This window comes from Clostridium sp. UBA7503 (assembly GCF_002477055.1).
GTDB classification, from domain to species: domain Bacteria; phylum Bacillota; class Clostridia; order Clostridiales; family Clostridiaceae; genus Clostridium_J; species Clostridium_J sulfidigenes.
Genome location: NZ_DLNT01000015.1, coordinates 1 through 57,671, shown reverse-complemented (window position 1 = coordinate 57,671; position 57,671 = coordinate 1). Strand labels below are relative to the sequence as shown.

General features: G+C 30.2%; 55 protein-coding genes, 1 tRNA gene and 4 pseudogenes. 48 read left to right on the top strand and 12 right to left on the bottom strand.

Annotated features, from left to right (window positions below; translation table 11 throughout):
• The first annotated feature begins 493 nt into the window (after nt 1-493).
• The 9 genes and pseudogenes from hypB (at nt 494) to B3630_RS03740 (ending at nt 11,092) form a co-directional block, all read left to right on the top strand.
• The gene (gene hypB / locus B3630_RS03780) at nt 494-1,165 is read left to right on the top strand and encodes a hydrogenase nickel incorporation protein HypB (RefSeq protein WP_346895659.1); all 672 of its coding nucleotides are present in this window, start codon (nt 494-496) and stop codon (nt 1,163-1,165) included.
• A 31-nt stretch (nt 1,166-1,196) separates the two neighbouring features.
• Nucleotides 1,197-3,887: an FAD-dependent oxidoreductase gene (locus B3630_RS03775; RefSeq protein ID WP_346895657.1), complete on the top strand. Its 2,691-nt coding sequence runs from the start codon at nt 1,197-1,199 to the stop codon at nt 3,885-3,887.
• 104 nt (nt 3,888-3,991) lie between these two features.
• Nucleotides 3,992-4,333, top strand: coding sequence for a hydrogenase maturation nickel metallochaperone HypA (locus B3630_RS03770; RefSeq protein WP_346895655.1), 342 nt, complete (start codon nt 3,992-3,994; stop codon nt 4,331-4,333).
• Nucleotides 4,334-4,626: 293 nt separating this feature from the next.
• Nucleotides 4,627-5,394: a class I SAM-dependent methyltransferase gene (locus B3630_RS03765; RefSeq protein WP_346895653.1), complete on the top strand. Its 768-nt coding sequence runs from the start codon at nt 4,627-4,629 to the stop codon at nt 5,392-5,394.
• Nucleotides 5,395-5,486: 92 nt separating this feature from the next.
• Nucleotides 5,487-6,221: a nitroreductase family protein gene (locus tag B3630_RS03760; protein ID WP_346895651.1), complete on the top strand. Its 735-nt coding sequence runs from the start codon at nt 5,487-5,489 to the stop codon at nt 6,219-6,221.
• A gap of 3 nt (nt 6,222-6,224) precedes the next feature.
• Nucleotides 6,225-7,982: an arginine--tRNA ligase gene (gene argS, locus B3630_RS03755; RefSeq protein ID WP_346895649.1), complete on the top strand. Its 1,758-nt coding sequence runs from the start codon at nt 6,225-6,227 to the stop codon at nt 7,980-7,982.
• Between the two features lie 145 nt (nt 7,983-8,127).
• Complete coding sequence (locus tag B3630_RS03750) at nt 8,128-9,783, top strand: GH3 auxin-responsive promoter family protein (protein ID WP_346895647.1); 1,656 nt, start codon at nt 8,128-8,130, stop codon at nt 9,781-9,783.
• Nucleotides 9,784-9,865: 82 nt separating this feature from the next.
• Nucleotides 9,866-10,453, top strand: a pseudogene (locus tag B3630_RS03745) (hydrolase).
• Nucleotides 10,454-10,738: 285 nt separating this feature from the next.
• Nucleotides 10,739-11,092, top strand: coding sequence for a hypothetical protein (locus tag B3630_RS03740; RefSeq protein WP_346895645.1), 354 nt, complete (start codon nt 10,739-10,741; stop codon nt 11,090-11,092).
• 97 nt (nt 11,093-11,189) lie between these two features.
• Here B3630_RS03740 and B3630_RS03735 read toward each other — a convergent pair whose 3' ends face one another.
• Nucleotides 11,190-11,618 carry a MarR family winged helix-turn-helix transcriptional regulator gene (locus B3630_RS03735; protein WP_346895643.1) on the bottom strand — a complete coding sequence of 143 codons (429 nt, stop codon included), beginning with the start codon at nt 11,616-11,618 and terminating at the stop codon, nt 11,190-11,192.
• Between the two features lie 154 nt (nt 11,619-11,772).
• Here B3630_RS03735 and B3630_RS03730 point away from each other — a divergent pair, with 154 nt between their 5' ends.
• The 16 genes from B3630_RS03730 (at nt 11,773) to B3630_RS03655 (ending at nt 27,160) form a co-directional block, all read left to right on the top strand.
• Entirely contained in the window at nt 11,773-12,276 is a 504-nt protein-coding gene (locus tag B3630_RS03730; RefSeq protein WP_346895641.1) for a CarD family transcriptional regulator, read from the top strand.
• Between the two features lie 112 nt (nt 12,277-12,388).
• A complete protein-coding gene (gene recA, locus B3630_RS03725) occupies nt 12,389-13,411 on the top strand; it encodes a recombinase RecA (RefSeq protein WP_346895639.1) in 1,023 nt (340 codons plus the stop codon).
• Nucleotides 13,412-13,654: 243 nt separating this feature from the next.
• Complete coding sequence (locus tag B3630_RS03720; RefSeq protein WP_346895673.1) at nt 13,655-14,125, top strand: MarR family transcriptional regulator; 471 nt, start codon at nt 13,655-13,657, stop codon at nt 14,123-14,125.
• Between the two features lies 1 nt (nt 14,126).
• Complete coding sequence (locus B3630_RS03715; protein ID WP_346895637.1) at nt 14,127-14,672, top strand: cyclase family protein; 546 nt, start codon at nt 14,127-14,129, stop codon at nt 14,670-14,672.
• 164 nt (nt 14,673-14,836) lie between these two features.
• Nucleotides 14,837-15,205 (top strand): GntR family transcriptional regulator, encoded by a 369-nt coding sequence (locus tag B3630_RS03710; RefSeq protein ID WP_346895635.1) that lies wholly within the window; start codon nt 14,837-14,839, stop codon nt 15,203-15,205.
• Nucleotides 15,205-15,906, top strand: a complete 702-nt coding sequence (locus tag B3630_RS03705; protein WP_346895633.1) for an ABC transporter ATP-binding protein — start codon at nt 15,205-15,207, stop codon at nt 15,904-15,906. Before B3630_RS03710 ends, B3630_RS03705 begins: the two co-directional genes overlap by 1 nt.
• Nucleotides 15,900-16,670 carry an ABC transporter permease gene (locus tag B3630_RS03700; protein ID WP_346895631.1) on the top strand — a complete coding sequence of 257 codons (771 nt, stop codon included), beginning with the start codon at nt 15,900-15,902 and terminating at the stop codon, nt 16,668-16,670. Before B3630_RS03705 ends, B3630_RS03700 begins: the two co-directional genes overlap by 7 nt.
• Nucleotides 16,671-17,003: 333 nt before the next feature.
• Nucleotides 17,004-18,113: a peptidase S41 gene (locus B3630_RS03695; RefSeq protein WP_346895629.1), complete on the top strand. Its 1,110-nt coding sequence runs from the start codon at nt 17,004-17,006 to the stop codon at nt 18,111-18,113.
• 143 nt (nt 18,114-18,256) lie between these two features.
• Entirely contained in the window at nt 18,257-19,450 is a 1,194-nt protein-coding gene (locus tag B3630_RS03690; RefSeq protein WP_346895627.1) for a phosphoenolpyruvate hydrolase family protein, read from the top strand.
• A gap of 157 nt (nt 19,451-19,607) precedes the next feature.
• Entirely contained in the window at nt 19,608-20,816 is a 1,209-nt protein-coding gene (locus tag B3630_RS03685) for a Tm-1-like ATP-binding domain-containing protein (protein ID WP_346895625.1), read from the top strand.
• Nucleotides 20,817-20,855: 39 nt separating this feature from the next.
• Nucleotides 20,856-21,686 carry a phosphoenolpyruvate hydrolase family protein gene (locus B3630_RS03680; protein WP_346895623.1) on the top strand — a complete coding sequence of 277 codons (831 nt, stop codon included), beginning with the start codon at nt 20,856-20,858 and terminating at the stop codon, nt 21,684-21,686.
• Between the two features lie 192 nt (nt 21,687-21,878).
• A complete protein-coding gene (locus tag B3630_RS03675) occupies nt 21,879-23,012 on the top strand; it encodes a cysteine desulfurase family protein (RefSeq protein WP_346895621.1) in 1,134 nt (377 codons plus the stop codon).
• 1 nt (nt 23,013) lies between these two features.
• The gene (thiI, locus tag B3630_RS03670) at nt 23,014-24,162 is read left to right on the top strand and encodes a tRNA uracil 4-sulfurtransferase ThiI (RefSeq protein WP_346895619.1); all 1,149 of its coding nucleotides are present in this window, start codon (nt 23,014-23,016) and stop codon (nt 24,160-24,162) included.
• A 281-nt stretch (nt 24,163-24,443) separates the two neighbouring features.
• On the top strand, nt 24,444-25,019 hold the full coding sequence (locus tag B3630_RS03665) for a class I SAM-dependent methyltransferase (RefSeq protein ID WP_346895617.1): 576 nt from the start codon (nt 24,444-24,446) through the stop codon (nt 25,017-25,019).
• Complete coding sequence (locus tag B3630_RS03660) at nt 25,016-25,879, top strand: methyltransferase domain-containing protein (RefSeq protein WP_346895615.1); 864 nt, start codon at nt 25,016-25,018, stop codon at nt 25,877-25,879. Before B3630_RS03665 ends, B3630_RS03660 begins: the two co-directional genes overlap by 4 nt.
• Nucleotides 25,880-25,885: 6 nt before the next feature.
• Nucleotides 25,886-27,160: a radical SAM protein gene (locus B3630_RS03655; protein WP_346895613.1), complete on the top strand. Its 1,275-nt coding sequence runs from the start codon at nt 25,886-25,888 to the stop codon at nt 27,158-27,160.
• 40 nt (nt 27,161-27,200) lie between these two features.
• On the opposite strand, the gene B3630_RS03650 is transcribed toward B3630_RS03655, so the two are convergent.
• Nucleotides 27,201-27,836 (bottom strand): chloramphenicol acetyltransferase, encoded by a 636-nt coding sequence (locus tag B3630_RS03650; protein ID WP_346895611.1) that lies wholly within the window; start codon nt 27,834-27,836, stop codon nt 27,201-27,203.
• Nucleotides 27,837-28,056: 220 nt separating this feature from the next.
• A tRNA-Met gene (locus B3630_RS03645) sits at nt 28,057-28,132 on the bottom strand.
• A gap of 542 nt (nt 28,133-28,674) precedes the next feature.
• On the opposite strand from B3630_RS03645, the gene B3630_RS03640 reads away from it, so the two are divergent.
• The 6 genes from B3630_RS03640 to B3630_RS03615 all read left to right on the top strand — a co-directional run bounded on the left by B3630_RS03640 (nt 28,675) and on the right by B3630_RS03615 (nt 34,239).
• The gene (locus B3630_RS03640) at nt 28,675-29,346 is read left to right on the top strand and encodes a response regulator transcription factor (RefSeq protein WP_346895609.1); all 672 of its coding nucleotides are present in this window, start codon (nt 28,675-28,677) and stop codon (nt 29,344-29,346) included.
• Entirely contained in the window at nt 29,334-30,485 is a 1,152-nt protein-coding gene (locus tag B3630_RS03635) for a HAMP domain-containing sensor histidine kinase (RefSeq protein ID WP_346895607.1), read from the top strand. Before B3630_RS03640 ends, B3630_RS03635 begins: the two co-directional genes overlap by 13 nt.
• Before the next feature lie 95 nt (nt 30,486-30,580).
• The gene (locus tag B3630_RS03630; RefSeq protein WP_346895605.1) at nt 30,581-31,999 is read left to right on the top strand and encodes an ABC transporter permease; all 1,419 of its coding nucleotides are present in this window, start codon (nt 30,581-30,583) and stop codon (nt 31,997-31,999) included.
• Nucleotides 32,000-32,003: 4 nt separating this feature from the next.
• Entirely contained in the window at nt 32,004-32,702 is a 699-nt protein-coding gene (locus tag B3630_RS03625) for an ABC transporter ATP-binding protein (protein WP_346895603.1), read from the top strand.
• A gap of 51 nt (nt 32,703-32,753) precedes the next feature.
• On the top strand, nt 32,754-33,122 hold the full coding sequence (locus tag B3630_RS03620) for a hypothetical protein (RefSeq protein ID WP_346895601.1): 369 nt from the start codon (nt 32,754-32,756) through the stop codon (nt 33,120-33,122).
• Nucleotides 33,123-33,399: 277 nt separating this feature from the next.
• On the top strand, nt 33,400-34,239 hold the full coding sequence (locus B3630_RS03615; protein ID WP_346895599.1) for a hypothetical protein: 840 nt from the start codon (nt 33,400-33,402) through the stop codon (nt 34,237-34,239).
• Nucleotides 34,240-34,269: 30 nt separating this feature from the next.
• On the opposite strand, the gene B3630_RS03610 is transcribed toward B3630_RS03615, so the two are convergent.
• The gene (locus B3630_RS03610; protein WP_346895597.1) at nt 34,270-35,619 is read right to left on the bottom strand and encodes a DUF4317 domain-containing protein; all 1,350 of its coding nucleotides are present in this window, start codon (nt 35,617-35,619) and stop codon (nt 34,270-34,272) included.
• Nucleotides 35,620-35,977: 358 nt separating this feature from the next.
• Here B3630_RS03610 and B3630_RS03605 point away from each other — a divergent pair, with 358 nt between their 5' ends.
• Nucleotides 35,978-36,460, top strand: coding sequence for an HIT family hydrolase (locus B3630_RS03605; RefSeq protein ID WP_346895595.1), 483 nt, complete (start codon nt 35,978-35,980; stop codon nt 36,458-36,460).
• 69 nt (nt 36,461-36,529) lie between these two features.
• Nucleotides 36,530-37,357, top strand: a complete 828-nt coding sequence (locus B3630_RS03600; RefSeq protein ID WP_346895593.1) for a class I SAM-dependent methyltransferase — start codon at nt 36,530-36,532, stop codon at nt 37,355-37,357.
• 187 nt (nt 37,358-37,544) lie between these two features.
• Here B3630_RS03600 and murC read toward each other — a convergent pair whose 3' ends face one another.
• Nucleotides 37,545-38,960, bottom strand: coding sequence for a UDP-N-acetylmuramate--L-alanine ligase (murC, locus tag B3630_RS03595; protein WP_346895591.1), 1,416 nt, complete (start codon nt 38,958-38,960; stop codon nt 37,545-37,547).
• A gap of 445 nt (nt 38,961-39,405) precedes the next feature.
• Here murC and B3630_RS03590 point away from each other — a divergent pair, with 445 nt between their 5' ends.
• The 4 genes from B3630_RS03590 to B3630_RS03575 all read left to right on the top strand — a co-directional run bounded on the left by B3630_RS03590 (nt 39,406) and on the right by B3630_RS03575 (nt 42,322).
• Nucleotides 39,406-40,278, top strand: coding sequence for an AraC family transcriptional regulator (locus tag B3630_RS03590; protein ID WP_346895589.1), 873 nt, complete (start codon nt 39,406-39,408; stop codon nt 40,276-40,278).
• A 13-nt stretch (nt 40,279-40,291) separates the two neighbouring features.
• Entirely contained in the window at nt 40,292-41,116 is an 825-nt protein-coding gene (locus B3630_RS03585) for a GNAT family N-acetyltransferase (RefSeq protein WP_346895587.1), read from the top strand.
• 167 nt (nt 41,117-41,283) lie between these two features.
• Nucleotides 41,284-41,622 (top strand): DUF6054 family protein, encoded by a 339-nt coding sequence (locus tag B3630_RS03580; protein ID WP_346895585.1) that lies wholly within the window; start codon nt 41,284-41,286, stop codon nt 41,620-41,622.
• Between the two features lie 22 nt (nt 41,623-41,644).
• Complete coding sequence (locus B3630_RS03575; protein ID WP_346895583.1) at nt 41,645-42,322, top strand: class I SAM-dependent methyltransferase; 678 nt, start codon at nt 41,645-41,647, stop codon at nt 42,320-42,322.
• A gap of 411 nt (nt 42,323-42,733) precedes the next feature.
• Here B3630_RS03575 and B3630_RS03570 read toward each other — a convergent pair whose 3' ends face one another.
• Nucleotides 42,734-42,970: a hypothetical protein gene (locus B3630_RS03570; protein WP_346895581.1), complete on the bottom strand. Its 237-nt coding sequence runs from the start codon at nt 42,968-42,970 to the stop codon at nt 42,734-42,736.
• 9 nt (nt 42,971-42,979) lie between these two features.
• The gene (locus B3630_RS03565; protein ID WP_346895579.1) at nt 42,980-44,254 is read right to left on the bottom strand and encodes a DNA polymerase thumb domain-containing protein; all 1,275 of its coding nucleotides are present in this window, start codon (nt 44,252-44,254) and stop codon (nt 42,980-42,982) included.
• A gap of 193 nt (nt 44,255-44,447) precedes the next feature.
• Between B3630_RS03565 and B3630_RS03560 the strand changes: the two are divergent.
• The 6 genes and pseudogenes from B3630_RS03560 to B3630_RS03540 all read left to right on the top strand — a co-directional run.
• Nucleotides 44,448-44,621: pseudogene (locus B3630_RS03560) on the top strand (MerR family transcriptional regulator); the annotation flags it as partial.
• Nucleotides 44,591-44,686, top strand: a pseudogene (locus tag B3630_RS17485) (IS607 family transposase); the annotation flags it as partial. The pseudogenes B3630_RS03560 and B3630_RS17485, both read left to right, overlap by 31 nt.
• Nucleotides 44,664-45,803, top strand: a pseudogene (locus B3630_RS03555) (RNA-guided endonuclease InsQ/TnpB family protein). The pseudogenes B3630_RS17485 and B3630_RS03555, both read left to right, overlap by 23 nt.
• Before the next feature lie 164 nt (nt 45,804-45,967).
• On the top strand, nt 45,968-46,672 hold the full coding sequence (locus B3630_RS03550; RefSeq protein ID WP_346895577.1) for an XRE family transcriptional regulator: 705 nt from the start codon (nt 45,968-45,970) through the stop codon (nt 46,670-46,672).
• A gap of 9 nt (nt 46,673-46,681) precedes the next feature.
• A complete protein-coding gene (locus B3630_RS03545) occupies nt 46,682-46,804 on the top strand; it encodes a hypothetical protein (RefSeq protein ID WP_346895575.1) in 123 nt (40 codons plus the stop codon).
• 132 nt (nt 46,805-46,936) lie between these two features.
• On the top strand, nt 46,937-47,416 hold the full coding sequence (locus B3630_RS03540; protein WP_346895573.1) for a GyrI-like domain-containing protein: 480 nt from the start codon (nt 46,937-46,939) through the stop codon (nt 47,414-47,416).
• 305 nt (nt 47,417-47,721) lie between these two features.
• Here the strand turns inward: B3630_RS03540 and B3630_RS03535 are convergent, their stop codons facing one another.
• Nucleotides 47,722-47,994 (bottom strand): DUF3795 domain-containing protein, encoded by a 273-nt coding sequence (locus tag B3630_RS03535; RefSeq protein ID WP_346895571.1) that lies wholly within the window; start codon nt 47,992-47,994, stop codon nt 47,722-47,724.
• A gap of 476 nt (nt 47,995-48,470) precedes the next feature.
• Here B3630_RS03535 and B3630_RS03530 point away from each other — a divergent pair, with 476 nt between their 5' ends.
• Both B3630_RS03530 and B3630_RS03525 read left to right on the top strand, forming a co-directional pair.
• Nucleotides 48,471-48,938, top strand: coding sequence for a MarR family transcriptional regulator (locus tag B3630_RS03530; RefSeq protein ID WP_346895569.1), 468 nt, complete (start codon nt 48,471-48,473; stop codon nt 48,936-48,938).
• Nucleotides 48,922-49,776: a DUF6544 family protein gene (locus B3630_RS03525; RefSeq protein ID WP_346895567.1), complete on the top strand. Its 855-nt coding sequence runs from the start codon at nt 48,922-48,924 to the stop codon at nt 49,774-49,776. Before B3630_RS03530 ends, B3630_RS03525 begins: the two co-directional genes overlap by 17 nt.
• Nucleotides 49,777-50,046: 270 nt before the next feature.
• Here the strand turns inward: B3630_RS03525 and B3630_RS03520 are convergent, their stop codons facing one another.
• On the bottom strand, nt 50,047-50,388 hold the full coding sequence (locus B3630_RS03520; RefSeq protein ID WP_035135739.1) for a winged helix-turn-helix transcriptional regulator: 342 nt from the start codon (nt 50,386-50,388) through the stop codon (nt 50,047-50,049).
• 247 nt (nt 50,389-50,635) lie between these two features.
• On the opposite strand from B3630_RS03520, the gene B3630_RS03515 reads away from it, so the two are divergent.
• The 3 genes from B3630_RS03515 to B3630_RS03505 all read left to right on the top strand — a co-directional run bounded on the left by B3630_RS03515 (nt 50,636) and on the right by B3630_RS03505 (nt 53,663).
• Nucleotides 50,636-51,271: a flavodoxin family protein gene (locus B3630_RS03515; RefSeq protein ID WP_346895565.1), complete on the top strand. Its 636-nt coding sequence runs from the start codon at nt 50,636-50,638 to the stop codon at nt 51,269-51,271.
• Nucleotides 51,272-51,317: 46 nt separating this feature from the next.
• Nucleotides 51,318-52,163 carry an aldo/keto reductase gene (locus B3630_RS03510; protein ID WP_346895563.1) on the top strand — a complete coding sequence of 282 codons (846 nt, stop codon included), beginning with the start codon at nt 51,318-51,320 and terminating at the stop codon, nt 52,161-52,163.
• A gap of 336 nt (nt 52,164-52,499) precedes the next feature.
• Entirely contained in the window at nt 52,500-53,663 is a 1,164-nt protein-coding gene (locus B3630_RS03505) for a MerR family transcriptional regulator (RefSeq protein ID WP_346895561.1), read from the top strand.
• A gap of 231 nt (nt 53,664-53,894) precedes the next feature.
• Here the strand turns inward: B3630_RS03505 and B3630_RS03500 are convergent, their stop codons facing one another.
• From B3630_RS03500 to B3630_RS03490, 3 genes are all read right to left on the bottom strand, one after another.
• A complete protein-coding gene (locus B3630_RS03500) occupies nt 53,895-54,881 on the bottom strand; it encodes a DUF4179 domain-containing protein (RefSeq protein WP_346895559.1) in 987 nt (328 codons plus the stop codon).
• An 89-nt stretch (nt 54,882-54,970) separates the two neighbouring features.
• Nucleotides 54,971-55,534: a sigma-70 family RNA polymerase sigma factor gene (locus B3630_RS03495; protein ID WP_346895557.1), complete on the bottom strand. Its 564-nt coding sequence runs from the start codon at nt 55,532-55,534 to the stop codon at nt 54,971-54,973.
• Between the two features lie 579 nt (nt 55,535-56,113).
• On the bottom strand, nt 56,114-57,671 hold a 1,558-nt coding region (locus B3630_RS03490; RefSeq protein WP_346895555.1), incomplete at its 5' end, for a peptidoglycan-binding protein.

Below are 57,671 nucleotides of genomic sequence, written 5' to 3'. Positions count from 1 at the left end.
TAAAGAAAGTGATCGCACCATAAGTAGGTGCGATTTTTTTGTTAGTTTAAGTAGTGGTTTAAATTGAATATATATTAGTATTAAAAGAGAATTTTAAATGATTAAGATAATATATGAATAGGAACTTTGTAAAGGAATATTAACACATGAGAGAGCTAGTAATATGAATGAGTGAATTATCAGTTAAGGTATAGATTATATAAAAAAGTAGTACGAAAGTAGGTTTAATATATATGCGATGCCAACCATAACCATGGTGAAATATCGTCAATAGTCCACGGAAATAAAATGTTCAAAGTCTTAGTAGTAATCATGCTACAAAATTTTTAAATAATCAATGAGAAAATAACAGATAGTATACAGTAAAATATATCATATTAAAGCATATATGGGAATATATTTCATTAATATGGATTCCATGATACAATTTTATTGTAAGGAATATTTTTAGTTAATGTAAAAAAGAAAAATTAAATGGGGGGGGTAGAATAGTATGGATATGTATAAAGTTATCGAGATTAAGCAAAATATTTTCGAAAACAATGATAAACAAGCAGAACTACTTAGGGAAGATTTAAAAAAAGATAAGACTTTTTTGTTAAATTTAATGTCATCACCTGGTTCAGGGAAAACAACAACAGTTTTAAGAACAATTGAAGCTTTAAAAGATGAAATGAGTATTGGGGTTTTAGAAGCTGATATTGACTCAGATGTGGATGCTAATACTGTTTCAAAGACTGGTGCAAAGGTAATACAGTTGCATACCGGTGGCATGTGTCATCTGGATGCAGATATGACCAAACAAGGACTAATTGGATTGGGAACAGAAGATGTTGATTTTGTATTATTAGAAAATGTAGGAAACTTAGTATGTCCAGCAGAATTTGACACTGGTGCATCAAAAAATGCAATGATATTAAGTATACCAGAGGGAGATGACAAGCCCTTAAAATATCCTTTGATGTTTTCCATTGTTGATATTTTATTAATTAACAAGATAGATGCAATAGATTATTTTGACTTTGATTTAGAAGCAGTGAAAGAGCGTGTGAAAAAATTGAATCCCAATATCAAGGTTATCCCAATCTCTGCTAGAACTGGTGAGGGAATTGATGACTGGGTTAACTGGATACGTAATGAAGTAAAAGATTGGAATAAAAAATAGAATATATTGAAAAATTATTGGGGGAATGGGTATGGTAAAAGTAAAAGTATTAGAGCTTGCCAATCATATAAGTAAGATAAAACCTGGTTCAAAAAATGAAATAAAGCCGGAGGATCCAGAATATAAAATTTTGGAACCAGTTGTTACAGAAGAAATGGCAGAAGTAGGGCTTTGCGTTGAATTCCGTAAACCAAAGAGCGTAGAAGAAGTTGCTGTTTTATGTGGCAAATCTTTAGAGGAAACTAAGAGAATCCTATGGGAACTAGCCCTTGCTGGTGTTTGCTTTGTTGGTGAAGAAGATGGCGTTGACAAATACTGGTTTGAGATTTGGGTTCCAGGACACATGGAAATGATAGTTAACCACCCACATAAGGAAAATGTTCAGAATTATAAGCAAATTGCTGAGGCTTTTGAGGCCTATGGAAGAAAAAAAGCACCTATAACAGCAGGCATTTTTCCAGTAGGAACAGGACCTATGCGTGTTATTCCTATAGAAACGTCAATCCAAGGTGAAACAAGAAGAGCATCCTATGAGGAAGTTTCTAAATACCTCAATGAAAATACTGTTTTCTCAGTTTCAGATTGCTCTTGTCGTACCTCAAGAGAAGCTATGGGAGAAGGTTGCGGCCACTTGAAGGAAGATATGTGTATTCAGCTGGGCCATGCTGCTGAATACTATATTCGTACAGGTAGAGGACGAGCAATTACACGTGAAGAAGCTTTTGAAATCATAAAAAGAGCAGAAGAAAACGGTTTGATGCATCAAATGCCGAATGCGGATGGTCCAGGAAAAACTCATGCCATTTGTAACTGTTGCGGTTGTTCATGCTACGCTACGAGAATTGCCGGAATGTTCTTAAATAATGATATGGTGCGTTCAAATTATGTTTCAAGAGTTGATAAAGAGAAATGCGTTGGTTGTGGAGAGTGTGTCCAAGTTTGTCCAGTTAATGCATTGAAATTAGGACAAAAGTTATGTACTAAAACACCAATTGTAGAGAAGAAAAGAGTGGACTTTGCTCATAATACAGAGTGGGGTCCAGATAAATGGAATGTTGATCATCGTATCAACAAAGAAAATGTTGTTGATACAGGTACAAGTCCTTGTAAAACACAATGTCCAGCACATATTTCCGTTCAAGGTTATGTTAAGCTAGCATCCCAAGGAAGATATAAAGAAGCACTTGAACTTATCAAGAATGAAAATCCATTTCCAGCAGTATGTGGACGTATTTGTCCAAGGAAATGTGAATCTGCTTGTACTAGAGGGGACATTGATGAACCAGTTGCTATAGATGAAATCAAAAAATTCATTGCTGAACAAGATTTAAAAATGGATACTCGTTATGTACCAAAATTAAGACATGAATATGGTAATAAAATTGCAGTAATAGGTGCTGGTCCTTCAGGTCTCTCTTGTGCTTTTTATTTAGCTCTTGATGGTTACAAGGTAACAGTATTTGAAAAACAAAAGGCACTTGGTGGTATGTTGACTCTTGGCATTCCATCTTATAGATTAGAGAAAGAAGTTATTAACGCAGAAATAGATATTTTAAGAGAACTAGGTGTAGAATTTAAAACTGGTGTTGAAGTTGGTAAAGATATAAGCCTTAAATACTTAAGAAGTCAAGGATATGAAGCATTCTATCTTGCAATAGGTGCCCAGTTAGGAAAAAACCTTGGTATCCAGGGAGAAGATTCAGAAGGGGTTATTACGGGTGTTGATTTCTTACGTAATGTAAACTTGGGTAATGACATAAAACTTCAAGGAGATGTGGTTGTAATTGGTGGTGGTAATGTTGCTATTGACGTTGCAAGAACAGCTACAAGAGTTGGAGCTTCAAAAGTAGATATGTATTGTCTTGAAAGTGGAGAAGAAATGCCGGCCCTTGAAGAAGAAATTGAAGAAGCATTATCAGAAAGCATTGGGGTTAATAATTCTTGGGGGCCAAAACGAATTATAGAAGAAAATGGAAAAGTGGTAGGCGTAGAATTTAAAAAATGCATTTCAGTTTTCGATGACAATGGAAAATTTAATCCTGTATTTGATGAAGAGGTCACTAAGATTGTTAAGGCGAGTCATGTACTAATTTCAGTAGGTCAAGGAATGGATTGGGGTAGATTGTTAGAAGACAGCAAAGTAGAACTGAATCCAAACAAGACAGTGAAAGCAGACTCCTTTACTTTACAGACAGGTGAGCCAGATGTATTTGCTGGTGGAGATGCATTGACAGGTCCTAAATTTGCTATAGATGCCATTGCCTTAGGCAAAGAAGGGGCAATTTCAATTCATCGTTATGTTCAACCGGGACAGAGCTTAATTCTCGGACGAGATAGAAGGCAGTACTCTGCTCTTGATAAAGAAAACTTAACTTTACAAGGGTATGATCGTATCCCAAGGCAGAAAGTAGACCATGTAGATGGAAAGAAATCAAAAGAAACCTTTAAAGATTTACGCCCTACATTTACTGAAGAGCAAGTGAAGAAGGAAACAGAGCGTTGTCTTGGCTGTGGTGCTACAATTACAGATGAATATCAATGTATAGGCTGTGGTGCATGTACAACTAGATGCAAATTTGATGCAATTACACTTTTCAGAAAATATGATGCACAAAGTATACCACTTGAAAAACTTAAACCTATAATTGTTAAAAATATAATTAAGCGTAAAGGTGTAATCACGGCTAGAAAGATTAAAAAGCTATTCACCAAAAACTCATAAGGAGAAAAAGATAAAATTAAATAATTGACGTATTGTAGGGAAAAAGGTGAGGTAACATAAAGTTACCCTCAGCCTTTTATCCTAGAAAAGAAGAGGTGAGTTAAGTGCATGAATTAGGTGTAGTAATTGAAGTAGTTAAAACTGTAGAAAATTTTGCTGTAAAAAATGGATTAACAAAAATTGATACAATAGTTTTACAAATTGGTGAACTCTCATCAATGATTCCTAAGTATATCGAATCTTGTTATCCAGCAGCCGTGGATGGTACAACATTACAAAATACAAAGCTAAAGGTTGAAATACTACCAGGCAATGCTATTTGTAAAAAGTGTAGAAAAGTTTTTAATATTATTGAGAATAATAGTAAGTGTCCAAGCTGTGTCAGTGAAGAATGGGAATTGTTATGTGGAAAAGAGTTTATGATTAAGGAAATTGTTGCTTGCTAAAATAGCCTTATGAGATAAAAAAACTTTATGATAATTAATTATAATTGAGATAGCAATAAAAAATAAGAAAAATATAAAGAGTATGGTGCTTCATGTTAATTAGCAGTTCTAAAAGTTTTTTATAATAGTAGGGAAGGAAAATCCTATGGTAATGGGAGTATCCTTCTTTTTCTTATTATATAATTAGCTAATAACATTAAATGGAAATTTATAGATATAACTTAGTCAAATATGATATAATTGTAGAACTGTATGTGATAAAAATTATTGATATTTTATGATGGAGGTATAAAATGGACAAGCGTTTAACATTTAATGAGGATGCTGCAAATTATGATAGATGGCGACCAATATACTGTAAAGAACTATTTAATCATATTATTCAGTATGCTCAAATTTCTAAGGATAAAAAGGCAATAGAAGTTGGAATTGGAACTGGACAAGCAACAACACCCTTTCTTATGACTGGATGTGATGTAACAGCTGTTGAACTAGGTAAAGACCTTACACAATATTCAAAAGAAAAATTTAAAGACTATAAGAATTTTAGCGTATGCAATACTTCCTTCGAGGATTTTAAATGCGATAATAAAAGTGTTGATATTATTTATTCTGCAACAGCATTTCATTGGATTTCTGAGAATATTGGTTATCCTAAGGTTTTAAGTTTACTAAAAGATAATGGCACATTAGCTCTATTTTGGAATAAACCTTTCGTATCACGTGAAGATGATGTATTACATCAAAAAATACAAAATATATATCAAAAATATAGACACTCAGATATTAATATTGTAGAACATGATACTACACGCTATAAAAAGATTTCGGAAACTATACAAGGATACAGTTTTAAAAATTTGGAAATGATATTATATCACCAGACACGAAAGTTTAACGCGGAGGATTATATTTGTCTTTTAAATACATACTCAGATCACAGGACCATGCCAGCGAATACAAAACAATTATTTGAAAATGAAATTAAAAATGCCATTATAGAAAATGGCAATATTTTAAATGTGTATGATACAATAGATTTATATTTGGCAAGAAAATAGGATATTATGATAGTATACATTCACTAAATTCTTATTTATAATATAAGGAAAAAATACTTTTAATGTAGAAAGTATATATATAAGGAGAAGCTATGAATAGAGTAGAAGCTATTAACAAAAGATGTTCAAGAAGAACTTATATTGATAATCCAATTGAAAAATCAAAAATAAGGGATATAGAAGAACTAATTTTTAAATTAAATAAAGAAGGAAATTTAAATTTTGAGTTTATTATAAATAACGGTAAAGCTTTCGATAATGTAAAGAAATCATATGGATTATTTAAAAACGTAAAAAATTATATTGTAGTTAAAGGAAAAAAACAGGAATTTATATTGGAGAAGATGGGTTATTATGGTGAACAATTAGTCTTAGAAGCAACTATTTTAGGACTTGGGACTTGTTGGGTAGGAGGCACTTTTGATAGGCAATCATGCCCTTGTAAAGTTGAAGAGAATGAAATTCTTTATGGATTAATTGCAATTGGATATGTTGAAGAAAATTTATCTTTGAAAGAAAAGGTAATTTCTAAAATTTCTCATAGGAACACAAAATCAATAGAGGAAATGTATGAATCTGATGAAAATGTACCACAGTGGTTTATAAATGGAATGAAAGCAGTTCAAAAAGCGCCTTCAGCCATAAATAAGCAACCAGTTAAGTTTAATTATAAAAAAGAGAATGTTACTGCTAAGGTTTTAGGAAATTCTGACGGTGAGGTCGTTGATCTTGGCATAGCAAAATTACATTTTGAAATAGGTTCAGAAAGGGGCAATTGGGAATTTGGAAATGGCGCTGCTTTTATTATTTATAAAAATAGGGGGTAAAGTATGAAAATATTTATTGATGAAATAAGTGATGTAGTAAAAAGTGTTTTTGAAAAGCTTGGATATGATATAGAATCAGGAAAGGTAACTGTATCTAATAGACCAGATTTATGTCAATATCAATGCAATGGTGCTTTAGCTAATGCTAAGAAATACAAAAAAGCACCCAATATCATAGCACAAGAAGTTGTTGAAAAATTAAAAGAAAATAACTTTTTCTCTAAACTAGAAATTGCAGGACCAGGGTTTATTAATATAACTGTTAATGATAAATTAATAATTGACTATGTAAATAAAATGAATAAGGATGAAAAGTTTGGAACTTCATCTGCTGCAAAAGTTAAAAAAATATTTGTAGATTATGGTGGAGCAAATGTTGCAAAGCCTTTACATATAGGTCATTTAAGATCTGCAATCATTGGAGAAAGTATAAAAAGAATTTCTAAATTTTTAGGTCATGATGTAATTGGAGATGTTCACTTAGGTGATTGGGGTCTTCAAATGGGGATGGTTATATCTGAAGTTGAAAGACGTAATCCTAATTTACCTTATTTTAATGAAAGTTTTACTGGAGAATATCCAAAAGAAGCCCCATTTACAATTGATGAATTAGAGGAAATTTATCCTTTTGCCAGTAGCCTTGCTAAAAATGATGAAAAAGTTATGAATGCAGCAAAACAAGCTACCCTTGAGCTTCAACAAGGTAGAAAAGGATATCTAGCATTATGGAAACATATACTGAATGTTTCTATTAATGATTTAAAGAAAAATTATGGTGCACTAAATGTTGACTTTGAATTATGGAATGGTGAAAGCGATGCACAAAAGTTTATTCAGGACATGATTAAATATTTAAAGGATAATGGATATTGTTATGAAAGTGAAGGTGCCTTAGTTATTGATGTAAGTAAGGAAGATGATAAGAGTGTACTTCCACCATTATTATTATTAAAATCAGATGGAGCATCATTATATGGAACAACTGATTTGGCTACAGTTGTAGAGAGAGTTAGAGATTATAAGGCTGATGAAATAATATACTTAGCTGATAAAAGACAAGGACTACACTATGAGCAATTCTTTAGAGCAGCTAAAAAATCAGGAATTGCAGGTGAGAATGTAAAATTAGATTTTATAGGATTTGGAACAATGAATGGAAAAGATGGAAAGCCATTTAAAACTCGTGAAGGTGGAGTGATGAGGCTTGCAGATTTAATAAATTTAATTAAAGAAGCAGGTAAAGAAAAACTTAAAGGTAATAAAAATATATCATCAGAGGATGTTGAAGAAATCTCATCAAAGGTAGGTTTAGCAGCACTAAAATATGGTGATTTATCAAATCAGGCTTCAAAGGATTATATATTTGATATAGATAGATTTGCTTCATTTGAGGGAAATACAGGACCATATATTTTATATACAATAGTAAGAATTAAATCAATTTTAAATAAAGCTAATACATCAGAGTTTAAGGAAAATGTATTAAAACCACAAAGTGATGCAGAAAGGAACCTTATGTTACAATTAATTACATTTAATGAAATAATTGAACTGAGTTATAGAGAACGTTCACCTCATAAGATATGCGAATATGTTTATGAATTATCAAATAACTTTAATAAATTCTATAATGATACAAGAATATTATCTGAAGAAGATGAAAATAAAAAAGGCTCTTGGTTAGTTCTTATTACTTTAGTTAAAGATGTATTAGAACAATGCTTAGATTTATTAGGCATGGAAAGTGTTGAAAAAATGTAATATACTGCAGTACTTTTTTTAGTCATGGATGGGATTTTAAGCAATTTGTCTCCATCAAGGTGTAACAGCATTTTATATTTTTTCATACATTAGATATATACAAATACTTAGGAAGTGTATTATTACGAGCTTTATAAGCAAAGCATTGTACAAAATCGCCATTGAAGGTGGGGGATTAGTTAAAAAGAAGTTTGATAAAGAAACTAGAAGTTGCAAAAAAATCAATGAAGAAGTGTTATTCAAAATATTGAGAGAAAATTGTAAAAGTGAGATCGGAATTAAGTTTAATTTTCGAGATATCAACTCCATAGATGATTTTAAAGAATATGTTCCATTAACCCAATATGAATATTATGAAAACTATATAAGACGAATGTCAAATGGTGAAAAGAATATTTTAATAAGTGGAGGTGTGGAATATTTTGGTCATACATCAGGAACCACAGGAAAGCAAAAGTTAATTGCATCTACTAAAACAAGTAGAAAAATTGCTTCAAAATATATGGCCTTACTTATCAATAAATTTTCTTATGATAACTTTAGAGAAAATTGGAATTATGGAAAAGGTTTAATGATAGCTGATATAGTAATGACAACTTATACCCAAGGAGGAGTACCAATATGTTCTGCCACTTCTGGAGGGATGAATGGTATAAGGTTTATATTACCATACTTATATACTTCACCAATAGAAGTCATGAAAATAAAAGATAAAGAATCTTCCATTTATCTTCATATGTTATTTGCCTTAAAAGAAACTAATCTTTTATATATTAGTGGAGTTTTTATATCTAATATATTGGATTTATTTAGAATATTAGAAAGTAGATATCAAGATTTAGTTAGAGATATAAGGAGAGGATGTATAAGAAATAATTTAAATATTGATGAAAACACTAGAAAAAAGTTAACTTCACTTATTTCTCCTGATGCTAGTAGAGCTGATAAATTAGAGTATGAATTTGGAAAAGGATTGAAGGGTATAAGTAGGAGAGTATGGCCTAATTTATCGTATATTGCCACAGTAACTGGAGCAAATTTTTCTATATATGATGATAAAGTAAATTATTATACTGATTCATTACCTATTTATTCACCAGCCTATGCTGCTACAGAAGCTATGATTGGAATTAATCCTTATGCAAATAAGATAAGATATGTAATTATACCTGACACTGCCTTTTATGAATTTATTCCACAAAAGGAAGGGAAAGAAGATAGTCAGCACACCCTTTGTTTAGAAGAGCTAGAAATAGGGACAAAGTATGAAATCGTTATTACTAATTATGCTGGCCTTTATAGATATAGAATGGGTGATGTTATTCAGGTAGTTGGATTTTATAATAATTGTCCTGAAGTGGAGTTTTTATATAGGAAGAATCAAGTGTTGAATATGGTATCTGAAAAAACTAATGAAGAACATTTAACTAATTCTATAAAAAGTACAATAAAAAAATTGAATTTAAACTTAGTAGACTATACTACAATGCCTGATAACTCAATTACACCTGGAAGATATGCGTTTTACTTTGAATTTAAAAATAGTATATATAATTATAAGATTAAATTATTAGAGGAAACCTTGGATAAGGAGATTAGAAGTTCTAACTTAGCCTATGATAGAGCTAGAAATAACAAGAATTTATCTATGGTAAAAGTAATACTTTTACAACCAAATACCTTCAATACAATTAAGGAATCTTTATATAAGAAGGGTATATCAAAAAATCAAATTAAGATTCCAAGGGTTATATCTAATAATAGAAATATATTAAATATTATTAATAGAAATAAGATATGATATATTTCTTCAATATTATTTGTATTTGTAATATTCTTAAAATATAATAATATTAATAAAGTTTTTATAGGAGGATATTATGATGATAAAAAGAGAGAAAGCGTTGGAACTACTTACTAAATATAATAAAGAAGGATTTCATATTCAGCATGCGTTAACAGTAGAAGGTGTTATGAATTACTTTGCAAAGAAACTTGGATATGAAGATGAATCAGAGTTTTGGTCTAGAGTTGGATTACTTCATAATTTAGATTTTGAAATGTATCCAGAACAACATTGTACCAAAACTCAAGAAATCATGAGAAACCTTGGTCTTGATGAAAGATTAATAAGAGCAGTAGCTAGTCATGGATATGGACTTTGTGCAGAAGAATAACCGAAACCAGAGCATCAGATGGAAAAAGTATTATTTGCAGTAGATGAACTTACAGGATTAATTGGTGCGTCTGCAAGAATGCGTCCATCTAAAAGTGTTATGGATATGGAACTTTCAAGCCTAAAGAAAAAGTTCAAAGATAAGAAATTTGCTGCTGGATGTTCAAGGGATGTAATCAAACAAGGAGCAGAAGTTCTTGGTTGGGAATTGGATAAATTATTTGAAGAAACAATTCTAGCTATGCGTTCTTGTGAGAACTTTATTAATAAGAAAATGGGATTATATAACAATTAGTAGATTATATTGGATAATTTTTATACTTATGTAACCATATGGGTAAGTTAGTTTGACAAGTAAAAGTAAAAATGATATTATTATATTGTCAGTGTGTATGAAAACTCAAGACCATCTGAAGGTGGTTTTGAGTTTTTTTATAATAAGGTTTCTTACAAAGCTATGAGTCGTTGGTTTATGCTATAGGTAATGATATTTTAAAAGGAAAAATAGCATGAAAGAAGAATGGCTGAAAGTAAAAATCATTAAAACACTAGTTTAAAATTAGAGAGGAGACGGTCAAAAATGAATATAAAAAATGAGCAAGTTAATCATATTAAATTCGGATCAGGAGTTATAACGGAGGTAGAGGGCGATAAGATATTAGTGAAATTTCAAGATAACCTTGGAGTAAAAGCTTTTGTATATCCAGAAGCATTTAAAATGTTTCTAGAAGCAGTAAATGAGGAAGTTCAGAATAGTATATTAGAAAAATTGCATATAAAGCAAGAGAAGTCAAAAGCTAAACTAGAAGAGAAAAGAAATGAAGAAAAACAGGAAAAAGAAATACTTGAAAAAGCTGCAAAGGAAGAGAAAAAAATATTACTTGCAGAAAAGAGAGCAGCAGCAAAACTTGCAAAAGCAAAAGATGCAAAATAATCAATAGTTGTTGATAAATATAGAGTCATTGCATAGCCTTATGATTCTAAAGATATAATAGAAACACATTAGCAGAGACATAAGGCTATTTTATTGGCTATATGTCCCATTCTAGTTTTAACATATCTTTAAGTATTTCTACTTTATCAGTTCCAATTTTCTCACATAGTGTTTGCTCTATGGCTGCCTTTTGAGATAAATTTATCTCATAACATTCTTCACCTAAGGGAGTCAACTGCAAACATTTATCTCTATTATTGTTTGTTGAATTTGTAATTTCAATTAAGCCCTTTGCTTCAAGATTTTTTACAAATTTATGAGTTGCCTGTCTAGAGATATCAACATGTTTTGTAACGTAAGATAGAGTTGTCTTTTTATTATATATCCTTGCCATGATATACCATTCAGAGTTTGAAATATGTATATCATTACTATCATTCCATGATTTTTCACATATTTTACGAAGTAGAACGTGACGCTCACTTATTAAATCAATTAAATGTAAATTTTGTAATTCAGAATTCAATGGCTTCACTCCAATCATTATCTTTACTAAAATAATATACAAATAATATACATAATTCATTAAGAATTGTCAATTTAATTGACAATTTGTTAAATTTAATGTACAATGAAACTAGTCAACTTAGTTGACAAAGTACAACAAGGGAGAAATTGAAATGTTTAATATTGGAGAATTAATAATTTATTCGGCCCATGGAATTTGCCGTGTAGATGACATATGTGAACAAAAAATAGGTGGTAAAAAAAGGAATTATTATAAATTGCACCCAGTGGACGATAGTTCATTAAGTATAAGCGTCCCAGTTGAGAGTGATAAGGTAGCCATGTTACAGCTTGTAAATAAACAAGAGGCAGAAGAACTCTTAGAATCCTTCAGGGAACCAGGTGTAGATTGGATAGAAGCCAATGCTGAAAGAAACCAAGTATATTCTAAGGTTGTAAAGAATGGAGATCGTAAAGAAATCTCTAAAGTAATAAGTACTTTAATGAGGAAAAAGCTTAAGATTGAAGCAGAAGGAAGGAAATTTCATCAGCAAGATATCAAACTTTTAACTTATGTTCAAAGTATATTGTTTACAGAATTGGCATTCAAATTAAACACAACTTTTGAAGTAATAAATAGAAAAGTTGCTAGATTAATTAATGAAAATGACTACTAAATATGATTATAATAGAAGTGTATGGTAAAGAGGGTTGTTTTACTCAGCAGAAGTTAAAAAAAGTGAGACATAATTTAAGCAATAATGGCTTTTGAAAAGGTAGTTGATAAAAATGAATATAAGTAATGATAGAAGTATGGCCATAGAAACAGTTATGAACCATATAGAAAAACAATTTGGGAAAGGTTCCGTAATGAAGCTTGGAGGAACCTCAACAATGGATATAGAAGCTATCCCAACAGGATGTCTTACTTTAGATATAGCCCTTGGCGTTGGAGGAGTTCCAAAGGGTAGAATAGTGGAGATATATGGACCAGAATCTTCTGGTAAAACAACAGTAGCACTACATATAGTGGCAGAAGCTCAAAAAAGTGGTGGTGCAGCGGCGTATATAGATGCTGAACATGCTTTGGATCCGTCCTATGCAAAAAAACTTGGTGTTAATACTGATGATCTGATTATTTCTCAACCAGATACTGGAGAACAAGGCCTGGAGATAGCTGAAGCGCTTGTAAGATCAAATGCTTTAGATGTCCTTGTGGTTGACTCTGTTGCTGCCCTTGTTCCAAGAGCTGAAATAGAAGGTGACATGGGGGATTCTCATATAGGATTGCAGGCAAGGTTAATGTCACAAGCCTTAAGAAAACTAACTGGATCAATCAATAAATCTAAATGTGTTGTTATATTTATAAACCAACTAAGAGAAAAAATAGGTATTATGTTTGGTAATCCTGAAACAACAACAGGTGGAAGAGCACTGAAGTTTTATTCATCAGTTAGGCTTGATATAAGGAAAACAGATATTATAAAAGTAGGTGAAGATATTCTTGGAAGTAGAACAAGGATAAAAGTAACCAAAAATAAGGTTGCTCCGCCTTTCAAACTAGCTGAATTCGATATAATGTACAATGAAGGAATTTCAAAGGAAGGTGCACTTATCGATATAGCAGTTAAGGAAGATATAGTTGAAAAAAGTGGAGCTTGGTTTTCTTATAAAGATGCTAGACTTGGTCAAGGCAGAGAAAATTCTAAGTTATATCTAAAAGAAAATCCTGAAATAGCTCTTGAAATAGAAAATATAATAAGAGAAAAATATAATCTTAAATTAGTAAAACAGACTAAGGAATATGAATAAATGTTTTAAATATTAAAGAAAGAGAATCATCAAAATTAATAAGGAGTATAGACTTTAATTAGATGAGGTTTTACTAAATCATATAAAATGACCTAAAAGAAGCCATAAGAAGAATTCTTCTTATGGCTTCTTTTATCAAATTGTATTAATAATGGAATTGTAATAGTAAATTAGTACTTATACAAAAATGTTGACATGGAAACAAAAAGATGATAATATTGTTTACAAGGAAACAATATGGAGGTGTTTAAAGTAGATAATATTAATATTATTATGAAAAGCTTTAAAGAAATATATGAAAAGGAAGAGATTTTAGGTAAGCTGGCTTTGGGTGGTGAATATGAAAATTATGGGATTTCAGAAATACACTGTATAGATATAATAGGGAAAATAGAAAATCCCAATGTTACTAAAATATCCCAAAGTATGAATATGACAAGAGGTGCTATTAGTAAGATAACTAAAAGGCTTCTAAATAGTAATCTTATTGATAAATATAAAAATCCTAATAATGATAAGGAGATATATTTCAAACTAACGGAGTTAGGTGAAGAGTTATATAAATATCATGAAATAAAGCATAAGCAATGGGAATTAAGAAATAGGATATTTTTCAAAAATATAGATAAGAAGGAAGAAAAGATTGTAACTAATTTCTTGATTAAATTTAATAGTTATTTAGATGAACTAATAGAAACGGAAGGAGAAATGTAATATGAATTTACACTTAACAGATTTTAGTATTCCGGTAGAAATATTAAAGTGGGGAGATTCACAGCCGGCACATCAAAGGCAACATATAGGAACTCATATAGATTGCTACAATCTATCCAATATAGAATTACCATCACAGATAGATGTTAAGGTAATAGATGCTAGGAAAATAGATATTATAGACGTTAGCATATTAGAAAACTTATCAATTAAAGCAGATTCCTTTGTAATATTTAGAACGGGTTACTTAGAAATATATGGATATGGAAGTGATGAATATTTTAATTCTAAGACTAGTCCATATTTAACTAATGAGCTTATAGATAGATTATTAGACTGTAATGTAAAATTAATAGGCATTGATCTAAGTGGAATACAACATGGAAAAGATCACGTAGCAATAGATAAATATGTTGAAAATAAAGGAGCTTATGTTATAGAAAATATATGTAATTTACATAAGGTTACTACAGAATTCAAGGCAAATTTAAAATGGATTCAACTAGAAGGCGCTACAGCAATAAAAGTTGAAATTGAAACTATTTAAATTGCTATATTATAAAAGTAAGAATTAAAATTCATTGGGAAATTAGACTTCCAATGAATTTTTTTGATTTTTATGGAAATAGGTATTGACAAGAACAATTGCAAATTGTATTATTGTATTAATGGGTTAGTACAACGATACAATAATACAAGAGAGGTGATTATATGGCATGGGAATTTAAGGACCAAAGGCCTATATATATTCAATTAATTGAGCAAATAAAACTAAAGATAATTTCAGGAGAATACAGGCCAGGACAAAAGTTTCCAACTGTAAGAGAGCTTGCTGAAGAGGCATCAGTTAATCCTAATACTATACAAAAGGCTTTAGCAGAGTTAGAACGGTCAGGGTTTGTTTATAGTCAAAGGACTAGTGGAAGATTTATTACGGAGGATATAGATATGATAAAAGAGATTAAACTGGATATAGCTAAAGACCAAGCAGTAAATTTTCTTAAGAGTATGAAAAGTTTAGGTCTTAGTAATGAGGATATCATGGAATTTATAGGGAAAGTGGCAAAGGAGATGAAGTAATGGGTGAACCAATTTTTGAATGTAAGGAATTAGTTAAAAAATATGATAATAAGGAAGCACTTAAAGGTATTAATTTAACTTTAGAAAAAGGTAAAATAGTCGGACTTTTAGGTCCTAATGGTAGTGGTAAAACAACTTTAATAAAGCTAGCTAATGGGTTGTTAAAGCCAACGTCGGGAGAAGTAAAGATAGCGGGACTTCCTCAGGGCATAGAAACTCAAAAAATAGTTTCTTACCTCCCTGAAAGAACCTATCTTAATGATTGGATGAAGGTATCTGATATTATAAATTTTTTCAAAGACTTCTATGAGGATTTTGATGAAAAGAGAGCCTATGATATGCTAAGCAAGTTAAATATTGAATCAAATGTTAAGCTTAAGACCTTATCAAAAGGAACAAAAGAAAAGGTTCAACTTATTTTAGTTATGAGTAGGCAAGCAGAGCTATACTTTTTAGATGAGCCCATTGCGGGGGTAGACCCAGCAGCAAGAGATTATATTTTAAACACTATAATAAGCAATTATAACGAAAATGCAACTGTAGTAATTTCAACTCATCTAATAGCAGATATAGAGAAAGTTCTCGATGATGTTGTTTTTATATCTAATGGAGAAATTATGCTACAAAAAAGTGTAGATGAAATAAGAGAAGAGAGCGGAAAGACAGTAGATGAGCTATTTAGGGAGGTATTTAGATGCTAAGAAAATTAATGAAATATGAATTTAAGGCTACAGGCAGAATAATGCTACCTCTTTATGGAGCATTACTAGGATTTTCAATTATCAATAAAATATTTATTGGAACTAACATGGCTGAAGTAAATATGGATTTCTTAGGGGGAATTCCTGCGGTTATAACGATGATAGGATATTTCGTAACCATGGTGGCAGTTTTTGTTGGAACACTTTTTATAACTGTACAAAGATTTTATAAAAACTTATTTGGAGATGAAGGATATTTAATGAATACCATCCCCGTAAAAAGTTCACATAATATAGTTAATAAATTAGTAGTATCTATGGTATGGACTATAATAAGTGGATTCATAGCTGCAATATCTATATTTGTAATGGCCTACGAACCAGGGGCATTAAAAGAAATAATTAGAGAATTTAAAAATATTTATCCTGAAATTGGATTAAATACTTTCGTTATAATAGAATTTGTGATTTTTGGAATTGTATCTTTAGCTCATCAAATTATGATGCTTTATGCATCTCTTTCTATAGGTCAGTTGTTTAAATCAAAAAAATTATTAGGAGGATTTGCTGGATTTATGATACTAAGCATTGCTCAACAATCAATAATAGGAATAGTTATGACTATATTAGTTGCAAGTAATAGTTTTATTTATCTATCTTCACACTATGCAATACTTTGTGCAATTATAGTTTGTTTAATTTTCTTCGCGATCTTATTCTGTATAACTAACTACATCATGAAGAATAAACTTAATTTAGAATAGCAAAAAAATTAAAGCTCCAGTTTTAGTAATAAACTTAAACTGGAGTTTGTTTTTTATTAAACTATTTATATACAGAACTATTAAACTATAAATATATGAACCTATTTAGCTATTTAACTATTTGTTGTAGCCATGCGAGTTTCAGGGGTTTTCCTATTTTGAAAGCGGGATTAAGTATACTTAAACAATGGATAAATAATATGATCTAATATAGGAATCATATTTTTAAATATAACTATTTAAGCATTAGATTTTATGTTAAAGTCTTAGTAACATGATTAATTTAGGAATTGTTTACTAAAGGGACATAAATAAAGAGGTGAGCGTAATATTGTGAAAAGCCAGTGGGAAGAAAAATGGTTAGAAGATATAGAGTTTCTCAGAGAAAATCTCATAGAAAAGCATAAAAATTTATTTTTTAATATAAGTAGGGAAGAGTTTGATAGTAGGATAGATAAATTAAAGTCAATGATATGTGACCTTGATTATGAAGAGATGAAGGTAGAGATTTCAAGGGTAGTTGCCTCAATTGGAGATGCCCATACATCAGTTGCATTTCCAGCTAATAAGTATTTGCCTATTAAGTTTTATTGGTTTGAGGATGGAATATATATAATAAGAACTAGTGAAGTTTATAAGGATTTATTATTTAATAAGGTTGTAGCAATTGAGGATGTTAGCATGGATAAAATTCTTCATGAACTTTCAGAAATTATATCCTTTGAAAATGAATATTTTTTTAAGGCTCAGAGTATGAAGTATATGCAGGTTGCAGAAGTTTTATATGGATTATTGATATCAGATTCTATGGATAATATAAAAATAACAACAGAACACAATACAGTTAAAGTTAAAACAGTTAATATTAGTGAACTAAAATATCCAGGCAGTCAATTGCCCTTATATGCAATAAGGCATAATGAGAATTTGTGGTATGAATATTTAGAAGATAAAGAGGAACTTTACATAAAGTATAATTATTGTAGGGAAGAGGGAAATATAAAAATTAGTACAAAAATAGCAGAGATTATAAACTTTATAGAGAAAAATTCTATTTGTAGAATCACTATAGATTTAAGAAATAATATTGGTGGGGATTCCAGATTATTAGAACCTTTATTATACTATATAAAAAATAATCTTAGAATTAATAATAAGGAAAATCTGAAAGTAATAATAGGAAGAGAGACTTTTTCATCAGGATTACTTAATGCTTATGAATTCAAGTTTGAGACAAACTGTGTTATTTGGGGTGAACCTTCAGGAGGAAAACCTAATTGTTATGGGGAGATATTAAGATTTGTTTTACCAAATAGTAAATTTAGTGTTAGCTACTCAACTCGATATTATAAATTGATAGGTGATGATAGTACCATGTCTCTGTATCCAGATAAGATGGTATATGAAAAAATTGAGGATTATATAAATTTGGGAGAGATATAAATGAATAAATAAGATATACTATTTAAAAAATAAAGAGGGTGTGTTTAGTTATTGTATTGAAATAATGTTAGTGGAAAAAAGCCTTAACCATTGAAATTGATCCGGCTGTTTCTTTTTAATGAAAAAATAAGGAGTTCGAAAGCATGAAAAGAAAAAAGTTATTAGAGAATATCAATATACAAATAAAGAATGGAAATCGTATTATTGGTGTAGCAACAGGTACAGGAATGACGGCAAAATATGCTAAAAAGGGGGGAGCTGATTTTATTTTAGTGTTAAATTCGGGTAGATTTCGGCAAATGGGGAGAAGCTCATTGGCAGGTTATTTACCATTTTGTAATAGCAATGATATGGTAATGGACTTTGCTTCAAAAGAGATAATACCATTGGTAAAAGATATGCCTATTATATTTGGACTCAATGCAACGGACCCTCTAAAGAATATGGAAAGTTACATAGATAAAATAAAGGATATGGGCTTTTCAGGTATTAATAACTATCCTACAGTTGGACTTATAGACAGTCAGTTCGGTGAAGCTCTTGAAGAAGAAGGATGTGATTATTTAATTGAAGTAGAAGCAATAAGAATAGCTAATGAAAAAGACATGTTTACAGTTGCCTTTGTATTTAATGAATTACAGGCGGAGCAGATGATTATTGCAGGTGCTGACGTCATTTGCGTACATTTAGGTCTAACAGGAGGAGGATTGTTGGGAGCAAAAAAAGTCTTCTCACTGGAAGCTGCAAAGGTTAAAGCGGAACAGATATTTAATAGATGTAATGAGTTAAAGCCACAGGTAATTAAATTGATATATGGTGGACCTGTAAAAACACCAATTGATGTTCAGTACATGTATAGTAATATCGAAGACTTAATGGGATATATAGGTGGATCAACATTTGAAAGAATTCCATCGGAGAAGTTCATTACAAACATAACAAAGGCTTTTAAAGTTTCAACTCAGTTAGATGAAGATGATTTAATGATCAAAATGTTAGATGGGATTACAAAGCACTATAATTATGTTGAATTTGTAAAAGAGTACGTTGCTCAAAATTATATGAATGATATTTCATTTCTAGATTTAGCCAAAGTAGCTCATGTATCTAGAGGATACTTAAGCAGTTTGTTTAAAAAAGAAGTTGGTTGTAGTTTTCCAGAGTATCTAGTTAAATTTCGTGTAAATAAAGCAGCAGAAATTATAAATAAAGAGAATATCCAATTGTCAGACTTAGCATCATTAGTTGGTTATAAAGATTATGTGCAGTTTAGCAAAATGTTTAAAAAGTATAAGGGGTGTTCGCCAAAACAATATAAATTTAGAAATATGACATAAACACAAAAACATAGTACATAACAACTTTTACATAAAGGGACGAAAAAAGTATGATTAACTTATAAAGAATATAATTTCTATAAGAACGTTATCTTATTGATGTATCTAGCATTGTATAGACTAGGTAAAATCAAATTTATGTATGGAGGTTAAAGCAATGAAGACAATCGCTATTGCAGGAACATTTGACACTAAAGGCACTGAATACTTATACGTAAAAGAACTAATTGAAGGTTTGGGTTTATGTACTTTTACCATTCATACCGGTGTATTTGAGCCAGCTTTTGAACCAGATGTATCAAACAATGAAGTTGCAAAGGCAGCAGGCTCAGACATAGAAACTCTAGTTTCCAAAAAAGATAGGGCATTAGCAACAGAAGTATTATCAAAAGGTATGGAGAAGTTATTACCTGAATTATATAAACAGGGTAAGTTTGATGGTATTATATCCTTTGGTGGAACTGGAGGAACTTCATTAGTAACTCCAGCTATGAGGGCATTGCCTATAGGTGTTCCAAAGATTATGGTTTCAACGGTTGCTTCAGGCAATACTGAACCTTATGTAGGTACCAGCGATATTATTATGATGCCTTCTGTGGTGGATGTTGCAGGTCTTAACTCGATTTCAACAAGGATCTTTACAAATGCAGTATTTGCAATTGCAGGTATGGTTAAGTTTGAAAATACAAAAGTCGTAGAGGAAAGGCCATTAGTTGCTGCAACTATGTTCGGCGTAACAACTCCATGTATAACAGCTGCAAGGGAATACCTTGAAAAGAGAGGTTATGAAGTTCTTGTATTTCATGCAACAGGTGTAGGTGGACGTTCAATGGAAGCACTTATCAATGGAGGCTTTATTGAAGGCGTATTAGACCTTACTACCACAGAATGGGCAGATGAAGTTATCGGTGGTGTTTTAAATGCAGGACCTCATCGTTTAGAGGCAGCAGGCAAAAATCAAATACCACAGGTTGTATCAGTAGGTGCCATTGATATGTGTAATTTTGGACCATATGAAACAGTTCCAGAGAAGTTTATAACACGTAACTTATATAAACATAATCCTTCAGTAACGCTTATGAGAACAAACAAAGAGGAAAATGAAGCGATTGGTATGAGACTGGTTGAAAAATTAAATCTAGCTAAAGGAAAAACAGCTTTATTCATACCCCTAAAAGGAGTATCTGCTATTGATGTAGAAGGTCAGCCTTTTTATGGTCCAGAAGAGGATGAAGTATTATTTAATATATTAAAAAATGGTGTAAACAGAAATGTTGTAGAAGTAGTAGAAATGAATTGCGCCATTAATGAAGTAGAGTTTGCAGAAGCTGCAGCACAAAAATTAATAGATATGATGAAAAAATAGTAAATTAATAAATCTAAATAATAAAAGGAGGCTTTATTGATGAATACAATGACAAGAAACGAAATTATGACAAAGTTCAAGGAACAGGTTAAAAATGGGCAAACATTATTAGGTGTAGGAGCTGGTACAGGTATTACGGCAAAATTCAGTGAAGCTGGTGGAGCAGATATGCTTATAGTTTACAATTCAGGCAGATACAGAATGGCAGGAAGAGGTTCTCTTGCAGGATTATTATCCTATGGAGATGCTAATCAGATTGTAGTTGAAATGGGAGCAGAAGTACTTCCAGTTGTAAAAAGTACTCCAGTTCTTGCTGGTGTTTGTGGAACTGACCCATTCAGAGTAATGGATATTTTTCTTAAACAATTAAAAGCACAAGGTTTTGCAGGGGTTCAAAACTTCCCTACAGTAGGATTAATTGATGGTGTATTTAGACAGAACCTAGAAGAGACTGGAATGGGTTATGATTTAGAAGTTGAAATGATAAGAAAAGCACATGAACTGGATATGCTTACAACTCCTTATGTATTTGACCCTGACCAAGCAAGAGTAATGGCAGAAGCTGGTGCTGATATATTAGTTGCACACATGGGATTAACTACAAAAGGTACAATAGGAGCACAAACAGCACTTACACTTGATGACTGTGTAGAGAGAATTGAAGCTATTATTAAAGCAGGAAGAGAAGTTAACCCTGACATTATGGTAATCTGTCATGGCGGACCTATTGCGGAGCCAGAAGATGCTGCATATGTAATAGAAAAAACAGAAGGAATTGACGGTTTCTTTGGTGCTTCAAGCATTGAAAGGTTTGCAGCGGAAAAAGGAATAAAATCACAAACAGAAGCGTTTAAAGCAATAAGTAAATAACAAATACTTAATTATAATAATAGCCATCAGTTTATTAAACTGATGGCTATTATTATTAAGAAAATTATGGTGGTATTTTCTCTAACTATTAATGTGCTAAAATTAATGCTCTATCACACTTTTTTCAAAAGTTTGTTGCTGTTAAGGAATTATTTGATATAATAAGTAGAATAATAGATTAGGAGTGGTTTTATGCAAGTATATTTTGATAATAGTGCCACCACTGAGCCTTATGATGAGGTAATAGATGCTGTGGTACATACAATGAAAAATAATTTTGGAAATCCTTCATCCGCTCATGGTTTAGGCCTTAAGGCAGAAATAGCGCTTAATGAATCAAGAGATAAAATAGCTAAGACTATTAATTGTACCAAGGATGAAATAATATTTACTTCTGGTGGTAGTGAAAGCAATAATTTTTTAGTAAAAGGTTTTACTGGGTTAGGTGCGCACATAATAACTAGTGAAATTGAACATCCTAGCGTACTTAATACCTTTAGGGAATTAGAGGCAGCAGGGACTAAGGTTATTTATTTAAAGGTTGATAATAAGGGGCGTATATCTCTAGAAGAACTAAAAAATAGCATAAATAGTGACACTAGATTAGTAAGCATAATCCATGTTAATAATGAGCTGGGAGTTGTACAGGATATAGAAGCTATAGGAACTATAATAAAGGAAAAAAGTCCTAGAGTTAAGTTCCATGTAGATGCGGTCCAAAGCTATGGAAAGTTTAAAATAGATGTAAAAAAAGCTCAAATAGATTTGTTATCCGTTAGTGGTCATAAAATTCATGGTCCTAGGGGAGTTGGTTTTTCCTACATAAAAAAAGGATTTAATCCTAAGGCTTTAATAAGTGGTGGTGGACAGGAGAGAAACTTTAGATCAGGCACAGAAAATTTACCGGGTATTATAGGCTTTGTAAAGTCTTCAGATATTATATATAATAATGTTCAACTTAATTATTTAAAGGTAAGTGAGCTTAAAGAATACTTTATAGAAAGACTTAGAGATATAAAAGATATAGTGATAAACAGTCCTTGTGAGGATTACTTCAGTCCTTATATTTTAAGTGTTTCCTTTATAGGTGTAAGAGGAGAAGTGCTACTACATCTTTTAGAGGAAAAGGGAATATATGTTTCCACTGGTTCTGCCTGTTCCGCAAAGAAACAAGGAGATAGCCATGTGCTTAAAGCTATAGGCCTTAATACCCAGGAAACGAAGGGAACCATAAGGTTTAGCTTTAATGAGTTTAATACAAAAGAAGAAGTAGATTATACTATAGAAGTACTAGAAAAAAGTTTGAAATTTTTAAGGAGAAAATAATATGAGAAAACTATTACTTATTAAATACGCATCGGAAATTTTTTTAAAAGGATTAAATAGAAAAATCTTTGAAAAAAAGCTCATGAAAAATATAGATTCAGTACTTAAGGGATGTAGCTATGAATTTATAAACGATCAAGGAAGGTGGTTCCTCTATAGTGAAGATTTGGAGGAGGTAATGTCAAAAGTAAAAAGAGTTTTTGGCGTTTCTGAAGTTTGTTTAGTTACGGAAGTAGAACCTACCATGGAAGCTATCAGTGCCCAAGCGGTTGTGGAGGCTGAGGATTTTGGAGAAACTACCTTCAAAGTTGAAAGTAATCGAGCAAATAAAGCCTTTCCTTTAAATTCTATGGAGATGAGTCGTGAAATTGGTGCTGTAGTCTTAAACGCTGTAGAGGGATTAACGGTAGATGTTCATAAACCACAAAGAATAATAAATGTGGAAGTAAGAAAAAGGGCTTATGTATATTCTAAAAGGGTAAGAGCTGTAGGAGGAATGCCTTATGGCACCAATGGTAGTACTATGCTCATGCTTTCTGGCGGTATAGATTCTCCTGTTGCTGGATATATGATGGCAAGACGTGGGGTAGAATTGAATGCTATTTATTTCCACAGCCATCCTTACACTAGTGAAAGAGCTAAAGAGAAAGTAAAGGACTTGGCAAGACTACTAAGGGGCTACACTGGGAAAATCAATCTTTATGTGGCACCTTTCACTAATATTCAAATGGATATAATAGAAAAATGCCCTGAAGATGAGCTTACTATAATAATGAGAAAATTTATGATGAGAGTTGCCTGTGCTGTAGCGGGAAAATATAATATAAACTCTGTAACCACCGGGGAAAGCATAGGCCAGGTAGCAAGTCAAACTATGGAGGGACTCATGGTCAGCAATGACGTGGCAGATAGGCCAGTGTTTAGACCTCTTATAGCCATGGATAAAATAGATATCATGGATATAGCTAGAGATATTGGAACTTATGAAACATCTATACTTCCTTACGAAGACTGCTGTACAATATTTGTACCAAAGCATCCCAAAATAAAACCTAGAGTGGACTTAATAAGGAATTCTGAAAGTGCACTGGATATAGATAGACTTGTTCAAGAATGTATAGATAATATGGAGATATATAACGATCTTTAATAATTGAGGTTAAGACATCTTAAAAAATAAATAAGTAAAAGGATGCAGAAATTATAAACTGCATTCTTTTTTTAGACAAAAATTTGGATAATCATAGTAAAATGTCGTCTCTGGCTTAATAGTATAGTCATTTACTGTGAAACTAAATATGATATGTTTTTTAAACAGAGTCTTAATAAAAGGTTTTGATTACCTTATAAGTTAATTGTTGTGTAATAGCTTGTGTAAGAATGTTATAATATATTTAGTTAATATTTTTCATGGTGAAGGGCAGGGTGTCTATGGGAAATACAAAGGATTTTGATAAGGTTTATAAATATTATGATAAGTTTATGGCTATTTTTAACCTATATAAGCTTAAAGATATAGAAGATGCAGCCAGTATTGATGAAGATGAAGTGGTTGTAGATATAGGGGGAGGCACTGGCTTTTTGGCTAATCATATTTGTAATAGCTGTAACACTGTATATGTCCTTGATGAAAGTGAGAAGATGCTTTCAAGAGTAGAGGAAAGAGGTAATGTTAAAGTTATAAAAGGTAATGCTTTAAGTACGCCCTTTCACAGCGGTTCTATAGATACAGTTATAATCAGTGATGTTTTTCATCATATCAAAGAACAAGAGGAGCTCATTGCTGAAATAAGTAGGATACTAAAGGATAGTGGAAAAATAGTTATTATGGATTTTCACAAAAATCATATAAGAACCAGGCTGTTAAGAGTATTTGAATTTATTCTCTTCGGAAGATTGTTTTTTAGAACTAAAGATGAAATTAAGGTTTTACTTGAAGAACATTTTCATATAAGTAAGGTTTATGATAAGGGCTATTATTTTATATTTGTAGGTGAGAAAATATGATAAATAAAATGGTATTTTACTTAAAGGTTGGCTATAAACTCTTTAAAAAAGAAGTTGTAAGCAAAGAAGATTATAGAGCAGAGTACGATAAAGTTTCTGATACCTATAATCATTGGCTCAAAGAAATGGGAACACATTCTGATAATATTATTCATTCAAAGTATATAGACCCAAATAAGGAATTGAAAATACTAGATTTTGCTTGTGGAACAGGATATATAACTAAGGTCCTTTTAGATAAATCTGAAAAGTATAAAATCACAGCTGTAGACCAATCAAGTAAAATGCTTGAGAAGTTAAACGCTGTTAATAAGGAGAAGGTTACTATTATTAATAGTGATGGTATTGAATTTTTGAAAAAATCTAATGAAAAATTTGATGTGATATTTTTTGGTTGGGCACTTTCTTATTTCAATCATCATGAATTATTTAAGCTATTTAATAGTGCTTTAAAACCCCAGGGGATATTAGCTATAATTACAAATGTTCATGGAACTTTAGATAAGATAGAGGAAATATTTCTAGAAGTGATGAGAGAGAGGGAAAAGGAAGTAATTAAACCTATGGATATAAGATTAAATTTACCAAAGGGGAAGAAAGGTTTAGTTAAATGGTGCAGGCAGTACAATTTTAAGGTTTTAGAAATAGATGAAGGTGAAGTGTTTTTTAGATTTAAGAATCCAGAGGAACTTATGGAGTGGTTAAATATAACTGGTGCCTTGGCAGGTACTAAGAAGATCTTTAATAATTATAATGAAGTTGAACCTCTTATAGTGGAAAAAATAAGGAAAGAGAAATATAAAAATGAAGCTTATGAAATAAATCATAAATTTGCCTATGGAGTATTTAGAAAGGAATAGAAATGTATGAGCATAAATAATTTAAAAATCATGTCTCAAATGACTATTGATAAAAATGTTATAAGGAGTATATTTGACATTTACAATATTCTAAGGGAAGATAAGCAGTTTTATCTATTAAAATATATAAAAATGATGAGAAGTTTTATAAAGGGTGAAAAGCTAGTGAAGCATGAGGACAAGTATATACTGAGTACATTTTTACCACCCTTTCCATCTAAGTCCTTTATACAAAATGTACTAGCAGTTCATGAGCCTAAAAACATATTTACAAAGCAAATCTATGCAGAGAGAACTGCACCTATTTCTATGTATTTATGTATAACACATAAATGTCCTAATAATTGTGTTTATTGTAGTGCAAAAAGTAGACAATTAGGAGAAGAGTTATCAAAGGAACAATGGATTAAGGTTATACAGGAGCTTCAAGAAATGTGTACTCCTATTATTGGAATTACTGGAGGAGAGCCCATGGCACGTGAAGATATATTTGATATAGTAAGAAGTATAGATAATAGAAGTACATCTATTCTATTTACCAGTGGGTTTAATCTAAGCTATGAAAAAGCAAAAAAGTTAAAGGATAGTGGTCTATTTGGCATTGGAATAAGTTTAGATTCTCATGAAAAAGATGTACATAATAAAAATAGAAATAATGAGAATGCCTTTGATTATGCTATTGAAGCTCTTAGAAATGCAAATAAAGCAGGGTTATATGTAATGGCACAAACCGTTATATTGAAAGAAAATCTTGATGAGGAAGAGTTATTTAAGTTATTTAAATTTGCTAAGGATAATGGGGCTCATGAAGTTAAGATACTTGAACCTATCTTAAGTGGCAATCTTTTAACAGAAAAACAATTAAATAGTGTAATGTATAGTGAAAGTGATAGAGAAAAGCTTATAAAATTGCAACATAACGCAAATAAAAGGAGTGATTTACCTAAGATAAGTACCTTTGCTTATACAGAAAGTGAATTTAAATTTGGTTGTGGAGCAGGAAATCAACATTCCTATATAAGTGCTTCGGGAGAATTATATCCATGTGATTTTGTGCCTATGAACTTTGGAAATGTAAAAGAAGAATCTATAAAAAAACTATGGATTGAAATGAAAAATCATATAGGCAAGCCTAAAATTGGATGCTTTGCGCAAAAAGTGAATAGGGAAGTATTTAAGCAATCAGAAGGGATACTTCCACTTAGTAAGGAAAAGGCAATAGATATCTGTAATAAGAATAAAAGTGATAGATATCCTAAATATTATAGGGATTTGCAGTAAGGAAATTAAAGGGGCTTTTGAAAAGCTCCTTTAACATGTTTTATAAATATTTTGAAGGATTATCTAAAATATCTTGAATTACACTAAAATATTGTCCTACATGTAAGCCATCAACTAAGGCATGGTGTACCTGAACAGACAGTGGTAACTTAATTTTACCATTTTCTTTAAAGTATTTCCCCCAGGCTATTCTTGGAATACTGTCAACATGATTCATCTGAATTGGGTGGGTTACACCAGTAAATGAAACCCAAGGAATACTGGTCATATATAAGAGATCATCACAATTAGATTCATCTTCAATAATGATATTATTTTTTATTTTATCTATTTCTTCAGTTGCACTAATTTTAAAATCATTGAACTGATTTATGAATTTTGCTCTACAAAAACTAAATACTTCATCTTGTCCCATTGCAGTAAAAGCAGGGTTTATAGATTCATGCTCAACCACCTTATCTTCTCTTATCCTATATCTAAATTCTTTTATTTCATTTGCTGCTTTTGTAGCTACATAGATAAAGGATATAAAAAATGGGATTTTATTTTCTTTAATATAGCTATAAAATTTTGTAATATCTACATTACCGCAGATATTAAAATGTGGGTAATCAAAGCCCTTAAAAAAATTATAGTGGTCTTTTCTTTTCCAGCTTTCTATATCTATAAATTTCATTAATATATCACTCTCCATAAAAATAGTAAATTTCCACAATTCGAATAATACAAATGTAGAATTAATGGATACTTAAAAATCTCATAGTCAACTTTTAAACTAAATTACAATGCATAACATTACAATTATATCATTTATACCACTAAGTTTAAATTAAGAAGTTAGGCTAAAAAATAACTCATAAATAAAAAGATTCTATATTAAATATAGAATCTTTTTATGGTTGCGGGAGCAGGACTTGAACCTACGACCTTCGGGTTATGAGCCCGACGAGCTGCCAACTGCTCCATCCCGCGATATTAAGTTCTTAAGTGTTTCCTTAAGCTTCTTACTCAGTATAGTACTATTAGTGAGATAAGTCAATGGTATTAGCAAAAGAAATATTATATTTTTACGTGTATAATTTAATGAAGATATTTCATTAAGATTTATACATCTAAATAGTCATATTTAAAAGAGAGAAGAGTATGTTAAATTCATTAATAAAATTATCCCAGAAAAATCTAATTGAGCATATTTTTGAATAGAAAGCATTGCTATAATTATCATAGTAAAGTTTTTAAAAATTCTTTCATAAAATATGTGCATATATGAAGGAAGATAATTATCTAATGTCTTAGTTATTGATTTGTTGTTAATACTATTCATAGAACCAAACATATACTTTCAGATTATTTGTATTGCTATGATTAGTTTGTACAGGATTAAGTCGTTTGGTTCATTATATTTTTTGATAACTAAAATTTAATTATTTGTGAAGTGGTGTTAGTTAACATTAAATAAACATTTAATATGATAAAGTAAAATGATTGAAAAGTTTTAATAAGGAGGAAAGCAAATGAGAGTGTTAGTTATAGAAGATAATATAGAATTATCTACTTCTATGAAAAAATACTTAGAGAAGATGAATTTTAAAGTAGATATTTCAAATACAGGAGAAGATGGTGAAGAAAAAGCAAGTGTGAATGAATATGATGTTATTCTTTTAGACTTAAATCTTCCTGGTATGGATGGAATAGAAGTATTAAGGTGTTTACGCAAAGCTTCAATACACACTCCAGTAATTATCATAACAGCAAGAGACAAAGTAGCTGAATTGGCTTTAGGCTTAGATGCTGGAGCTGATGACTATATAACGAAACCCTTTCAATTATTAGAGATAAGAGCACGAATCCATGCTGTAATAAGGAGGTTTCATGGTCGTACAAATCCAATTATAAATGTAGGAAAATTACAACTTAATCCTATTACCCGCACTGTGAATATAGATAATAAAGAAGTAATATTGGCAGTTAAGGAATTTGATATCCTAGAATACATTTGTTACAAATATCCTGCAGTAGTATCTAGTGAGGAAATTGCAGAGCATATATATGATGAGAACTTTGATCCGTTTTCATCTGTATTACGAGTACATATTGCCAGGCTTAAGAAAAAATTAAGTAATGTGTATGGAGGAGATGTTTTAGTTAATATTAGAGGAAAGGGATATGTTTTATGCGTAGAGTAAATTTAAAAAGTGGGTTAGTTATAGTTATATATTCTTTAATTTTAACTTTAGTTTTGATTTTTGGAATTTACGGTGTCAGGAGTTCATTTAGTAATTTAGAAGAAAGCACATCTATGAAAGATATTAAATATTTTGCTGTAAGTTCTAATTTGGAGGAAAATAGAGCAATTCTTAATGATATAAACTATGGAGAAAATTCATTAGAAAATATATATGGCTATGTAGAAACTATTAATAGTATAATTTTAAGATCCAACAGATTAACTGATGCTAGCGAAATTGGAAGAGTATATTTAAGTATTGGATTTGAAAATATAGCAGTGACTATTTTAATGTTTTTTTCTATTTTTATAATAGCATCCATTTTGTTGTGGATAACCTTAAATAAGATTCATGATAAAGAGATTGAAAATATAGTTAATAAGCTTAATGATATAGACGATGACTTCGATCCAGCTTTGATAAGTAGATCTTTTGGCATTGCATATGAAAATATAAAGGATAAATTTAATCAAACTTTGGATGAATATAAGAGATTAAATTCCTATTTATCACATGAACAAAAAAATGCTATAGCAATTTTAAGGACTAACTTAGAAATAGATAATAATCAAGAATATCTTAAATTTATAGATAATATTTCAGACAGCATAGATGATGTTTTAACTTTAAGTGATGTAAAAATTGATAAAGGTTTGACCGAAGTAGATGTTTCATTAATTTGCGCTTCTATTTGTGATGGTTATAGGAAGACATACAGAAATATTGAGTTTGATTTTGATGATGAAAGTAATACTATAATTTTAGCCAAAGAAAGATGGATATATCGTGCTATAAGTAATCTAGTTGATAATGCAGTAAAATATGGAGAAGGTAAACCCATTAAAGTATCAGTTGAAAATAAAAAAAATACAGTTGTTATTACAGTTGAAGACCAGGGTATTGGTATGGATAAGAATTCTATTGGAAAAATATTCAATAATAAATATAGAATTAATGAATTAAATAAGGATGGTTATGGAATAGGATTAAGCTTAGTATCTCATGTATGTGATCTCTGTGATGGTTTTGTAATTGTAGATAGTGAAATAAATAAAGGATCTTGTTTTTATTTAGCCTTTTCTGAATATAAAATATAATTTTTATTAAATCCTTAGTGGTAGAGTTAACATTGAGTAAACAATCAATTTGTTATACTGTGGATACAATCAAAATTAGAAAAGGAGAGTTTAGGATGTATATATTAAAAAATGCATGTAAAAATTTAACAAGAAATAAAGGACGAAATATTTTACTTGGTGTTATAATGATTGCAATACTTTCATGTGCAGCTATATCAGTTATAATAAACACAGCTTCTAATGAGATAATAAATGGTTATAAAAACAAGTTTGGCTCAGAAGTATTTATTCAGCAAAATGAAAAGAAAATGCAAGAAAAAATGAAAAATGGTGATATGGGAAGCTTTAATGATAGTCCTTCTAATGAGCTTAAAGAAAAGCTTGCTGACTCTGAATATCTTAAAGAAACAATATTTAGTTCTAGTTTTATGGGCTATAGTGATAAGATTAAAGCGCTAGATCAGGATGAGGCTGAAAAAAGAAAAAAAGAATATGGTAATGCAGGTAGCATGATGGCAATAGGAGGAAATAAAAAATCAGAAAATGCTAAAGATGGTTATTTAAACATTTTAGGTGGTATTAATAAAGCAGGGATAGAAGAATTTAATAATGGTACAAGAAAAATCACAGATGGTAAAATGCCAGAAAAAGATGGCGAAGCTATGATAAGTGAAGATTTTGCAAAATTAAATAATTTAAAGATTGGAGATAGTTTTAAATCTCAAAATCCAGATGATCCAGACAATTTTGATCCATTACAATTAACAGTTTCAGGAATATATTATGATGGGTCAAAATCAGATAGTATGGGATTTAAACATCCTATAATCAATAGAAAAAATGAAATTATTACAACCTATGATACTTTAAAAAAATACAATGAAAAAGTGAAAAAAGATAAAGATTTAATTAACTTGGATGCACAATACTATTTGAAAAATCCAGATTTATTAGATGCCTTTAATGAGGAGGCACATAAAAAAGGATTAAGCGATACACTTGAAGTATCTACAGATGCTACATCTTATAATAATATAGTTAAACCTATAGAAGGATTAAAAAAAGTTTCTAATATATTTATGTTTTTAGTTTTAGGTTTTGGTGGTAGTATATTAATCTTAATTTCAATATTAGGTATTCGTGAGAGAAAATATGAAATTGGAGTTTTAAGAGCTATGGGTATGAAGAAAGGAAAAGTAGCTTTAGGTTTAATATTCGAAACATTATTTATGATAGGAATTTCTTTAGGTGTAGGTTTAGGCATAGGTAGTTTATCTGCTCAACCTATTTCTAATATACTTCTGCAAGGTCAGTTAGATGCTCAAAGAGAGGCTTCTACAGGAATGGTATCAATAGCTATGGGTGCAACAAGCTCAGCACCGCCAATAGAAAAATTAGATGTATTTTTAAGTGGCGAAGCTGTTTTAGGAATTACATTAATAGCTCTGTTACTAGGAGCGGTGTCTATAGGTATAGGAATTTTATATATAATGAGATTTGAACCAAGAAAAATATTATCAGAAAGGAATTAATAATATGAGTTTATTAAGTTTAAAAGATGTAAATTATAGATATGAAAATGGGAAAAAAGATGTTTTTAGTAATATAAATATTAACTTCGAAAAAGGAAAAGTTTATGGAATAGTAGGGAAATCAGGAGCAGGAAAAAGTACATTACTTTCTCTAATATCAGGTCTTGATACATGTACTAAGGGAGAAGTTTTATACAAAGACACAAACTTAAAATCAATAGATAAGGATCTATATAGAGCAAATGATATTGGAGTTATATTTCAAGGATATAATTTACTATTGAATGCCACAGCCAAAGAAAATATACTATTATCCATGAATATAAGTAGTGTAAAGGAGAAAAATAAAAATAGTTATGTATATAATTTATTAAAAGATGTTGGAATTGATTTAGATACAGCTAATAGAAAAATCTTAAATTTATCTGGCGGTGAACAACAACGTATAGGAATAGCTAGAGCTATTGCACATAACCCAGATATAATAATTGCAGATGAACCAACAGGTAATTTAGATAACGAGACAGAAGAAAAAATAATGGATATTTTATTATCATTAGCCCATAATCATAATAAATGTGTTATTATAGTCACTCATTCTAAAAAAGTATGCACATATCTTGATGAGATATGGGGATTGCAATCTGGAAAATTGCTATTTATTAAAAGTCAGACTAATAATAAATCTAAGAATCAGGGCTAAATTAAGTGATAAATTAAAATAAATTTAAATTTTAAATAAAAGGAGGTTAATATGATGGCATCAGAAGTTAAGAACACCCCGAAAGGTACGTTTATACTAAATATATGTTCAATAATTATGGGAGTGTTTGCAATATTTAATATCTATACATCATATAAGCATATATCAAATTTAATCTTACAAGGATTTGAGCCAAGCAAGCAATTACCAGAAGTGATTAATTATTATTTGATTTCAGTAACACCTTATGTATTTTACGGAATATGTTTATTTTTACTAGGGTTTATTATAAAACAAATTAGTTATATAGGTAATTGTAATGAAGTCTGTGGTAATGCTGAAAAATCTGTAGTTGAACAAGAAAATAACGATATAGTAGATGATATTTTAGCAGATATAAACTCAAAATATAATAATTAAATATATATTATTAAAAAAATTAAAATCTAGAATGTAGTGTTCAGATATTTGATATATAACTAAAAAGGAGATACCATCTTTAAGGGGTATCTCTTTTAAGTTTATCTAAAGTTACAATAGGGTTAGAGTTTTATCTTTTATAATCACGAACTTATTAATTTGGATTGTAATAGAAAACATAAACTGTAGGTTTATGTTAGTTATGTTTAACTATACTATGTAATATATATAAGTATAGGATTATTTATTACAATATTTAAAAGAGGAGATGTATAATATGAATATTCCTGTTTGGAAATATGTACTTTCTATGGTAACTTATTTTATCTTACTTTTATTCATGATTGAATATATGAGGAAACATCACAAATTTGCAGCTATCTTCTGGGTTGTATCTTTATTTACTTTTCCACTTTGGCTTATGGGAGGCATAAATGGTTGGTTTCGTTGGGCAAAAACATTCAGTGCTATATTGCCACTTATAATAGGTGGATTTTTTCGTGTAGCTGATCAAGAACAATATAAAGGAAAATTCTGGGATTTTATGAGAAAGGATTGGATCGTTTGGTTCATTTATGCGGTACTATTCTTAAATATTGCCGAAGCTACCATAAAAGATGTTACTTTAAAAAACTATGGTAATGCGCTTTGTGGATTATTATTATGTTTTACTATTCCATTCCCAAATGGACGAAAATTCTTTAAATTAAGTGATGAAGATAATAGTATGTTTATAGCTTATACAACTATAGCTTGGAATTTATTATATACAACTTGGAATTTATGCTTTGTATATGGTGAAACTGGTAAATACTTTGCTAGCTCTATATGCATATTATTGGCAGCAGAAATATATCCAATTATTAAAAGAAAACCTGAACTTTATATAGCAGCTCGTATATATACCTTATCTGCTCACGTACTAATTAGAGCTTGTTTACCTAACTTATTCCCGGCTGTAATGGATGCATCATCATGGTTTAATGCAGATATATTATATGGGTGGGGAATATTTAACGGTATAATAATAATTCCTTATGCTTTCTGGTATATATGGCAACTACATTCAGGTAAGGCTGAAGTAAGCTTCATTAGAAGTAATACTTCAGCAATGTAGATAGTAAATCTATATTTATTTTCAGATACCTTAAACCAAATGATCTAAGCCGTTAACTGCAGTTTGTTCATTCTCATTAATAGGAATAACTATGCATTTTTGGCCATCAATTATTTGAGATTTTATTTGAGGTATCTTTTCAGGTTTTACTTGAAGTATAACGTCATAGTCAGGAGCATCCTTATTATCTTCTGAATTTATATCCAAAGCTTTCTCTAAATTAGTTTCTAAAGTTTCTTCTAAAATCACATTATCATCATTAACTTCTGTAGACAGGAGCGTTTCACTATCTACAGAAGTTTCTTGTTTAACTTCCTCCAGTTTAGTTTGAAGTATTTCTACTTGTTTTTGAAGGTGTTCTTCCTTCTTTCTTTGGGCATTTACCTTAAGTGCCTTTGAATCAATTAAATTTTCTGCTAAAGGAAGATCATCACCAAAGTTTTCTACATAGGATTCTTCAATCTTAGAAGTGATTTCTTCTGGAACTCCACTTTCTATTAAAAGGTTTTGTATATCCTTCTTTGTTAAGCTTATAGGTTCACAATCTGCATCATCATATATAGCATTGTATTCCTCTACCATAGCACTTAGATTTTCTTGTACTTCCATAAAAATTTTATCAGCCTTCTTTTCTTCAGTACTAAAAGAATCTTTAATAATTGACTCAAATGTTTCTTTTTGCAAGGTAGCAGTTTGTTTTGAATAACAACCCAAGGCATTTTCCATTAATTCAGGATGGGTATCCTTTGCATTTTTGGTGTAATACATAATAGAGTTGACATCTGAACTACGCTCAATAAAAGCAGGAAACATAAAGCCATTAGTTGGAGCATCAACTACCCAATCTCTAATACGTGCTTTTATTTTATTTTCTTCTTCAAAGTATCTAAGACCAGGCTCAGAAAGTGAAACAGGGCATATTGCACATAACACATATTCATATACTTCTTCAGATTCATCTAACTTTGCATTATCAGTGGTTTTAGTAATAATATCATAAGCGTCATGAAAAATAAGTATTATAAAATTACCGGTAAAATCATAATTATCAATAATTAAATTATAAAAATTATCAAGGAGGTCATCATCTTTTAATTGGCTTTTTTTAAGCTGCATAAGAGAAATTTGTCTTTCATTCACATAGTCTTCATTAATTGGAAAGGTAAGTTCTAAAATATTATTTCCAATAGTTCCAGACAGTACTTTTTTAGCAATTTCTAAGTACTTAAAGTATTCATCCTCATCTAAATTTAGAAAAGATTCTCTAAACTTTAAAATGATATTTTTTTCTCCATTAACATAGCAACCACACAACTTAGTGAAGGTACAATGATCTTTTTTCAACCGTCTTTTTAACTCAAGTATATCTTTTTTTCTCATATATAAACTCCTCAATCTAGTATTTTTCTATTTGTAGGTATTATTAACTATACAGAAAGGCATCACTATATTCATTCCAATAAACAGAGTTCTTAGTATCAGTATTTTCGATACTTAGGACTCGTTGTCCTTTAGGATAAATAAGTCCATGTAAGTAAAACCAAAGATTTGAACACTCACTTAAGTATAATATTTTTTTCATCTTAATTAAAGGGTTTATTGGGTAAAGTAAATACAGATGATATGAAAATAATAAGCATACCTAGAATATATCTGGTATAATAAGGTTATGTTTCCATATAGAAGGTTGATAGAGAAACATTATTATTTACATTATCAGGAGTTATGGAGGTTCAAAATGGGGTTTAAAGATTTTATGAATAATCAGTGGCCAGATCAATGTATGGGATGTTCCATTGGAAAGAATGATATGGTGCCACCAGGTGGAATAATATATGATACAAAGAACTTTGTTCTTCATCAAGATCCAGATGTTCCACTTAGTGGATTTTTAATCGCAGCATCTAAAAAGCACGTAAGATCCATTGCGGAGCTAACCTTAGAGGAGTCTACAGAACTTTTTGAGTTAGCTTACAAAGCAAGAGTTGCAATGAAAAATATATGTGATATTAATGAGGTTACTATTATTCAAGAAGAACGATCAGGTCACTTACATTTATGGTTATTGCCAAGGTATCAATGGATGAATGATAAGTTTGGTAATTCTTTAAGTAATATAAGAGAAATAATAAGCTATATTAAAGAAAATCTTAAAACAGAAAATAATTTAGAAGAAGTTTTATTAGTAGCAGAAAAACTAAAACAGGATTTTACTAAATAAGTTATATATTAAGAATAGGATATTTAGAGGAAATATTTTAGTATTGAATAATAAGAATGGAGTGGTTATATGTCTAGAGCAAATGACAGAGATATAGTTAGAGTACAGTATAATTCAGATAAGAATTTAAATACTAGACAAGCTTTACATGATGATTTTAGTACAAATAAGTATGGATGGTTTAATTGGGTATTTGATCAATATAAGTTTAAGCCTAATGATAGAGTTATTGAATTTGGATGTGGGAATGGAAGCACATGGGCTAATAATAGAAATAGGATACCAAAGGATATCCAGGTAATTCTTACAGATTTGTCTGAAGGTATGTTGAGATCAGCAAAAGATAACCTTTTAGGAATTGATGAAGTATTTGATTATTCTGTTAGTGATATACAAAATATTGAATATGAAGATAGATCATTTGATTGTGCCATTGCTAATCATATGCTTTACCATGTTCAAAATAGAGATTTAGCAATCAGTGAAATTGCACGTATACTTAAAGCAGATGGAACCTTTTATGCTACTACCAATAGTCTTTATAATATGAAGGGACTAAAAGATTTAGTGAAAGGTTTTGATTCTCAACTTGATTATTCATCCTTTTCAGTTGCAAAGGAATTTGGTATAGAAAATGGAGCAGAGCAGTTATCAAAGCATTTTGATTCTGTTGAAACTTTAGTGTATGAAGATTCCCTTCATATAACAGAGGCAAAGCCTTTAGCGGATTATGTTCTATCCTTAGAGGGACATGTAAACATACAGGATATAATGACGGAGAGCAAAATACAGGATTTTTACAGGTATCTGGAAGATATAATTTTAAGAGAAGGAAGTATTGATATATCTAAATCTAGCGGAATGTTTATAGCTAAGAACCCTAAGAAAGTGTTATAAAAGGAATAACTACTATATTTATACATCAACGCATGTGAATCGAGTTACATTTAGGTGATGCCCCAAATTTTATATTTGGATAGCAGAACTTACTCAGTGAATACGTGTAAGGCGAGTTGTAATTAAAACAAATAGAGTGTGTAATAAATTATGTTGAATTTCATAACTTATCACACACCTTATTTTTTTATTCTTTTAATACATTGATAATTTTTCTAGATAATTTATAAGATTCACCTGCTCCAAAAACTATAATTATGTCTCCACTTTTAGCTTCATTAAGGAGCTTACTACATATTTTATCAGAGTTTTTTATATACTCAGCTTTATTTATATCTATTTCATTACATAGCATATCTAAATTAACTGGCTCTATGTTTTTATTTGCTTCTCGTCCTAAGAAGGGTTCGGTAATAATAACTCTATCTGCCTTCTTTAATGCTGTAGCAAACTCATTAAAAAACAGCTTTGTTCTTGAAAGTTGATGTGGTTCAAAGACAGCGAAAACCTTTTTTCCTGGATAACTAAGTTTAATTGAATCTAAGGTAGTTGCTATTGCTGTAGGATGATGAGCAAAGTCATCAAAAATTTTAATATCATCAATATCTGCTACTAATTCTAGTCTTCTTCCTATTCCATTAAAATTTTTAAGGGAATTCTTTATTGCATCTATATCAACACCTAACTCTAAGGCAGTAATTAACACACCTAAAGAGTTTTTAACGTTATGCTTACCGATAAGTCCAAGGTTAAAATTATATTTTTTATCTCCATTTACTACTTTAAAGGAGGAATATTCAGGGGTGTTTGAAGTCAATTCTGCTTTATACTCCATGTAAAAAGGGAATTCAAGCTTATTATCTATATAATATCCAATAACTTTTACTCCTTCTTCATTTAGCCAATGTCTTAACTCACATAATATTTCTCTAATAGCTGTACTATCTTCATTAACAACTAAAATTTTTGAATCTTTAAGCCTTTTTATAAAGTTTTTAAAAGAATCCTTAACATGATTTATATCCTTGAAAAACTCTGGATGATCCATTTCCACATTGTTTATTACAGCTATTGAAGGACTATAATTTAAAAAATTATTATTGAATTCATCAGCTTCACATACAAAGTAATCTGACTTTCCTAACCTGTATCCACCACCCCAATTCTTAAAAGTTGTTCCGGCTTCAACGATTGGATCTAGACCACCATTTTCCAAAACAAGTCCCATTAAAATTGTAGTTGTAGATTTACCATGGGTACCTGCAATGGAAACAACAAACTTTTCATTTTGCACATATTTAGCTGAAAACTCCTGCCATGTCATTAAAATTCCTCTTCTTTTAGCTTCAAGTATTTCTGGATGATCCGGTGAAATATCTAAAATGGCAGGTGATATAGCTAAGATATCAATATCCTGTATATGGCTTGAATCATGACCTTTTAAAATATCTATATTATTTTGTAAAAGAGTATCTTTATAATATCCTGATATATTCAAGTCACATCCTGAAACATCAAACCCCATGTTCTTTGCAATAATTGCTATAGGTGCAGCACCACTTCCGCATATACCCATGAAATGCACTTTTATTTTATTTTCCAATATAATTCACTCCTATCATAATGTAATTTAGATTAAGAATATGTTTTAGAAAAGCCTTTGTTCTGCTATTTATTCAAAATAAAGTTGATTCATATTAAATTACAATTTCAAATTAATTATAACATGAGTTTACTATTGTTTTCCAATGGGTGAAAAAAAACTGATTATAGACTTGCCACATGAAACTCAAGAAACCATTCAATTCAATTTTAAAGTAATGTATAATAAGAATTAAGTAAAAATTTGATAATATGTGAAAAATTAAGTTGTATTTAAAATATAAATAAGAAGTTAAATTTAATGATTTTTTTATCTTTGGCAAAGAACTAACAGAATATAGGGTAATTAGTAAATTAATATAATCAAATTAGTATGGACAAAACAAAGCACAGTAAGACGGGAATAAAATCCTTTGTTACTATATACTTTAATGGAGGTTAGAATTTTGGAAATAATTAAGGATATTAATAATGCAATTGAATATATTGAAGATAATTTAGGTTCGAATATAAGTATTGATGAAATAGCGAAGGTTGCATTTACATCACGTTACCATTTTCAAAGAATGTTTCATGCATTAACTGGGGTTACTTTAACAGAATATATTAGAAATCGTAGGCTAACACTTGCTGGTGAAGAGTTATCTTCTAAAGATGTAAAGATTATTGATGTAGCTGCTAAATATGGTTATGAAAGTCCAGATGCGTTTACTAAAGCTTTTCAAAGACTTCATGGTTCAACACCCTCTACGATAAAAAAGGGCAATTCAAGACTTAAATCATTTCCAAAACTCTCATTTCAAATATCAATTAAAGGGGAATGCGAAATTAATTATAGAATAGTTAAACAAGATGAATTTAAATTTTTTGGAGTGGATTTTTTAACCACATTAATAGATAATGCATTGTATAAAGAAATACCAGAATTTTGTGATAAAATTTGGGAGGATGGAACCCATCTTAAGATTAATGAATTTTTAGGATATTCTAAAATGAATATGCTTTATGGAATTCATTATGATTTTAAAGAAGATGGAAGTAGAAGATATATGATGGGGTGGAAAGTTCCGGATAAAGATATACCTAATGAATATAAAATAGTAAACATACCTTCATGTACATGGGCTGTTTTTGATGGTAGGGGGGATAACTTGAATACCCTTGCCATAGCAGACTTATGGAGGCTAATATATTCAGAATGGTTTCCATCATCAGGATTTGAACAAATAGAAGGACCATGTATAGAAAAGTATTTTTGGGATGATAATCAATATATTAATTATAGTTGTGAGTTATGGATTCCAGTAAAAAGAAAATAAAATGGGGGATAAAATGAGTATTGAAATAAAAAATCCAAAGGAAGATCAGTATGGTAATAGTAAAGAAAATATTTTTTTAGCCTTTAGTGATGATGGAAGCTATTTGGGAAGTGCTTATACATATCCTAATATAAATTATCACCAAGTCAATGAAACACCATACCTTATCTTTATAGATATTGATATAGAATCTAATATGGACAAGCTTTTAAAAGATGAAGTTAAACAAAAATTATTTGATAAGGTATTCCTAAGGGCTAAAGAGCTTCATAAGGAAAGACCAGACTTAAAAGCAAGAATATATTCTGGATTTGAATATAACAATGAGAAGCTTGATTTTTATATTAAAAATGGTTTTGATGAAAACTACAGTATCATTATGGAAGCAGATATTGAAGAGAATCCTAAATATACATTCACTAAAGTGGAAGTAACTGAGATAAATTTAAGTTCTCAGAAGGAGCTTATGGAGTATAGTGCAATATATAATGAAATCTTTATATCACCCTTAGATGTAGATGCACTTTTAGAACAAAGTAAGGCAAAGCATTTTAAAAATCTATATTTTTTAGTTGATGGAATTATACAAGGTGGTTGTACAATCTTTGAAAAGGATGGTTACGGCTATATTGAAACTTTATATGTTTTATCAGAAGCACGTGGCAAAGGAATATCAAAAATTATAGTTAAGTATATATTTAATTATTTCTTATCAAAAAATTTAAATAAAACAAAGCTAGAAGTATGGGAACTTAATAAACGTGCTATAAATTTATATAAATCCTTTGGGTATAATGAGGTTGAAAAGAACTTCATGTTTCCAGGTATAACTCTTTAAATACCATATTTTAAGCAAGGATTAATTACAAAATATGTTATAATAGAAGTGTAAAATAACTATAACCTATTAGATAAATAGGAATTTAAGGGTAGTAGTTTTTCATAAACATATAGTAGAGAAAATACAAATTGAATTAATTAAATATTTTATGGGAGATGAGTATTATGGCTGGAGATAATTTTAATGTTAATTTAAGCTTAAGTGAAGTAGCTGAATTATTAGATAAAGGAATAGTAAATGGAAGTATTACAGGTGAAAGGATAGATTATCATGTTGTAAATATTGATGATATTCATGCTATGATTGTAATAGTCTATGAAAAACATTTCTATAGAGCAGGGAACAGGCTTACATTAACAGTATGCATAAATAATGTTCATGATGTTACACATGTTCACTGCATAGGTGCCGGTGGTGGTGAAGGACTATTTAGATTTGACTGGGGAGCAAGTGATAAATTTACTAATTCTCCAAGAGAAATATTAAAAAATTATATAATATAAACAGTAATTGGGAGGTGTATTTGTGTCTAATTACTATGAACAAAGTTTAAATTCTACAAAATTGTTTAAGGTTTATGATTCAAAATATCCAAGAATTAAGCGTTATTTAGGTGAAGAAATCAAATTTGTGCGTGAAAACTTACAGGGCAATGAGAAGGTTTTAGAGGTTGGAACAGGCTATGGACGTATAATTAAGGAACTGGCACCTTTTGCATCAAAGCTTGTAGGTATTGATATTTCAAAGGACTCTGTAGAACTTGGTAGGAATTATATAAAAGAAAGCCCTAAATGTAGTATTGAAGTTATGGATGCCCATAACCTTAAATTTGGTGAAGAATTTGATGTGGTATTATGTTTGCAAAATGGTTTATCAGCTATGAAAGGATACCCTATGGATTTAATTAGACAATGTATGAAAGTGCTTATTCCTGGAGGAAAGGCTTATTTTAGCACATACAGCCCTAAATTTTGGAATCATCGTATAGCTTGGTTCTATGAACAGGCGAAGAAGGGGCTACTTGGAGAAATTGATTTGGAAAAAACTCTTGATGGTATGATTGTGTGTAAGGATGGATTTGTTGCTAATACATTTTCTGAAGATGAACTTAAAAAGTTTGGTGAAGAATTTGGTAGTGATTATAGCATTGAAGAAGTAGATGAGTCGAGTCTATTTCTTATTATTAAAAAGTCAATAGGTTAGTTTTAGTCTATCCTTAATTTTTATAAAAAAATATCATAGCGGGATTGAGGTAGGGAGCATTTTACATTTATCCATGAAACCCTCCATAATACATTTCTGTGTTATGAAAGGTTATTTTAGTGCGCCCAGCATGGGCGTAATCTAATGGGTGAAAGTCCCTAGCACGGGTTAATAGTGCCAAGTGCATAGCTTAAGACAAGGGTGTCCATGGTGACGTGGAATCTGAAGGAAGTCGGCGGCAAAACTCTGGTCTGACGAACAGAAACTACATATAAGGCATATGTCTGTGGGTAAGTTTGCTTAACAAAATGAAACCCAAAACTATTCGAATTGAACCGCCGTGTACCGAACGGTACGCACGGTGGTGTGAGAGGTCGCTGGATAAAATAATTATTCAGCTCCTACTCGATTCTACTTTCCCTCTACAAACCATTTGTAATTTGATTCGTAAAATACGTACTTTTCACGGCCTTGAATTTTGCAAGTGTATCTAATTCCGGCTCCTCCAGCCTTTAAGCTAGCGGCTGGTCTGGTGTCTATTATTTTTTCTACTTCATAGTGGCGGCCATCTTCCCAGATTATTTCTCTGGGTTTTAATACACCTTCCTTTGTAAACTCTGCTAAAACATCCACATAAATCTTTGACATAATTACCTCCTAAAAATAACCATGAGGATGTACTGTATGATCCTCACAAGGATTAATTCTTGATAAATTTCTATCTGTATACATAATAGCTCTCTGAATACTCTTATATCCAAAACGTCTTCTAATTTGGTCTAAAGCCTCATCTATTTTTTCCAGTTTAAGTCTTTTTTCATTGTCCATAAATAAATCTGTCTGCACTGGCATTGTATCAATTAAAAGGTCAGCACCTCTTACACCAATACTTCTTACGGGATTTTTAAAGCTATAACTTTCTTTAAATAGCTTAAAGGCTGCCTGGGCAACTTCCTTGGTTATATTGGTAGGAGTTAGAAGCTTTCTTTGCCTTGAAAAACTGCAAAGCTTGGTATCTCTAACTGATATTTCAACTACGGTACATTTAAATCCATTTTCTCTAAGTCGTTTTGTCACACTTTCAGCTAAAACTATTATAATAAGCCATACATCTTCATCACAAACTAAATCCCTAGGCGTAGTAGTGCTATTACCTATAGACTTTATGGGAGCACTATAATTTTCAACTAGTACTTCTGAAGTGTCATAACCATTGGCGAAAGAATGTAGAATAAGTCCCATTTTCCCTAGATGCCTTTTAAGAAAATCAGGATGGGTTTTGGCTATATCTCCAATAGTATTTATATTTATGCTTTTAAGTTTTGCATTGGTGCTTCTACCAACATATAAAAGGTCTGAAGCCGGTAAAGACCAAGCTATGTTCTTATAATTTTCCTTTGAAATTACAGTTATAGCATCAGGCTTTTTATAATCGGAGCCAAGCTTTGCAAATATCTTATTCCATGAAACTCCTATACTAACTGTAATACCTAATTCTTCCTTCATTCTATTGCTAATTTGCTTTGCTATTTCAAAGCCATTGCCAAAAAGCCCACAGCTCCCTGTTACATCTAGCCAGCTTTCGTCTATTCCAAAAGCCTGCTGCATATCTGTGTACTGCCCATATATTTCATGGGCCATTCTAGAAAATCTTAGATAAAGATCCATCCTTGGTGGCAAAAATATGATTCCAGGACATAGCTGTTTTGCCTGCCACAAAGGCATTCCTGTTTTCACTCCAAATTTTTTAGCTATTTCATCCTTAGCAAGGACAATTCCATGACGAGCTTCAGGATCTCCACCAACTGCCACTGGTTTTCCTTTTAGCTCGGGATGATGCAAAAGTTCAATACTTGCATAACAAGAATTAATATCTGAATGTAAAATTACTCGTTCCAAATAAAACCATCTCCATATATGATATATTAACATTATATATATCATTATATGATAAGTAAATGGTTTTATGTATCATATAATGATATTTTTCTATTGTAATTATCATTCCACTAATATACAATTAACATAAGGAGGTATAGCAACAGTCAATAAAACATTGTAGAAGTTTATATAATATTTTTGATTCTATATAATGTTTATGTTGTAATAAATTCAAGGTGATTATATGAAATACTATTCTATCGGGAAGTTTTCAAAACTAATAGGTAAAAACTCTCAAATATTAAGGGAGTGGGATAAAAAAGACATATTAAAACCACATCATGTTGCTCCAATAGGGTATAGATACTATTCACAAGAGCAACTTAATCAGTTTTTAGTTGTAGACTTCAAGGTAAGAGAGCCAATAAAGCTAAAAAAATGATTAAGGAGTTGTTAGAGAGTGATACTGGGGAAGAAAGTTAGATTGTATCCAACTAAAGAGCATGAACAGAAATTATGGCAATCAGTTGGTACTGCAAGATTTATTTATAATTGGACTTTAGCAAGACAAGAAGAAAACTATACCCTAAAGGGCACGAGTAAAAATGGTGGTAAATTCATATCTGATAATGATTTAAGAAAAGAATTGACTATCTTAAAGAAAACAGAACTTAATTGGCTTAATGAAGTATCTAACAATGTGGCTAAACAAGCTGTTAAAGATGGTTGTGAAGCTTATAAAAAGTTTTTCAAAGGGTTAGCTGATAAACCACGATTCAAGAGTCGAAGAAAGTCTAAACCATCTTTCTATAACGATACATCAAAGCTCAAAGTTAAAGAAAGTTAAGTATTAATTGAAAAAGTAGGTTGGGTTACTATAAAGAAAAACTCAATACCTATAAATTGTAAATATACTAATCCAAGAATAAGTTTTGACGGAAAGTATTGCTTTATAGCAGTTGGTATAGAAAAAGAAAACCCAATAGTAGTATTAACTACTGAAAGCATAGGAATTGATCTGGGCATAAAAGATTTAGCTATATGCTCCAATGGAATGACTTTTAAAAATATTAATAAAACAAGAGTTGTAAAGCAACTTGAAAAAAGGCTACGTAGATTACAACGTAGGGTATCTCGCAAATACCTAAAAAATAAAGAAGGGAGTAAGTTTGTTAAAACAAGTAATATTATAAAAATCGAAAAGCAGATTAAATTACTTTATAGAAAATTAGCAAATATAAGAAGTAATTATAATCACCAAGTAACGAATAAGATAGTGAAAACCAAGCCATCAAGAGTTGTTATGGAAATACTTAATATTAAAGGCATGATGAAGAATAAGCATTTATCAAAAGCAATCTCAAAACAATGTTTATATGAGTTTAAAAAGCAAATGCAATACAAATGTGAGTTCAATGGAATTGAGTTTATTGAAGCTTATAAATGGTATCCATCATCAAAGACTTGTAGTAAGTGTGGTCATGTAAAACCAAAGCTTTCATTATCTGAAAGGACATATATCTGTGAAGAATGGGGCTTAGTTATAGATAGGGATTATAACGCAAGTATCAATCTATCAAGATATGAATTAGTAGGCTAATCACTTAAAAGATACTACTAATATGTACCATGCGTTGTATGGGAATTTAAGCCCTCGGAGTGTTATAGCAAACGAAAGTAGCTTTATAGCAAAATCGGACACATTGAACAGGGAATTAAACAAGCTTTATAGATTTCTATAATGTTTTGGCAACAGTGTCTACTATGAAAAAGACCCTAGGAGAAAAAATAACAGCTGCAAGGGAAGCTATAGGTATATCCCAATATGAAGTAGCTGAGTTTATAAAAAACAAAGGTATAGATGTGACGAATCAAAAGGTTAGTAAGTGGGAAACTAATTATACTACTCCCAATGCTTATCAGTTTTTAGCTCTTTGTGAAGCACTAAAGGTTAGTGACGTGCTAGGAACCTTTGGGGATTGCAGTGTAGACTCACCTTTATCTAATCTAAATCAAGAGGGTAAAAATAAGGTAGAAGAATACATAACTCTCCTTATTGCCAGCGGTATGTATAGTAATGAGGTTAAAGAAGAAAAAGTAATATATATGAGAAAGCTTCCTCTTTATGATTTACCGGTATCTGCAGGAACTGGTAAATATCTAGATGACAACTCCTGTGAAATCATTGAAGTAGGTAGTGATGTTCCTATGGAAGCAGACTTTGGAGTTAGAATCTCAGGAGATAGTATGGAGCCTCGTTTTGTAGATGGCCAAATAGTTTGGATTCATAAACAGGACATTTTGGAGGATGGAGAAATTGGAGTATTTGCCTTTGAAAATAACTCCTACTGTAAAAAGATTTCTATTTGTGGAGATGGAATTAAGCTTATTTCCCTTAATGAAAAATATGCGCCTATAACTGTTCCAAGAGGTGTAGAGTTTCATTGCTTTGGGAAGATTGTAGAATAAGGAACAATTATGTATTCTGGTGTACATGGAAAGTTCTGTGAAGCTACTGTATTTGAGAATTTGAAAGCTGATGAAGTTGAAGAATTTGATAAGAGCTTTTTAAATATGGAGAAACTACCTCTATCAGGTTAGTGGGGATAAACAGAAGACAAAATATAAATACTTGTAATTTTTCAACTATATGGTATACAATTAAATAAATTGACAATTAAAAGAAGTGGCTAAGTAGGGAGCAATTCAATTAATTTATATGGGGGGAAGCAAATGAATATTAAAATCGAAAAATGTATTAAAAATTCTTTTTCAGTAATAGGGAAAGAAGGTTCAACGAAAGAGGGAAGCGGTTTTGTAAGTAAGCTATGGAAAGATGCCAATAACCACTTTGATGAAGTTGATTTTCTAGCAAAGAAAGATGAAAAAGGAAATGTTTTAGGCGTTTGGGGATTGATGAGTGATTTTTCAAGAAACTTTCACCCTTGGGAAGAGAATTTTACAAAAGGATTATATTTAGCAGGGATAGAAGTTATGGATGATGCTGAAGCACCTGATACTTGGATAAAGTGGACAGTTCCTACATTTGAATACCTTTATATAAAAGTTGATAATGAATACGAAGCAGCCTTTTCTTATGTTTTAAATTATATGGACAATAATAATATTAAGTTAGTAGGTGCTGTATTTGAATACAATTGCCCAGAAGAAAATGGACAATTATATTTATTTTTCCCAATCAGAAGATTATAAATTTGTTAAAGTTTTAATTAAGGGAATTCTTTTTAAGGGTTCCCTTAAAAAATTTATGTAGGGAACTTTTAAAATATAAAAATATGAACTTATTTAAATATGAACTTATTTAAATATATAAATATATAACTATTAAAATAGTTGTTGTGGTCATGCGGGTTTCAGGGATTTTCCAATTTTGAAGTTAGGTTTAAGCATATAAAAACATGAAAAATAAATAGCAATAGATTTATACTAAACTTTAATATTTGTTTTGTAAATGGAGAAGAATGAGTTTGAAAAAAATATAAGTTAACGCATCATGCCTATTTTTTAGTGATTTTCTTTGTTGCTTTCCATTGCAACCATCTGGTATCTAAAACAGTTGCCTTATCTCTTCTCATTATTTCATTGCATGGAAATTTATCGCAAGTTCCACAAAATTCTATTTTATGTATATTCACACAATCAAAAGTATAGCAATCTCCTTTTTTATGTGCTGTACGGCAACCAGTACAATTGCCTTGAATATAATCTGGACAACTACTACAATAAAAGCCACATTTCCCTATCAGACTCATAACCTGTTTATTATCCATCGAAACTCATCCCCCTGTATGTTTTATATACAATAGTATTTAACTATAATCTAATAAATTATAGACTATTTACATACAAATTATAGCATTAATTATAAAAAATTAATATAATTTCATAATTACGCTGATTTTTTATGTAGCCATAGGTTAAATAAGGAAAAATTTATTTAATATGATATGAATTACTGAGGTAGTTAATAGATGTGGTATAATATGGGAATGAGACGGTTGTTTATAGCGGGGATTAATAATGAAAAATATATATTATAATTAACAACAGTATTATAAAGCGTCACAACAATTATATTTATAGGTTTAAGATATTAGAGAAAGATTATAATAAAATTAAGTATACATTATCTCTTTGTAAGTATTGACATAAATGTAACTGGTTACGTATAATTATACATGTAACCAGTTACCTTTAAGTTACAATAAATATTGGTGAATATAATTTTTATGGGGTGTGATGAATAGTGGATAAAAAAGAGGAAAAGAAAATGGAAGCTTATATATATGGAGGTATATTTGCTTTATCTAATAAATTACAACTACTAGGAGATAAATTCGATTCTAATATATCTACAAAGCAATGGTTTTTAATTGCTATTATAGCTAGCTTTAAATATGAAGCTCCAACAATTTCAATGACTGCGGAAAGAATGGGGACTTCAAGACAGAATGTTAAAAAGATGGCTAGTATATTAGAAAGAAGAGGCTTCTTAGTAATAGTTAAGGATAAAGAGGATGGTAGAATACAAAGATTAGAATTAACAAAGTACTGTACAGACTATTTTGAACAAAGAATGGAAAGCGAAGAAAAGTATATTGAAAATTTGTTTGCAGATTTTGATGAAGAAATGTTATTAGGTGTATTTAAAGGAATAAAGCAATTAGAGAAAAATATTATGATATTGGAGAAACAAAATGAAGAGGAGAGTTAAGAGAAAAATGGGGTTAATTTTAGGCGTAATTTTATTATTAGTATCTATATTAGTTATTGATTTCAATGTACCTTATTCAAGATTAAAAACAAACTTTAAGGATTATTTAGTTGAAAGTGAAGAAAATATTAGTGAAAACAAAAAATCTACTAAATATACATTGGAGGATTTACCACAATCCATGCAGAATTTTTATAGCTATACTAAGCTAGTTAATAAAGTTAGTAGTAACCATGTGAGTTTTAATTTTAAGGATGCCGATTTTGTAAATATAGAGATGAATAAAACATTGAAAATAGATTATTCAGAGCATATTTTTGGAGATGTTCCAGCTAGATTTGCTTTTATTGATTCATCACTTTATGGCATACCATTTCAAGGCTTGGACTCATTCATTAATGGTGAAGGTGGGATGAAGGGAGTAGTAGCAAAAAATATTACTCTATTCAATCAACGTGGGAAAGAAATGAATAAAGCAGCCTTAGTGACCTGGCTTTCCGAAATTATATTTATGCCGTCACAGTTATTAAGTGGAGATGTAGACATAAAAGAAATAGATAAAAATACAGTGGGTGTATCAATAGCATATGATAACATAAAGGCAAGTGGAAATTATAAATTCTTAGACAGTGGAGAGCTTATTGAATTTACAACTGATGATAGAGCTCTTATCTATAATCATGGAAGATTAGAACATAGAAAATGGTCTGCGCTATATGAAGATTATAAGAATAATGGTGATTTATTATTACCTAATAGATTAAAATCTAAGTGGCATTTTGATAATGAAGATATAATATATTTTGATGGTACTGATATAGAATATACATTCTATTAGTAGATTGGTAGTTACAGTAGATATGGTTTGAATTTATAGGTGGAAACTCTTTTCCTAAAAATATTATATGAAAATATAATATTATAAGTTTTACATTAGAGGTTCAAATATAGGGGAGAGTAGACAGACTTGTGAAATACAAAACTGTACATGCTTATTTTTTATAAAAATTTGATATAATATAAAGTAAAAAAACTCCCATGTATAATGTGATTACATAGGAGTTTTAAGTTTTAAAGAGAATTCCATGAAGAAGAAACATTAATTATATTATTCACAACTGCCATCTAAATCGGGGTAATATTTAATAGACCAAGCTTCAAATTCTTTAATGATCTTAGTAATTTCTTTCCCTTTATCAGTTAGATGATACTCAACCTTAGGTGGAATTTCAGCATATATTACCTTACCTATTAATCCATCACTTTCTAATTCTTTTAAGTTTTCACTTAAAATTTTTTGGCTTATGCCTTTAACAATTCTTTGAAGCTCTAAAAATCTTTTTGGTTCATTATATAAACTACATAATAAAAGAGCCTTCCATTTACCACGTATAAAATCCATTGCAAAATCTAATAAACAAACATAAGTTTTGTTGTTGAAAGAAATCATTAAATTACCTACTTTCAAATGTTTTTACATAAGATATTATACTAGAATTTTTAATGTAAATAAAGAATGTTAAATATTAATATTTAATATCTTATTTTCCTATATAAATAAGGTATCTTAATAAATCCTACCTTTAGGTAAGTCATCTAACGTAAAAGTGCGTACTTGTTAAGTATTATAGGCATTTATATAATGAGAACATAAGTAGTGAACAAATACAAAATAAATTAAGACGAGGAGATGTAACATGAAGGTAGTTGCTTTTAATGGAAGTCCTAAAAAGGATGGCAATACATATAAATCAATAGAGATTGTAGCAAAAGAATTAGAGAAAGAAAATATTGAGGTAGAGATTATTCACGTTGGAAATAAGATAATACGTGGATGCTTAGCCTGTGGTGGATGTAGTAGAAATAAGAATGAAAAGTGTGTCATTAATAACGATGAGGTTAATGAATGGATTGAAAAGATGAAAGAGGCTGATGGGATTATATTAGGATCTCCAGTTCATTATTCTGCTATTGCAGGAACCATGAAATCATTCTTAGACCGTGCTTTTCTTGTAACATCAGTAAATGACGGTATGCTTAGACATAAAGTTGGAGCAAGTGTTGTTGCAGTTAGAAGATCAGGAGGAGTTCCGGTGTTTGATCAATTGAATAATTATATTAATTATTCAGAAATGTTAATGCCTACATCAAATTATTGGAATGTAGCTTATGGTAGAACAGAAAATGAGGTTCTTCAAGATAGCGAGGGAATGCAAATAATGAGAGTATTAGGTAAGAATATGGCCTGGCTAATGAAACTTGTTGAATTTGGGAAAGAGAATATTGAAGCACCAAAAAGAGAAGAAAAGAATTTTATGAATTTCATAAGATAAATATATTAATAAAAATAATTAAAGGGTTAGAAGGAGAAGAATTAATATGATAGATAATATGAATAGTACAATTACTTTAAACAATGGTATTGAAATGCCAAGACTAGGACTTGGGGTATTCAGAGTAGAGGATAGTTCAGAATTAATAAATGCAGTTAAAGCGGCAATAAAAAATGGATATAGAAGCATTGATGGTGCAGCTATATATGGAAATGAAGAAGCTATGGGAGAAGGAATAAGAGAAGGTATAAAGGAAGCAGGGATTTCAAGGGAAGATCTGTTTATAACTTCTAAGGTTTGGAATGCTGATTTAGGATATGAATCAACCATAGCAGCGTATGAAGCAAGCTTAAATAGATTAGGTGTGGATTACTTAGATTTATACCTTATTCATTGGCCAGTAGAAGGAAAATATAAAGAAGCTTGGAAAGCATTAGAATATCTATATAAAGAAGGGCGCGTTAAAGCTATAGGAGTAAGTAATTTCCAAATTTATCATCTTCAAGATTTATTAGGTGATGCTGAAATAAAACCTGTTATAAATCAAGTAGAATTACATCCCTACTTAAGTCAAAAAAAGGTTAGAGAATTTTGCAAAGAAAATGATATTCAAGTTGAAGCATGGTCACCTTTAATGGCCGGTAATGGATTATTAGAAAATGAGGTATTAAAAGAAATAGCTAAGAAGTACAATAAAACAGTAGCTCAGATAGTGCTACGTTGGGATTTACAAAGTCAAGTAGTAACTATTCCTAAATCTACAAATGAGAGAAGGTTAATTGAAAATATAGATATATTTGATTTTAATCTAAGTAAGTCTGATATTGATAGGATAGATAGCTTAAATCAAGATTTAAGAGTAGGACCTGATCCAGATAATTTTGATTTTTAATTTATATTTTAATCTTTTTATTTTAGTAAATTTAATTATATAATTAAAACCTCACTTCAAATAGTTGTGGTGAGCTTTGCCATAAATAAAGTAGAAGAGGCTGTGACAAAAGTATGAAAATACTTTGTCACAGCCTCTTTTCTCATGAGCTTTTTTTGCTTAAACTTGAAAAATAAGAAAACTAAAGAGTCTGTAAATTCTTTTGTAAAGCGTTGACCCTAACACCACGTTATAGTGTAATATAAAAATATAGCTTGAATATATTAACCAAAACTCATAGCCGGCTGAGTATTAGATAATATTGATAGCTGTAAAATCAAATTTTGAGGTGTAGCAATGAGAACAGTAAAACAAGTTTCGGATTTGACAGGAATAAGTGTGCGTGCACTACATTACTATGATGAAATAGGATTATTAAGACCAAGTGAAATTACAGAGGCAGGATATAGACTTTATGATGATGAAGCCCTTAAAACTTTGCAGCAAATTTTATTTTTCAAAGAGCTTGATATACCTTTAAAAGATGTTAAAGAGATAATGTTGAGTCCATATTTTGATAAAATACAAGCACTAAAAAATCAGAAAAAGCTGCTTATGTTAAAACGCAAAAGATTGAATGGCTTAATAGAGCTTATAAATAAAACCTTAAAAGGAGAAAACACAATGAATTTTAAAGAATTTGATATGAGTGAATATTTTAATGTATTAGAAGAATTTAAAACAGAACACGAGGATAAGGTAATTAAAATTTATGGTAGTGTAGATAAATATAATGACCATATTGAAAAATGTAAATCTAAGGAAGATGAAATTGCTAAAATGGCTATAAAGAAATATGGAAGTATTGAGAAATATGCTAAGGCTTTAAAGAAAAATCTTAACAATAGTGCTACGTTTACTTTAGCAGAACAATATGATGAGTTTAAAAAAGATTGTTTGGAAGATAAGAAGCCTAAATTAAAAGAACTATTTAAGAGGCTTACATCTGACTTAAGTAAAGATACTTCTTCAAGGGAGATTCAAGAAATTGCTGAAGAAATAACAAATATAGCTAAAAAAGATTATGAAATTTTCAAAATGGATAATGGTGATGATCATTGGTACTATATGGTGAAAATTTATTTGGTATATCCTAAGTGGATAGAAAAAGTGAATAAGAAATATGGAAATGGTGCATCTAAATTTATCGGAGAAGCTCTAAAAAATTATTTGGGAGATAGGCAGCCTAGATTAGAAGAGTTATATAAAAGGCTTACATCGGACTTAAGTAAAGATCCTTATTCAAAAGAGGTTCAACAAATTGTTGAAGAAATATCAGATGCAACTAAAAAAAGTCAAGGATTTTACAAAGTAGATGAGGGAGAGAATCATTGGGGTTATACAGCAGAGCTTTATTTATCAAATTCCACATGGATAAAAGCCATTGATAAACAATATGGAAGTGGAGCATCTAAATTTATGGGGGAAGCTTTAAAGTTTTATTCTGAAAATAGTAAGTAATAAATTAAAAACTATAAGGCATTTGCCATATAGAAAGAAAGTCACAAGTATTAACGTAGATACTCAAAATATGGACTGCAATTAAATAATTAGAAGTTAAAAATCGCATAATTCAAGGAAGGAAATTATGCGATTTTTCATAAATAAAAATACCCCCATCAAAAGATTTTATGGTGTTTTTGGTAGAGGCATTTCATAATTGTATAATTTTCTATATATAAACTAATAATTTTATTTTTTAATATTATCCAATTCTATGATAAATTCATCTCCAATTGGAGCAAAGTCTTCTGATGGCCATTTCGTAGCATATAGGGTCAGTGTAAGCTTTTTAGCATCTGTGCTGATTCCATTGTTATTACAGAACCAACCTTTACCATTTTCACCATGCAGTCTTCTTAAATGAAATTTTACTTCGTTTCCAAGATCATCGTTACCTCTTAGTTCCATAATATAGTCGGTGTTATAGCTACCTAATACGTCTGAAACATTAAAAAATATTTTTTGACCTAGATCATTGCTAGTATACTCTGTTATTTGTACATCTTGTTCAGAGGATAATGAGAAGCTTTCATCCATTGAAAAATGATAAGTATCTTTAGCTAGAGCTTTTCCGTCTGCAGTAAAATTGAATCTCCAATTTCCTTCTACAAAAGTTTCATTCGTGACTCCTGTAATTTCATTATAAGTTCCTGATGTTTGTATTTTATTATAAATAATCTCAATATTAAGTTTTGTATTGGTATCTATTTCTGCATTAAAATCTTCTGTATTATACAACTCGCATGTACTTATTAATTCCACAGTATAATTATCCAATCGATTACTTTCCTGACCTCCAATAAGATAAAAATGGTTTCCATTCACATACATATCTGCATAAGGAAATAGAACATTACCTATTGGTTTGTCTGATTTAATTGTACTAGTTACTATCATTTCATTTTTATCAATAATAACCTTGTTTAGTGTTATAGTATATCCTTTATCTGATTGGGAAGTATTGATTACTGTTGTATAATCCAGTAATTCTTCATCAACTTTATTAATTCCTAGAAAATCACTAATCAGTGAAGTAATACTTTGGGCTGCAGCATTTATTTCACTGCCCAAGATAGCATTTGTAAATAACAATATTGCAAATGTTATACATGCTACACTTATAATACGCTTATAGTTTAGTTTCTTTTTGAATTTATTGCGTACCATCCGTTTCATTTTTCTTTTTTCTATATCTGTCAAGTCCTCTTTTTTAAAAAAATCTATATCTGTTTCTACGTCATTTAGTAAAGAATATATTTCATTCATTAAAATTGCTCCTTTCTAAGTTGAGAATAACATTTTCTGATTTTCTTCTTTCCTCTAGAAACGCGATTATAAACCACCGCTTTTTCTATACCCATATCTGTGGCTACAGATTCCACAGTACTCTCATCAACAAATAATCGTTTAAAGATCATCTTGTCTTTTTCGTTAAGATAGGATAACATTTTTTCTACTTCTTCAGAGATTTCTTGTTCCAAAACATTAATATTAATTTTAGAATCAGAAACTTCACCTACAGATTCTAAAGGCTCTTCTTTTAGATAACGAAGATATCTTCTTTTACAATCAATGGCTTTGAATCTAGTGATTCCAGCTATCCAATTTTTAAAGGTGCTTCTATTTCTGTCGTAACTTTCTATGTTTTCCCATATAGCAAGCAACACATCATTCATACATTCATCATGTAAGTTTGGCAGTTGATATAATTGCTTTTTTACAACTGTATTTAGAATCCATCCATATTCAGATATAACAAATTCTAAAGCTTTTTCATTTCTACTTTTTAATTGTAAGATAAAGTTTTGTTCTGTAATTTTCATTTTCATGCTCCTTATTCATATACTTGCTAATGTAATTGGCCATTACACCTACTAATTCGTAAATATGTTACGTGTTTCTATCAATAATCAGAAATATAAATTTTTATATTTTTTATTCTTATATAAATGGTTAAATTTTTTTAGTGTAAATAATTTTAAAATTAAAATTCTAAATCTATAATTTTAGATCATTGAATTAATCACCACAATTTTCTGTAGAGGCTAATAATCTTTTGGCTGTAGCAATAATGCAAATCAAAGTTTTACCTAGTAATGATTATTTTTGGTATTATAATATTATTTGGTATAATTGTAAAGTGTTGAGTAAAAATTCATAAAAGTTATTATATTGGATTATTTTAATGAATAAATAAGTTATAGGCTTAATGGCTCTAGGAAAGTATTTAAATAAATGGTAGCTATTGAAAGATTTAAAGTTTAATTTAGATTAAGAGAGAGTAGATAAATTTGCATAAACACAAATTTACCTACTCTCTTTTTGTTGAAGTTAGCTGTTTTCCCATAGCTATATAAATTTTAAGATCAATATAAAAATATTGGACTTATATTATGTTTCCAATAAATTTACCTTCTACCAGTGAAGAAATCGTTATAGGTTGATGCGATTTTTTCCCAGGTTATTCTATCCACAACTCCAGTTATCCTTAGGTGAAATACCTTTTGAAGATTCTTAACATTCCTTTCCGTCGCTAAGTCAAATATGTTGTCTACAGGTAGAATTCTTATGTTATATCCATTTTTAACTAAAACGTTCATATACTCTTTAAGAACAGCAACATATCCATTGTTATCTCCAAGTTTTAGTTCAAATGGGAATGGGAAAAGAATATCTGAGGTATTTATATCTCTACCAGAGTCTAATGCCAAATATACAAATACAATATTCCTCCAAGTATTAATATCCACCTCGCCATTTTGAACTAATCCAAAGGTTCTTTGAAATCTTAGCACAGCATTTTGTGTTCTTCCATCAAAATCTCTATCAACATTAACTTCTGGTATTTCTTTATATAATGAAGATATCTTTCTAAGCATTGTTTTAAGTCTTCTTACATCTTTATTGCTGAAGTTTTTCTTTAAAACATACCCTGGATATCTAGTTAAATCCTCCACTGAATAAAGTTCTTCTAAATCTACATAGGCACAGTATATAGTATTCCAAAGCCTTCTATCAACTGATTTTAAAGTAGGCAAATTAAATGCCTTTTGAAATTCCATTAAGGTTTCCAGAGTTTGATAATCAAAAATGCCAGTAATAGCATTTTTCTTAAACCCATAAGCCTCTGCTAAGGTGCTTAAATATACTTGTAGCTCCCTTACTTTTCCTCCTTTAGAACCATATTTTAATCCTCCTAATGGATAATCTCCATCAAAACTTGCATCTAACTCTTCAATAATCATATTTTCTTCTGCTTCTTGATCTAATTCAGCTAATCTTTTTACAGCAGTATAAATTGCCGATAATTTATACCAGGTTGCTCTTCCAACTATTCCATCTTGAACTAAATTAAATATTCTTTGAAATACTTTAACAGATGCTTCAGTGTTAGGTCCAAAGATTCCATCTACAGGAATTAACTTAGGAATAGCAGGGTAATTTTGTGATATTCTATTTAACTGTTGTTGTATTATAGTTACATTGGAGTTTCTATCATTTCTCCTTATTGCTGATCCAGGATATGATTCAACTAACCCAGCAATTATTGGAGTTCTTTTTAGTATTTTATCATTACCATAATAATACTGTAATATTTCAAAAGCATTTCTACCACCATTTGCTAAGTCTACAGTTCCCCACTGAGATAGCCCATTACATTTAGCTGTTGTACCATTGCAGTATTGTGTAAAATATGGTGCATTACTATTAACTATAGAAAAATATTCATTAAAAATAGAATCTACAATTTCACTTACATTCTCAAATACATTTCCTCCATATACAAAATATTGATCATAGGCTGTAGAATTTGTTATTTGAAATGAATAACCTCTACTTACATACCATTCTGTATAAACTCTGTTAAGGGCAAAGGTTATTTGGGCATAAATGTTGGCTCTTAGGGATTCTTCAGGCCATGTTGGGTAAACCTCATGGGAAGCAACATTTTTAATATAATCTACA

Bases quoted from the DNA above. Each gene is read 5' to 3' on its own strand.
- B3630_RS03570 (WP_346895581.1), bottom strand. From the start codon at position 42,970: ATGTCAAAGATTTATGTGGATGTTTTAGCAGAGTTTACAAAGGAAGGT.
- B3630_RS03705 (WP_346895633.1), top strand. From the start codon at position 15,205: ATGGGTGAACCAATTTTTGAATGTAAGGAATTAGTTAAAAAATATGAT.
- B3630_RS03600 (WP_346895593.1), top strand. From the start codon at position 36,530: ATGTCTAGAGCAAATGACAGAGATATAGTTAGAGTACAGTATAATTCA.
- B3630_RS03685 (WP_346895625.1), top strand. From the start codon at position 19,608: ATGAAGACAATCGCTATTGCAGGAACATTTGACACTAAAGGCACTGAA.
- B3630_RS03655 (WP_346895613.1), top strand. From the start codon at position 25,886: ATGAGCATAAATAATTTAAAAATCATGTCTCAAATGACTATTGATAAA.
- B3630_RS03690 (WP_346895627.1), top strand. From the start codon at position 18,257: ATGAAAAGAAAAAAGTTATTAGAGAATATCAATATACAAATAAAGAAT.
- B3630_RS03550 (WP_346895577.1), top strand. From the start codon at position 45,968: ATGAAAAAGACCCTAGGAGAAAAAATAACAGCTGCAAGGGAAGCTATA.
- B3630_RS03715 (WP_346895637.1), top strand. From the start codon at position 14,127: ATGAATTTACACTTAACAGATTTTAGTATTCCGGTAGAAATATTAAAG.
- B3630_RS03505 (WP_346895561.1), top strand. From the start codon at position 52,500: ATGAGAACAGTAAAACAAGTTTCGGATTTGACAGGAATAAGTGTGCGT.
- B3630_RS03535 (WP_346895571.1), bottom strand. From the start codon at position 47,994: ATGGATAATAAACAGGTTATGAGTCTGATAGGGAAATGTGGCTTTTAT.
- B3630_RS03580 (WP_346895585.1), top strand. From the start codon at position 41,284: ATGGCTGGAGATAATTTTAATGTTAATTTAAGCTTAAGTGAAGTAGCT.
- B3630_RS03545 (WP_346895575.1), top strand. From the start codon at position 46,682: ATGTATTCTGGTGTACATGGAAAGTTCTGTGAAGCTACTGTATTTGAG.
- B3630_RS03510 (WP_346895563.1), top strand. From the start codon at position 51,318: ATGATAGATAATATGAATAGTACAATTACTTTAAACAATGGTATTGAA.
- B3630_RS03610 (WP_346895597.1), bottom strand. From the start codon at position 35,619: ATGAGAAAAAAAGATATACTTGAGTTAAAAAGACGGTTGAAAAAAGAT.
- B3630_RS03565 (WP_346895579.1), bottom strand. From the start codon at position 44,254: ATGTTAATATATCATATATGGAGATGGTTTTATTTGGAACGAGTAATT.
- B3630_RS03515 (WP_346895565.1), top strand. From the start codon at position 50,636: ATGAAGGTAGTTGCTTTTAATGGAAGTCCTAAAAAGGATGGCAATACA.
- thiI (WP_346895619.1), top strand. From the start codon at position 23,014: ATGAGAAAACTATTACTTATTAAATACGCATCGGAAATTTTTTTAAAA.
- B3630_RS03495 (WP_346895557.1), bottom strand. From the start codon at position 55,534: ATGAAAATGAAAATTACAGAACAAAACTTTATCTTACAATTAAAAAGT.
- B3630_RS03680 (WP_346895623.1), top strand. From the start codon at position 20,856: ATGAATACAATGACAAGAAACGAAATTATGACAAAGTTCAAGGAACAG.
- B3630_RS03710 (WP_346895635.1), top strand. From the start codon at position 14,837: ATGGCATGGGAATTTAAGGACCAAAGGCCTATATATATTCAATTAATT.
- B3630_RS03665 (WP_346895617.1), top strand. From the start codon at position 24,444: ATGGGAAATACAAAGGATTTTGATAAGGTTTATAAATATTATGATAAG.
- B3630_RS03760 (WP_346895651.1), top strand. From the start codon at position 5,487: ATGAATAGAGTAGAAGCTATTAACAAAAGATGTTCAAGAAGAACTTAT.
- B3630_RS03520 (WP_035135739.1), bottom strand. From the start codon at position 50,388: ATGATTTCTTTCAACAACAAAACTTATGTTTGTTTATTAGATTTTGCA.
- B3630_RS03630 (WP_346895605.1), top strand. From the start codon at position 30,581: ATGTATATATTAAAAAATGCATGTAAAAATTTAACAAGAAATAAAGGA.
- B3630_RS03605 (WP_346895595.1), top strand. From the start codon at position 35,978: ATGGGGTTTAAAGATTTTATGAATAATCAGTGGCCAGATCAATGTATG.
- argS (WP_346895649.1), top strand. From the start codon at position 6,225: ATGAAAATATTTATTGATGAAATAAGTGATGTAGTAAAAAGTGTTTTT.
- B3630_RS03500 (WP_346895559.1), bottom strand. From the start codon at position 54,881: ATGAAACGGATGGTACGCAATAAATTCAAAAAGAAACTAAACTATAAG.
- recA (WP_346895639.1), top strand. From the start codon at position 12,389: ATGAATATAAGTAATGATAGAAGTATGGCCATAGAAACAGTTATGAAC.
- B3630_RS03625 (WP_346895603.1), top strand. From the start codon at position 32,004: ATGAGTTTATTAAGTTTAAAAGATGTAAATTATAGATATGAAAATGGG.
- hypB (WP_346895659.1), top strand. From the start codon at position 494: ATGGATATGTATAAAGTTATCGAGATTAAGCAAAATATTTTCGAAAAC.
- B3630_RS03740 (WP_346895645.1), top strand. From the start codon at position 10,739: ATGAATATAAAAAATGAGCAAGTTAATCATATTAAATTCGGATCAGGA.
- B3630_RS03775 (WP_346895657.1), top strand. From the start codon at position 1,197: ATGGTAAAAGTAAAAGTATTAGAGCTTGCCAATCATATAAGTAAGATA.
- B3630_RS03635 (WP_346895607.1), top strand. From the start codon at position 29,334: ATGCGTAGAGTAAATTTAAAAAGTGGGTTAGTTATAGTTATATATTCT.
- B3630_RS03650 (WP_346895611.1), bottom strand. From the start codon at position 27,836: ATGAAATTTATAGATATAGAAAGCTGGAAAAGAAAAGACCACTATAAT.
- B3630_RS03700 (WP_346895631.1), top strand. From the start codon at position 15,900: ATGCTAAGAAAATTAATGAAATATGAATTTAAGGCTACAGGCAGAATA.
- B3630_RS03585 (WP_346895587.1), top strand. From the start codon at position 40,292: ATGAGTATTGAAATAAAAAATCCAAAGGAAGATCAGTATGGTAATAGT.
- B3630_RS03540 (WP_346895573.1), top strand. From the start codon at position 46,937: ATGAATATTAAAATCGAAAAATGTATTAAAAATTCTTTTTCAGTAATA.
- B3630_RS03660 (WP_346895615.1), top strand. From the start codon at position 25,016: ATGATAAATAAAATGGTATTTTACTTAAAGGTTGGCTATAAACTCTTT.
- B3630_RS03675 (WP_346895621.1), top strand. From the start codon at position 21,879: ATGCAAGTATATTTTGATAATAGTGCCACCACTGAGCCTTATGATGAG.
- B3630_RS03615 (WP_346895599.1), top strand. From the start codon at position 33,400: ATGAATATTCCTGTTTGGAAATATGTACTTTCTATGGTAACTTATTTT.
- B3630_RS03765 (WP_346895653.1), top strand. From the start codon at position 4,627: ATGGACAAGCGTTTAACATTTAATGAGGATGCTGCAAATTATGATAGA.
- B3630_RS03525 (WP_346895567.1), top strand. From the start codon at position 48,922: ATGAAGAGGAGAGTTAAGAGAAAAATGGGGTTAATTTTAGGCGTAATT.
- B3630_RS03620 (WP_346895601.1), top strand. From the start codon at position 32,754: ATGATGGCATCAGAAGTTAAGAACACCCCGAAAGGTACGTTTATACTA.
- B3630_RS03730 (WP_346895641.1), top strand. From the start codon at position 11,773: ATGTTTAATATTGGAGAATTAATAATTTATTCGGCCCATGGAATTTGC.
- B3630_RS03640 (WP_346895609.1), top strand. From the start codon at position 28,675: ATGAGAGTGTTAGTTATAGAAGATAATATAGAATTATCTACTTCTATG.